Annotated in this window: 50 protein-coding genes and 5 pseudogenes; 27 read left to right on the plus strand and 28 right to left on the minus strand. The window is 71.6% G+C overall.

Going from position 1 to position 56,631, the window contains the following annotated elements; genetic code table 11:
* The 3 genes from ABZ923_RS09775 to ABZ923_RS09785 all read left to right on the plus strand — a co-directional run.
* Positions 1 to 558: nucleotide disphospho-sugar-binding domain-containing protein (locus ABZ923_RS09775; protein WP_361469066.1), on the plus strand; the 558-nt coding region annotated here is incomplete at its 5' end.
* Positions 559 to 1,109: 551 nt separating this feature from the next.
* Positions 1,110 to 2,147, plus strand: coding sequence for a class I SAM-dependent methyltransferase (locus ABZ923_RS09780; protein WP_361469301.1), 1,038 nt, complete (start codon positions 1,110 to 1,112; stop codon positions 2,145 to 2,147).
* A gap of 116 nt (positions 2,148 to 2,263) precedes the next feature.
* On the plus strand, positions 2,264 to 2,908 hold the full coding sequence (locus ABZ923_RS09785; protein ID WP_361469068.1) for a DedA family protein: 645 nt from the start codon (positions 2,264 to 2,266) through the stop codon (positions 2,906 to 2,908).
* 23 nt (positions 2,909 to 2,931) lie between these two features.
* Here the strand turns inward: ABZ923_RS09785 and ABZ923_RS09790 are convergent, their stop codons facing one another.
* The gene (locus tag ABZ923_RS09790) at positions 2,932 to 3,459 is read right to left on the minus strand and encodes a gamma carbonic anhydrase family protein (protein WP_361469071.1); all 528 of its coding nucleotides are present in this window, start codon (positions 3,457 to 3,459) and stop codon (positions 2,932 to 2,934) included.
* A 109-nt stretch (positions 3,460 to 3,568) separates the two neighbouring features.
* Here ABZ923_RS09790 and ABZ923_RS09795 point away from each other — a divergent pair, with 109 nt between their 5' ends.
* Entirely contained in the window at positions 3,569 to 4,333 is a 765-nt protein-coding gene (locus ABZ923_RS09795) for an acyltransferase (RefSeq protein WP_361469074.1), read from the plus strand.
* Positions 4,334 to 4,341: 8 nt separating this feature from the next.
* Here ABZ923_RS09795 and ABZ923_RS09800 read toward each other — a convergent pair whose 3' ends face one another.
* A complete protein-coding gene (locus ABZ923_RS09800; protein WP_361469077.1) occupies positions 4,342 to 5,199 on the minus strand; it encodes a DMT family transporter in 858 nt (285 codons plus the stop codon).
* Positions 5,200 to 5,308: 109 nt separating this feature from the next.
* On the opposite strand from ABZ923_RS09800, the gene ABZ923_RS09805 reads away from it, so the two are divergent.
* Together ABZ923_RS09805 and ABZ923_RS09810 are read left to right on the plus strand one after the other, a co-directional pair.
* A complete protein-coding gene (locus ABZ923_RS09805) occupies positions 5,309 to 5,881 on the plus strand; it encodes an XRE family transcriptional regulator (protein ID WP_361469080.1) in 573 nt (190 codons plus the stop codon).
* Between the two features lie 43 nt (positions 5,882 to 5,924).
* Complete coding sequence (locus ABZ923_RS09810) at positions 5,925 to 6,485, plus strand: YbaK/EbsC family protein (RefSeq protein WP_361469083.1); 561 nt, start codon at positions 5,925 to 5,927, stop codon at positions 6,483 to 6,485.
* Between the two features lie 2 nt (positions 6,486 to 6,487).
* Here the strand turns inward: ABZ923_RS09810 and ABZ923_RS09815 are convergent, their stop codons facing one another.
* The gene (locus ABZ923_RS09815) at positions 6,488 to 7,516 is read right to left on the minus strand and encodes a cation diffusion facilitator family transporter (RefSeq protein ID WP_361469086.1); all 1,029 of its coding nucleotides are present in this window, start codon (positions 7,514 to 7,516) and stop codon (positions 6,488 to 6,490) included.
* A 59-nt stretch (positions 7,517 to 7,575) separates the two neighbouring features.
* Between ABZ923_RS09815 and ABZ923_RS09820 the strand changes: the two genes are divergently transcribed.
* Positions 7,576 to 7,941, plus strand: a complete 366-nt coding sequence (locus ABZ923_RS09820) for a metalloregulator ArsR/SmtB family transcription factor (protein ID WP_361469089.1) — start codon at positions 7,576 to 7,578, stop codon at positions 7,939 to 7,941.
* 16 nt (positions 7,942 to 7,957) lie between these two features.
* Here ABZ923_RS09820 and ABZ923_RS09825 read toward each other — a convergent pair whose 3' ends face one another.
* The 3 genes from ABZ923_RS09825 to ABZ923_RS09835 form a co-directional block, all read right to left on the minus strand.
* Complete coding sequence (locus tag ABZ923_RS09825; RefSeq protein WP_361469091.1) at positions 7,958 to 9,178, minus strand: 4-hydroxybenzoate 3-monooxygenase; 1,221 nt, start codon at positions 9,176 to 9,178, stop codon at positions 7,958 to 7,960.
* A 67-nt stretch (positions 9,179 to 9,245) separates the two neighbouring features.
* Complete coding sequence (locus ABZ923_RS09830; protein ID WP_361469093.1) at positions 9,246 to 10,880, minus strand: APC family permease; 1,635 nt, start codon at positions 10,878 to 10,880, stop codon at positions 9,246 to 9,248.
* Between the two features lie 199 nt (positions 10,881 to 11,079).
* Complete coding sequence (locus ABZ923_RS09835; protein ID WP_361469096.1) at positions 11,080 to 11,490, minus strand: CoA-binding protein; 411 nt, start codon at positions 11,488 to 11,490, stop codon at positions 11,080 to 11,082.
* Positions 11,491 to 11,631: 141 nt separating this feature from the next.
* Between ABZ923_RS09835 and ABZ923_RS09840 the strand changes: the two genes are divergently transcribed.
* The 6 genes from ABZ923_RS09840 (at position 11,632) to ABZ923_RS09865 (ending at position 19,098) form a co-directional block, all read left to right on the plus strand.
* On the plus strand, positions 11,632 to 12,546 hold the full coding sequence (locus tag ABZ923_RS09840) for a hypothetical protein (protein ID WP_361469099.1): 915 nt from the start codon (positions 11,632 to 11,634) through the stop codon (positions 12,544 to 12,546).
* Positions 12,547 to 12,769: 223 nt separating this feature from the next.
* Complete coding sequence (locus tag ABZ923_RS09845) at positions 12,770 to 13,312, plus strand: histidine phosphatase family protein (protein ID WP_361469102.1); 543 nt, start codon at positions 12,770 to 12,772, stop codon at positions 13,310 to 13,312.
* 62 nt (positions 13,313 to 13,374) lie between these two features.
* The gene (locus tag ABZ923_RS09850; protein WP_361469105.1) at positions 13,375 to 14,085 is read left to right on the plus strand and encodes a hypothetical protein; all 711 of its coding nucleotides are present in this window, start codon (positions 13,375 to 13,377) and stop codon (positions 14,083 to 14,085) included.
* 103 nt (positions 14,086 to 14,188) lie between these two features.
* Complete coding sequence (locus ABZ923_RS09855) at positions 14,189 to 14,815, plus strand: YigZ family protein (RefSeq protein WP_361469107.1); 627 nt, start codon at positions 14,189 to 14,191, stop codon at positions 14,813 to 14,815.
* 105 nt (positions 14,816 to 14,920) lie between these two features.
* Positions 14,921 to 16,084 (plus strand): exonuclease SbcCD subunit D, encoded by a 1,164-nt coding sequence (locus tag ABZ923_RS09860; protein WP_361469110.1) that lies wholly within the window; start codon positions 14,921 to 14,923, stop codon positions 16,082 to 16,084.
* On the plus strand, positions 16,081 to 19,098 hold the full coding sequence (locus tag ABZ923_RS09865) for an SMC family ATPase (protein ID WP_361469113.1): 3,018 nt from the start codon (positions 16,081 to 16,083) through the stop codon (positions 19,096 to 19,098). The genes ABZ923_RS09860 and ABZ923_RS09865 overlap by 4 nt, the downstream gene beginning before the upstream one ends.
* Here the strand turns inward: ABZ923_RS09865 and ABZ923_RS09870 are convergent.
* A complete protein-coding gene (locus ABZ923_RS09870; protein ID WP_361469115.1) occupies positions 19,095 to 19,541 on the minus strand; it encodes an Lrp/AsnC family transcriptional regulator in 447 nt (148 codons plus the stop codon). The two genes, ABZ923_RS09865 and ABZ923_RS09870, sit on opposite strands and share 4 nt — an antisense overlap.
* Positions 19,542 to 19,635: 94 nt before the next feature.
* Between ABZ923_RS09870 and ABZ923_RS09875 the strand changes: the two genes are divergently transcribed.
* The 5 genes from ABZ923_RS09875 to ABZ923_RS09895 all read left to right on the plus strand — a co-directional run bounded on the left by ABZ923_RS09875 (position 19,636) and on the right by ABZ923_RS09895 (position 23,327).
* Entirely contained in the window at positions 19,636 to 20,112 is a 477-nt protein-coding gene (locus ABZ923_RS09875; RefSeq protein ID WP_361469118.1) for a rhodanese-like domain-containing protein, read from the plus strand.
* 77 nt (positions 20,113 to 20,189) lie between these two features.
* Complete coding sequence (locus tag ABZ923_RS09880; protein ID WP_361469119.1) at positions 20,190 to 20,690, plus strand: GNAT family N-acetyltransferase; 501 nt, start codon at positions 20,190 to 20,192, stop codon at positions 20,688 to 20,690.
* A gap of 155 nt (positions 20,691 to 20,845) precedes the next feature.
* Entirely contained in the window at positions 20,846 to 21,472 is a 627-nt protein-coding gene (locus ABZ923_RS09885; RefSeq protein WP_361469122.1) for a histidine phosphatase family protein, read from the plus strand.
* A gap of 104 nt (positions 21,473 to 21,576) precedes the next feature.
* Positions 21,577 to 22,230 carry a response regulator transcription factor gene (locus ABZ923_RS09890; protein ID WP_361469125.1) on the plus strand — a complete coding sequence of 218 codons (654 nt, stop codon included), beginning with the start codon at positions 21,577 to 21,579 and terminating at the stop codon, positions 22,228 to 22,230.
* A complete protein-coding gene (locus ABZ923_RS09895; RefSeq protein ID WP_361469128.1) occupies positions 22,227 to 23,327 on the plus strand; it encodes a histidine kinase in 1,101 nt (366 codons plus the stop codon). The genes ABZ923_RS09890 and ABZ923_RS09895 overlap by 4 nt, the downstream gene beginning before the upstream one ends.
* Before the next feature lie 44 nt (positions 23,328 to 23,371).
* Here ABZ923_RS09895 and ABZ923_RS09900 read toward each other — a convergent pair whose 3' ends face one another.
* The 5 genes and pseudogenes from ABZ923_RS09900 to ABZ923_RS09920 all read right to left on the minus strand — a co-directional run.
* Entirely contained in the window at positions 23,372 to 24,610 is a 1,239-nt protein-coding gene (locus tag ABZ923_RS09900; protein ID WP_361469130.1) for a cytochrome P450, read from the minus strand.
* Positions 24,611 to 24,645: 35 nt separating this feature from the next.
* Complete coding sequence (locus ABZ923_RS09905; RefSeq protein WP_361469133.1) at positions 24,646 to 26,037, minus strand: FAD-dependent oxidoreductase; 1,392 nt, start codon at positions 26,035 to 26,037, stop codon at positions 24,646 to 24,648.
* A complete protein-coding gene (locus ABZ923_RS09910) occupies positions 26,027 to 26,242 on the minus strand; it encodes a ferredoxin (protein ID WP_361469303.1) in 216 nt (71 codons plus the stop codon). The genes ABZ923_RS09905 and ABZ923_RS09910 overlap by 11 nt, the downstream gene beginning before the upstream one ends.
* 149 nt (positions 26,243 to 26,391) lie before the next feature.
* A complete protein-coding gene (locus tag ABZ923_RS09915) occupies positions 26,392 to 26,688 on the minus strand; it encodes a hypothetical protein (protein WP_361469309.1) in 297 nt (98 codons plus the stop codon).
* 19 nt (positions 26,689 to 26,707) lie between these two features.
* A pseudogene (locus tag ABZ923_RS09920) lies at positions 26,708 to 27,034 on the minus strand (CAP domain-containing protein); the annotation flags it as partial.
* Between ABZ923_RS09920 and ABZ923_RS09925 the strand changes: the two are divergent.
* The 3 genes from ABZ923_RS09925 to ABZ923_RS09935 are packed head-to-tail and all read left to right on the plus strand — an operon-like array spanning position 27,016 to position 29,080.
* Entirely contained in the window at positions 27,016 to 27,735 is a 720-nt protein-coding gene (locus ABZ923_RS09925) for a chitinase (protein WP_361469135.1), read from the plus strand. The pseudogene ABZ923_RS09920 and the gene ABZ923_RS09925 overlap by 19 nt on opposite strands.
* 10 nt (positions 27,736 to 27,745) lie before the next feature.
* Positions 27,746 to 28,600, plus strand: a complete 855-nt coding sequence (locus tag ABZ923_RS09930; RefSeq protein WP_361469137.1) for a glycoside hydrolase family protein — start codon at positions 27,746 to 27,748, stop codon at positions 28,598 to 28,600.
* Positions 28,601 to 28,645: 45 nt separating this feature from the next.
* A complete protein-coding gene (locus tag ABZ923_RS09935; RefSeq protein ID WP_361469139.1) occupies positions 28,646 to 29,080 on the plus strand; it encodes a septal ring lytic transglycosylase RlpA family protein in 435 nt (144 codons plus the stop codon).
* Positions 29,081 to 29,132: 52 nt separating this feature from the next.
* Here the strand turns inward: ABZ923_RS09935 and ABZ923_RS09940 are convergent, their stop codons facing one another.
* The 5 genes and pseudogenes from ABZ923_RS09940 to ABZ923_RS09960 form a co-directional block, all read right to left on the minus strand.
* Positions 29,133 to 30,317 (minus strand): ROK family transcriptional regulator, encoded by a 1,185-nt coding sequence (locus tag ABZ923_RS09940; RefSeq protein WP_361469142.1) that lies wholly within the window; start codon positions 30,315 to 30,317, stop codon positions 29,133 to 29,135.
* Between the two features lie 184 nt (positions 30,318 to 30,501).
* Complete coding sequence (locus tag ABZ923_RS09945) at positions 30,502 to 32,103, minus strand: serine/threonine-protein kinase (protein WP_361469144.1); 1,602 nt, start codon at positions 32,101 to 32,103, stop codon at positions 30,502 to 30,504.
* A 576-nt stretch (positions 32,104 to 32,679) separates the two neighbouring features.
* Positions 32,680 to 32,826: pseudogene (locus ABZ923_RS09950) on the minus strand (dihydrofolate reductase); the annotation flags it as partial.
* 49 nt (positions 32,827 to 32,875) lie between these two features.
* Positions 32,876 to 32,974: pseudogene (locus ABZ923_RS09955) on the minus strand (N-acetyltransferase); the annotation flags it as partial.
* 222 nt (positions 32,975 to 33,196) lie between these two features.
* A complete protein-coding gene (locus ABZ923_RS09960) occupies positions 33,197 to 34,156 on the minus strand; it encodes an AraC family transcriptional regulator (RefSeq protein WP_361469147.1) in 960 nt (319 codons plus the stop codon).
* A 104-nt stretch (positions 34,157 to 34,260) separates the two neighbouring features.
* Between ABZ923_RS09960 and ABZ923_RS09965 the strand changes: the two genes are divergently transcribed.
* On the plus strand, positions 34,261 to 35,289 hold the full coding sequence (locus ABZ923_RS09965; RefSeq protein WP_361469150.1) for an aldo/keto reductase: 1,029 nt from the start codon (positions 34,261 to 34,263) through the stop codon (positions 35,287 to 35,289).
* Between the two features lie 220 nt (positions 35,290 to 35,509).
* Here ABZ923_RS09965 and ABZ923_RS09970 read toward each other — a convergent pair whose 3' ends face one another.
* The gene (locus ABZ923_RS09970) at positions 35,510 to 35,863 is read right to left on the minus strand and encodes a hypothetical protein (protein ID WP_361469153.1); all 354 of its coding nucleotides are present in this window, start codon (positions 35,861 to 35,863) and stop codon (positions 35,510 to 35,512) included.
* Positions 35,864 to 36,223: 360 nt separating this feature from the next.
* On the opposite strand from ABZ923_RS09970, the gene ABZ923_RS09975 reads away from it, so the two are divergent.
* On the plus strand, positions 36,224 to 37,705 hold the full coding sequence (locus ABZ923_RS09975; RefSeq protein WP_361469155.1) for a sulfatase: 1,482 nt from the start codon (positions 36,224 to 36,226) through the stop codon (positions 37,703 to 37,705).
* Positions 37,706 to 38,188: 483 nt separating this feature from the next.
* Here ABZ923_RS09975 and ABZ923_RS09980 read toward each other — a convergent pair.
* Positions 38,189 to 38,666: pseudogene (locus ABZ923_RS09980) on the minus strand (TetR/AcrR family transcriptional regulator); the annotation flags it as partial.
* A gap of 566 nt (positions 38,667 to 39,232) precedes the next feature.
* Here ABZ923_RS09980 and ABZ923_RS09985 point away from each other — a divergent pair.
* Positions 39,233 to 40,348, plus strand: coding sequence for an IS110 family transposase (locus ABZ923_RS09985; RefSeq protein WP_361469158.1), 1,116 nt, complete (start codon positions 39,233 to 39,235; stop codon positions 40,346 to 40,348).
* Positions 40,349 to 40,864: 516 nt separating this feature from the next.
* Here ABZ923_RS09985 and ABZ923_RS09990 read toward each other — a convergent pair.
* The 6 genes and pseudogenes from ABZ923_RS09990 to ABZ923_RS10015 form a co-directional block, all read right to left on the minus strand.
* Complete coding sequence (locus tag ABZ923_RS09990) at positions 40,865 to 41,569, minus strand: hypothetical protein (protein ID WP_361469160.1); 705 nt, start codon at positions 41,567 to 41,569, stop codon at positions 40,865 to 40,867.
* 72 nt (positions 41,570 to 41,641) lie between these two features.
* Positions 41,642 to 41,989: a DoxX family protein gene (locus ABZ923_RS09995; protein WP_361469162.1), complete on the minus strand. Its 348-nt coding sequence runs from the start codon at positions 41,987 to 41,989 to the stop codon at positions 41,642 to 41,644.
* A pseudogene (locus tag ABZ923_RS10000) lies at positions 41,986 to 44,018 on the minus strand (acetoacetate--CoA ligase). The gene ABZ923_RS09995 and the pseudogene ABZ923_RS10000 overlap by 4 nt, the downstream one beginning before the upstream one ends.
* 16 nt (positions 44,019 to 44,034) lie before the next feature.
* The gene (locus ABZ923_RS10005) at positions 44,035 to 45,642 is read right to left on the minus strand and encodes a bifunctional 3-(3-hydroxy-phenyl)propionate/3-hydroxycinnamic acid hydroxylase (protein ID WP_361469165.1); all 1,608 of its coding nucleotides are present in this window, start codon (positions 45,640 to 45,642) and stop codon (positions 44,035 to 44,037) included.
* Complete coding sequence (locus tag ABZ923_RS10010; protein WP_361469167.1) at positions 45,639 to 46,577, minus strand: fumarylacetoacetate hydrolase family protein; 939 nt, start codon at positions 46,575 to 46,577, stop codon at positions 45,639 to 45,641. Before ABZ923_RS10010 ends, ABZ923_RS10005 begins: the two co-directional genes overlap by 4 nt.
* Positions 46,574 to 47,719, minus strand: a complete 1,146-nt coding sequence (locus ABZ923_RS10015; RefSeq protein ID WP_361469170.1) for a VOC family protein — start codon at positions 47,717 to 47,719, stop codon at positions 46,574 to 46,576. Before ABZ923_RS10015 ends, ABZ923_RS10010 begins: the two co-directional genes overlap by 4 nt.
* Before the next feature lie 138 nt (positions 47,720 to 47,857).
* On the opposite strand from ABZ923_RS10015, the gene ABZ923_RS10020 reads away from it, so the two are divergent.
* Positions 47,858 to 48,496 (plus strand): TetR/AcrR family transcriptional regulator, encoded by a 639-nt coding sequence (locus ABZ923_RS10020; protein WP_361469173.1) that lies wholly within the window; start codon positions 47,858 to 47,860, stop codon positions 48,494 to 48,496.
* On the opposite strand, the gene ABZ923_RS10025 is transcribed toward ABZ923_RS10020, so the two are convergent.
* The 3 genes from ABZ923_RS10025 to ABZ923_RS10035 form a co-directional block, all read right to left on the minus strand.
* Entirely contained in the window at positions 48,462 to 49,112 is a 651-nt protein-coding gene (locus ABZ923_RS10025) for a TetR/AcrR family transcriptional regulator (protein ID WP_361469176.1), read from the minus strand. The two genes, ABZ923_RS10020 and ABZ923_RS10025, sit on opposite strands and share 35 nt — an antisense overlap.
* Before the next feature lie 108 nt (positions 49,113 to 49,220).
* Positions 49,221 to 50,267, minus strand: a complete 1,047-nt coding sequence (locus ABZ923_RS10030) for a zinc-binding dehydrogenase (RefSeq protein WP_361469179.1) — start codon at positions 50,265 to 50,267, stop codon at positions 49,221 to 49,223.
* 161 nt (positions 50,268 to 50,428) lie between these two features.
* Complete coding sequence (locus tag ABZ923_RS10035; protein WP_361469181.1) at positions 50,429 to 53,650, minus strand: cytochrome P450; 3,222 nt, start codon at positions 53,648 to 53,650, stop codon at positions 50,429 to 50,431.
* 199 nt (positions 53,651 to 53,849) lie between these two features.
* On the opposite strand from ABZ923_RS10035, the gene ABZ923_RS10040 reads away from it, so the two are divergent.
* Together ABZ923_RS10040 and ABZ923_RS10045 are read left to right on the plus strand one after the other, a co-directional pair.
* Complete coding sequence (locus tag ABZ923_RS10040; protein WP_361469184.1) at positions 53,850 to 54,551, plus strand: TetR/AcrR family transcriptional regulator; 702 nt, start codon at positions 53,850 to 53,852, stop codon at positions 54,549 to 54,551.
* A gap of 407 nt (positions 54,552 to 54,958) precedes the next feature.
* Complete coding sequence (locus ABZ923_RS10045) at positions 54,959 to 56,467, plus strand: MFS transporter (protein ID WP_361469187.1); 1,509 nt, start codon at positions 54,959 to 54,961, stop codon at positions 56,465 to 56,467.
* Positions 56,468 to 56,631: the final 164 nt, after the last annotated feature.

Genomic DNA, 56,631 nt, shown 5'->3' on the forward strand with positions numbered 1-56,631 from the left:
CCGGCCGGACCGGACTTCCCCTGGGAACGGCTGGACCAGGGCCGGGCCAAGGTCCTGGTCACCCTCGGCACGGCCAACGCCGACACCGGCGCCCGCTTCCTCACCGCGTGCCTGGCCGCGCTGCGGGAGCGCGCCGACCGGCTTCAGGCGGTGATCGCCGACCCGGCCGGCAGACTGCCGGTGGCAGCGGACGACAAGGACGTCCTGATCCTGCCCTCCGTGCCCCAACTCCCGTTGCTGGAACGGATGGACGCCGTCGTCTGCCACGCGGGGCACAACACCGTCTGCGAGGCGCTGTGGCACGGCGTCCCGCTCGTCGTCGCGCCGATCCGGGACGACCAGCCCGTGGTGGCCGGGCAGGTGGTGGACTCCGGCGCGGGCGTCCGGGTCCGCTTCGGCCGGGTCACTGCGGCCCGGTTGGGCGAGGCCCTCGACACCGTCCTGCACGACCCTGCCCACCGGGCCGCAGCCGCCCGGATCGGCGCCGCGTTCCACGCCGCGGGCGGCGCCCCGACCGCGGCAACCCACCTCGAACAACTGGCAGCGGAGACCCGATGACAGACGCACGAGAGACCGAGGGCCGGGGCATCGATGCGGGAGAGCCCGGCAGCCGTGGGGCCGATGCCCGGAGCGCCGATGCGCAAGGTGCCGGCGTCCGAGAGTTCGAGGGCCGGGGTATCGATGCCGGAGAGCCCGGCGGCCGAGGGGCCGATGCCCGGAGCGCCGATGCGCAAGGTGCCGGCGTCCGGGAGTTCGAGGGCCGGGGTATCGATGCCGGAGGGACCGGCGGCCGAGGGGCCGATGCCCGGAATGCCGATGCGCAAGGTGCTGGCGTCCGAGAGCCCGAGGGCCGGGGTATAGATGCCGGAGAGCCCGGCAGTCGAGGGGCCGACGTCCGAAGCGCCGACGGCCGAAGCGCCGATGCCCGAGGTGCTGGCGCCCGAGAGTCCGAGGGCCGGGGCATCGATGCCCGAAGGGCCGGCGGCCGGGACGGCGGCGCCGGGAGGACGGCCGGCCGGGTGAGTGGGAGCCGCGGAGCGGATGCCCGGGAGGCCGGCGGCCGGGGCGCCGGCGCCCCCGCGCAGGACGCCGGGGACAGGACGGCCCGTATCGCCGCCCTCCGCTCCGCCTACCGGGCCGATCTGGACGCCGGTACCGACCGTTTCCTCGGGCCCCGGCGCACCACCTGCCCCTGGTGCTCCTCCAGGCGGCTCGCTCCCCGCCTGCGCACCACCGATCTGCTCCAGCACAAGCCCGGCCGCTTCACGCTGGACCGCTGTGCCGACTGCGGCCACGTCTTCCAGAACCCCCGGCTGAACGCCGAGGGGCTGGAGTTCTACTACCGGGACTTCTACGACGGGCTCGGCGAGCAGCGGATGAGCGGCACCTTCGGGGGGCGTACGGCGATGTACCGGGACCGCGCCGAGGCGATGCTGCCGCACGATCCCGCGCCGAAGGCCTGGCTGGACGTCGGCACCGGCCACGGCCACTTCTGCGCGACCGCCCGCACCGTCCTGCCCGGCACGGTCTTCGACGGCCTCGACTTCACCGACGGCGTCGAACTCGCCGCCCGCGAGGGCCGCGTGGACCACGCCCACCGCGGTGTCTTCCCCGACCTGGCCCCCGAACTCGCCGCCCGCTACGACGTGGTGAGCATGTTCCACTACCTGGAGCACAGCACCGACCCCGACCGCGAACTCCGCGCCGCCCACGCGACCCTGCGCCCCGGCGGCCACCTGCTGATCGAGGTACCGGACCCGGAGAGCCGCTACGCCCGGCTCCTCGGCCGCTGGTGGCTGCCCTGGCTCCAGCCGCAGCACCTGCACTTCGTGCCGGTCGCCAACCTGCGCCGCCGGCTCGCCGAACTCGGGTTCACGGTGGTCGCGGAACAGCACGCCGAGGCGCACGACCCGGTCGACCTGCTCGCCGCCGTCTGGCTCGCCCTCGACCACACCGCCCCGCGCGAGGACGCGCCCTGGCTCCCGGCACGCCCCGGCCCCCTGCGCCGGGCCGCGCGCACCGCCCTCCTCCTGGCCGGCGTCCCGGCGCTCCTCGCCGCGACCCTCCTCGACCGGTTCGCCGTACGGCCGCTGTCCCACCGCCTCGGCCTGTCCAACGCGTACCGCTTGGTCGCGCGCAAGCAGTGACAGGTCCGGCACCCAAGGTGCAGGCGGTGCCGACCAGGTAGCCTTCCTCTGGGGCGCGCTGCACGCGGCGGCCCGGCAGGCCGGAGGGCACGACAGCGACACGGGAGGAACCGGCGGTGCACGTCCAGGATTGGCTCGACTCGGTGCCGGCGGTCGCCGTCTACGCCGTGGTGGCCCTGGTGATCGGTCTGGAGAGCCTGGGCATCCCGCTGCCGGGCGAGATCATTCTGGTCTCCGCGGCGCTGATGTCCTCCCAGCACTCGGGTGTCAACCCGGTCGTCCTCGGCATCTGCGCGACCGCCGGCGCGGTGATCGGCGACTCCATCGGGTACGCCATCGGCCGCAAGGGCGGACGCCCGCTGCTGGCCTGGCTCGGCGGGAAGTTCCCACGCCACTTCGGCCCGGGCCATGTGGCCACCGCCGAGCGCTCCTTCGAGAAGTGGGGCATGTGGGCGGTCTTCTTCGGCCGCTTCGTCGCCCTCCTGCGCATCTTCGCCGGGCCCCTCGCGGGCGTCCTCCACATGCCGTACTGGAAGTTCCTGATCGCCAACGTCCTCGGCGGCATCTGCTGGGCCGGCGGCACCACGGCCGTCATCTACTACGTCGGCAGGGTCGCCGAGGACTGGCTGAAGCGCTTCTCGTACGTGGGCCTGGCGGTGGCGGTGCTGATCGGCCTGGCCTCCATGCTGATCCTCAAGCGCAAGGCGAAGAAGGCCCAGGCGGAGCACCGGGAGGCGGAACCCGTGAGCGCGGGGGACTGAGGCGCCCCCGCCCACCGGGGCTCCTACCGGTGCACATCCTTGTGCGCCTTGCCCAGCTCCGCGTACAGGGTGCCGTTGAGGGTCACCCCGTCCCGCTCCTCCTCGGACAGGGGCCTCTTCACCTTCGCCGGCACCCCCGCCACCAGCGACCCCGGCGGCACGACCATCCCCTGCGGCACCAGCGCCTGGGCCGCGACCAGCGACCCCGCCCCGATCACCGCCCCGTTCAGCACGGTCGCCCCCATCCCGATGAGGCAGTCGTCCTCCACGGTCGCCCCGTGCACCACCGCGTTGTGCCCGATGGACACCCGCTCACCGACGGTCACCGGGAACCCGGGATCGGCGTGCAGGGTGACGTTGTCCTGCACGTTGGCCTGCGCCCCTACGGTGATCTTCTCGACGTCCCCGCGCACCACCGCCCCGTACCAGACACTGGCCCCCGCGTGCAGCGTGACGTCCCCGATCACGGATGCCGTAGGGGCCACGAACGCCTCCGGATCGACCCGCGGCTCCTTGCCCCCGATACTCACGATCAGCGCCTTGTGCGTCATCACCGTCTCCTCGTGTCGGCCGTACAGGGCACGGTACGACACCGGGTGGGGCAAAGATCACAGCAGCCCGCCCTCTGCGCCGGAGGCGACCGGTGAGTAACGTGAGCCCGTGCCGAAGCGCAAGAACACGTTCTCATTGTGGCGACAGGGCCTGGCCCAGCGAGCCGTACACGCCGCCTGGTCCTGGGCCCAGCGCAACGGATCCGTCACGGCCGAGCACCCGGCGGGCCTCCGCTTCGGCGCGATCGGCGAAGCCACCCGGCTGGCCTTCCCGCTCGGCACGGTCTTCGGCGAACCCTGGATCCGGCTCGGCTCCCACTGCATCATCGCCGAGCAGGTCACCCTCACCGCCGGCCTGATGCCCGGCCTGGACCTCGGCCCGGACCCGATCCTGCGCATCGGCGACGGCGTGGTCCTCGGCCGCGGCAGCCACGTCATCGCGGACACGACGGTCACCATCGGCAGGGACTGCTACTTCGGCCCGTACGTCTACGTCACCTCCACCAACCACTCCTACGACGACCCGCACGAGCCCATCGGCCGGCAGTGGCCGCGGATGGAGCCGGTCGAGATCGGCCCGGGCTGCTGGATCGGCACCGGCGCGGTGATCCTGCCGGGCGCGCGGATCGGCCGGAACGTGGTCGTGGCGGCCGGTGCGGTGGTCCGGGGCACGGTGCCCGACCACGCGGTGGTGGCGGGTGCGCCCGCCAGGGTCGTACGGCGCTGGACGCCCGAGGACGGCTGGCAGCCGCCGCTGCGTACGCCCGCCCCGGTGCCGATACCGGACGGCATGACGCCGGGGCAGTTGCGGGCGCTGGCGGACCTGGACGAGGCGGCGGTGGCGCGGCTGGCCGCGCTGGAGCCCGAGGGCTGACGCCCGGCTCAGCCGGTCGCCAGCAGCAGCGTGCCCAGCAGGGCCAGCCCGGCCCCCGCGGCCTGGATCGCGCGCAGCCGCTCGCGCAGGAAGCCGCGCGCGGCCAGCGCGGTCACCACCGGATACAGCGAGGCGAGCACGGCCGCGACGGTGACCGGACCGCTGCGGGCGGCGATCGCGTAGGTGCCGTTGGCCGCCACGTCGGCCAGTCCGACGAAGGCCAGCGCGGGCAGCGAGGCCCACGGGAAGCCGCCCTCCGGCAGGGCCGCACCGCCGCGCCGGACGGAGACGGCGAGCGCGGCCCCGCCCACCGCGATGTTCGTCAGCCGCTGCACGAACAGCGCGAGGAACAGGCCGGTCACATCGGTCGAGGCCTCCGCGATCAGCGCGAACACCGTCCCGAAGCCGAGCGCGGCGACCAGCGTGAGCAGCACCGCGCGCCGCTGCACGGCCGCGCCCCGCAACTGCGGGCCGCCGGCGAGGACGACCCCGGTGACGGCGACCGCGATGCCCGCGACCTGGAGGAGGCCGGGCCGCTCGCCGAGGACGAGACCGACGCCGACGGGCACGGCGACGCTCAGGGTGGCGAGCGGCGAGACCACGCCCATGGGGCCGAGCGCGAGCGCCTGGTAGAAGGAGAGCAGGGCCACCGGTCCCACCAGGCCCGCCGCGAACGCGAACCACAGCCGGGGCCCGGCCTCGCTCCAGCCGCCGGTGGCGAGCACGATCGCGCCCAGGACGGCCGCCGCGACCGCCTGCGAGACGACCACGACCGTCAGCGCCGGGGTACGCCGTGTCAACAGCCCGCCGCCGAAGTCGGCCAGCCCCCACAGCAGGCTGGTGGTCAGGGCGAAGAATGCTGTCACGGCCGGCCTCGCAGTACAGTTCGGTGAACGCTCAGGTGCACCTCACCGTAGTTCAGCACATTGGACTGCGTCATCAATAATATTGAACTTCCCGGATATTGGACGCAACGTGTCGGACCTCGAACTCCTGACCCAGTCCCTGGCGCGCAACGTCAGGCACTGGCGCTCGGTGCGCGGCTTCACGCTGGACGTGCTCGCCGCCCGGGCCGGTGTCAGCCGCGGCATGCTCATCCAGATCGAGCAGGCCCGCACCAACCCCAGCATCGGCACGGTCGTCAAGATCGGTGACGCCCTCGGCGTCAGCATCACCACCCTCCTCGACTACGAGCAGGGCCCCAGGGTCCGCGTGGTCCCCGCCGAACGCGCCGTACGGCTCTGGCACACCGAGGCCGGCAGCTACAACCGGCTGCTCGCCGGCACCGAGGCGCCCGGACCGCTGGAGATGTGGGACTGGCGGCTGATGCCGGGGGAGAGCAGCCCCTCCGAGCCGCACCCCGCCGGCACCGTCGAACTGGTCCACGTCACCGCCGGCGAGCTGACGCTCACCGTCGACGGCGAGGAGTACCGCGTCCCGGCCGGCGCGAGCGTCTCCTTCGAGGCCAACGTCCCGCACCGCTACGGCAATCGGGGCGAGGAGCCGATGGAGATGGTGATGGCCGTCTCCGTGCCGCCCGTGCCCTGAGACACCGGTACGGCGGGCGGACCGGCCTTGCTAGCGTGCGGCCATGCGCGCACCCATCGGAGACTTCGACACCGCCACCCCCGCCCCGGACTGCCTGGACGAGCTGACCGCCCCGGTCGCCGACGCCGTACGCCACTGGCAGGGCGCGGTCCCGGCCGACCGGATCCTGTACGTCGAGACCGAGCCGCAGTGGGCCGACACGGCCGTCTTCGTGGAGCACTACGGCCGGGACCTGCTGGAGCGGTCGGCGAACTGCGTGGTGGTCGCGGGCAAGCGGGCCGGCGAGACCACCCTGGCCGCCTGCGTGGTGCTGTCCACCACCCGGGTGGACGTCAACGGTGCCGTCCGCCGCCAGCTGGGTGCCCGCAAGGCCTCGTTCGCCTCGATGGAGACGGCGACCGGGGAGACCGGCATGGAGTACGGCGGCATCACCCCGCTCGGGCTGCCCACCGGCTGGCCGGTCCTGGTGGACTCCGCCGTCGTCGACCTGCCCTACGTCCTGGTCGGCAGCGGACGCCGGCGCGGCAAGCTGCTGGTGCCCGGCAAGGCCCTCGCCGAACTGCCCGGCGCGGTCGTCCTGGAGGGGCTGGGCGTCACCGCCTGAGCTCAGAGCGCCGTGTGGTGCGCGAGCGCCAGGTGCGGGTCCGCCTCCCCCGGCACCGGTGCCGGATCGGCGTGCACCAGGGCGGCCGTCAGCCGCGGTACGGCGTGCAGCAGGGCGTGTTCGGCCGCCACCGCGATCGCGTGCGCCTGCCGGAGCGTCGCCTCGCCGTCCACCACCACCGCGAGCTCGGCCCGCAGCCGGTGCCCGATCCAGCGCAGCCGCAGCTCACCCACCCCGCGCACCCCCGGCACCGCGCGCACCGCGTCCTCGGCCCGGTCCACCAGCGCCGGGTCGACGGCGTCCAGCACCCGCCGGAACACCTCCCGCGCCGCGTCCCGCAGCACCAGCGCGATCGCGGCCGTGATCGCCAGCCCCACGACCGGGTCGGCCCACTGCCACCCCAGCGCCGAGCCGCCGGCGCCCAGCAGCACGGCCAGCGAGGTGAAGCCGTCGGTACGGGCGTGCAGCCCGTCGGCGACGAGCGCGGCCGAGCCGATCTCCCGGCCCACCCGGATCCGGTACCGGGCCACCCACTCGTTGCCGGCGAAGCCCAGCAGCGCGGCCAGCGCGACCGCCGGCACCTGCGTGACCGGACGCGGCTCGAACAGCCGCCCGACCGCCACCCACGCCGCGAAGGCCGCCGAGGCGGCGATGGTCAGCACGATCACCAGACCCGCGAGGTCCTCGGCGCGGCCGTACCCGTAGGTGAACCGGCGGGTCGCCGCCCGCCGGCCCAGCACGAACGCGATGCCGAGGGGGACGGCGGTCAGCGCGTCGGCCGCGTTGTGCACGGTGTCGCCGAGCAGCGCCACCGATCCCGAGACGGCCACCACGGCCGCCTGCCCCAGCGCGGTCGCCCCCAGCACGGCCAGCGACACCCACAGCGCCCGGATGCCCCGCGCCGAGGACTCCAGCGCCGGGTCCACCTTCCCGGCGGTCTCGTGGGAGTGCGGGGTGAGGAGATGGGCGAGGCGGTGGGTGAGGCGGTGGCGCGGATCCGTGGGGTGGTGATGAGGATGCCGGTCGCTCACGTCGGGCCCCTTCCGGTACGGGAGTGGACGCACCGCGCCCACCGGACCATTATGTGCGTATGAGCGCACGCATGCACCTGTCACCTGCGCACCATGCGCACGAGCGCACGCCGGGCGAGGAGCAGTTCGCGCTCGCCGCCGAACTGCTCGCCCTGCTGGGCGACCGCACCCGGCTCGCGCTGCTGCACACGCTGACCGCCGGCGAGGCCGACGTCGGCACGCTCACCGAGGCGTGCGGCGCCGCCCGTCCGGCCGTCAGCCAGCACCTGGCCCGGCTGCGGCTGGCCGGTCTGGTGGACACCCGCAAGGAGGGCCGCCGGGTGGTCTACTCACTCCGGCACGGGCATCTGCGGCGGCTGGTCGAGGAGGCCCTGAGGACGGCCGACCACCGCCTGGCCGACCGGGACGGTCCGGCGGCGCGCTGACCGGTGCGCGGCGGGGTCAGAACGCCTCGGCCGTCCCGAGGTACTGCTCGGCGAAGGCGGCCGCCGCCGCGGGCGAGGTGAACAGCCGGCGCAGCCGGGCCAGCGTGGTGCCGGCGCGGTAGGGGTCGCCGTGCGAGGCGCCGTGGTAGATCTCGGAGAGCCACTCCGAGAACTCCTGGTAGTCCCACACCCGGCGCAGACAGGCGTCCGAGTAGCCGTCCAGACCCGCCGGGTCCTCCTCGGTCAGGTACGCGGCCAGGGCGTCGCCGAGCAGGAACGCGTCGTGCAGCGCCAGGTTCATGCCCTTCGCCGCGATCGGCGCGACGAGGTGCGCGGCGTCGCCGGCCAGGAAGAGCCGGCCGAACACCATGGGCTCGACGACGTAGGTGTGCATGTCCAGCACCCGCTTCTCCAGCAGCCGCCCCTCCGTCAGCGGCGGCTGGTCCGCCGTCCCCAGGCGCCGCTGGAGCTGGTCCCAGACGCGTTCGTGCGTCCAGGCGTCCGGGTCGTCGCCGGGCGGGCACTGGAGGTAGTAGCGGGTCATCCCGGCGCTGCGGGGCATGTGCCCGGCGAACCCGTCCGCGTGCATGCCGAACAGCACGCGGTCGGAGGACGGCGGGGCCTCGGCCAGCAGGGCCAGCCAGCCGATGCCGTAGTCGTGCCGGGAGATCCGCGCCCGCGGCGGCAGCGCGGCCCGGCTCGCGCCGCGTGCCCCGTCGCAGCCGGCGACGAAGTCGCACTGCACCAGCAGCCGTTCGCCGCTGTCCGGGTCGGTGTAGGAGACGGCGGGCCGGTCCGAGTCCAGGTCGTGCAGGCGTACGTCCCGCACGCCGAAGCGGATCTCCCCGCCGCGCACGTCGGCGTACTCGCGCACCAGGTCGGTCACGAGCAGCGGCTGCGGGTAGACCCAGTGGTGACGCCCCGTCAGTTCCGTGTAGTCGAAGCGGTAGCCGTGCCCGTCGAAGCGGAACTCGCACGCGGAGTGCCGCTCGGCCCGCTCCGGCAGGTTGCCGGCCAGACCGCGCCGTTCCAGGCCGCGTACGGCCCACTCCTCGATGACGCCGGCGCGTGGCCGCTGCTCGATGAACGCCCTGCTCTCGGTCTCCAGGACCAGGCAGTCGACACCGGCGGCCCGCAGGATGTTCCCGACGGTCAGGCCGGCCGGTCCGGCGCCCACGACGACGACCGGGAAGCGGGCGGCGGCGGGGGAGCCGGGGTGGGGGGAGGGAGACGTCACGCGAGCATTATGACGGTGTCCCGTCAGCCAGGCCGACGGGACACCGTGGGGTGGGGGGAGGGACGGGTCAGTGCGCGGGCGCCTCCGTCACCACGACCTCGTCGATGCTCCGCTCGATCGCCTCGGGCTTCGAGGCGACGGCCCGGGCCCAGTAGTAGATGCCGACCGAGAAGGCCGCCACGACCAGGATGTCCCACCACAGCGGGATGGTGCCCCGGCCGCCGAAGGTGCCCAGCCAGGAGATCAGGCCAAGACCCAGCAGGTAACCGGGCAGCCACTGCGCGGCCTTGAAGTCCATGCGCGGCGCGTCCGGCTTCCGCGTGGCCGTGGCGTACCAGGCGTAGGAGCCCAGCAGCAGGTAGCCGAGCAGGATCGCGAAGCCCAGCCGCCACAGGGTGTCCCAGCCGGCCCAGTAGATGATCAGGTTGGCCACCACGAAGGACAGCGGCGAGATGACCTTGCCGCCGGGCAGCCGGTAGGGGCGCTCGTGGTGCGGCAGACGGTCGGCGAAGACGCCGTAGGCCAGCGGGGCGCCCGCGTACATCAGCACGCTCGCCGAGGTGATGAAGCCGACCAGCTCCTGCCAGCTCGGGAAGGGCAGGAAGCAGATCACACCGGTGACGAACGACATGATGAGGCCGAACCACGGCACACCGCGCTTGTCGGTCTTGGCGAAGGCCTTCGGCGCGTAGCCGTTCTTGGCCAGGCCGAAGGAGACGCGCGAGGTGGCGGTGGTGTAGATCAGGCCGGTGCCGCCGGGCGAGATGATCGCGTCGACGTAGAGCACCCAGCCCAGCCAGCCCAGGCCCACCAGGGTCGCCAGGCCCGCCCACGGACCGCTGATGCCGGGGAAGTCCAGCTTGGCCCAGCCGTGCGCGAAGGAGGTGTGCGGCAGCGCGGCGATGAACACGACCTGGAGCAGGATGTAGATCACGGCGCCGATCGCGACCGAGCCGAGGGTCGCCCGCGGCAGGTCACGCTTCGGGTTCCGGCTCTCGCCCGCCAGCTGGATCGCCTGCTCGAAGCCGAGCAGCGCGAAGATGATGCCGCTGGAGCTGATGGCGCCGAGGATGCCCTGGGCGCCGAAGGGGGCGAAGCCCTCCGAGGTGAAGTTGCTCGCGTGGAAGTTGGTGGCGGCGATGACGAAGATCGCCCCGAGCGGGACGGCGATCTTCCACCAGGTGGCGGCGCTGTTGGTGTGGGCCAGAGCGCGGACGCCGAAGAAGTTGACGCCGACGAAGACCGCCATCAGGGCGACGGCCGTGATGAAACCGCTGGTCGTCAGCGTTCCGTCGGCGTGCTGAAGGCTCTGGGCCCACTTCCAGTGACCGGCGTAGCCGATCATGGCCTCGACCTCGATCGGGGCCACGGTGGCCGCCTGGAGCCAGGCGAACCAGCCGAAGGACATGCCGGCCAGGCCGCCGAACGCGTAGTGCGGGTAGCGGGCGGTGCCGCCCGCCACCGGGAACATGCCGCCGAGCTCGGCGTGCACGAGCGCCAGCAGCACGATCGCCACCGTGCCGATCACCCACGAGATGATCGCCGCGGGGCCGGCCACGACGACGGCCTTCTCGGCGCCGTACAGCCAGCCGGAGCCGATGATGGAGCCGACGGAGGCCCACGTCAGACCTATCAGTCCGACATCTCGGCGCAGACCGCCGGACTCCAGCTTGGCCTGTGGCAGGGCGTCGACTTTCGCCATGTCAAGTGGCCTCTCAGTTCATGAACGCAGGATTAACGAGCAATGAGGCCACAGGCTAGGAAAGTGATGCGCGCCGACGAAAGACTATTTCCCAAAACTTGACCCAGGATCTTGTCCGTCTTGGTCACAGTCTTTGTACAGGTCAGACCGTTCCGGGGAATGTCAATATTCAGCGGAGAATTGTGATGAAGGAGAGTAGTCACACGGTCAGGCGGGGAATTTCGATCGCCGGGCACCGGTCCATGACCATTTCCAGGCCCGCCGCGCGGGTGCGTTCGTAGGCCGCCACGTCGACGACTCCGAGCTGGAACCACACCGCCTGCGCGCCCCGGGCCGCGGCCTCGTCGGCCACCGCACCGGCCAGCGCGCTGTTGACGAAGACGTCCACCACGTCCACGTCGAAGGGGATGTCCGCGAGGGAGGCGTAGCCCTGCTCGCCGTGCACCGTCTCGGCCTTCGGGTGCACCGGCACGATCCGCTTGCCGAACCGTTGCAGCACCCGTGCCACCCCGTAGGCGGCCCGGTGCTGGTTCGAGGACAGGCCGACCACCGCCCAGGTGTCGCCCATCTCGGTCAGGATCCTGCGGATCGTCGCCTCGTCGCCGTACATCGGCCGCCTCCTCGGGCTGCGGGAACTGTGTGCCCGGGCAACAGTGCCCCGGCGGGTGTGGATTCCCGCCGTACCCCGGCACGCTGACCGGAATCGGTGCAAGCCGCTGCATACGGGCGCTCGCCCGCCTACGCTCACCCCGTGCTGCGCATCCTCGACGCCCGAACCGGTGAGCCCGTCCCCGCCGCGCCCGCCCGCCGCGGCCTGACCCGCATCGAGGCCCACGCCGGGCGTCTCGACCCGACGGCCCTGCGGGTGCTGCTCACCGCCGACCTGCTCGTCCGCGCGCTGGAACTGGGCGGCACCCCGGTCTGGACGATCCTCACGTCCCCCCGCGACCACCCCGAGCTCCGCACCGCCGCCACCCGCCTGGCCATCCGCCCCTTCGAGGACGCCCACGACCTCGCCTCGGGCCTCGGCGAGTCCCAGGCCATCCATGTGGCGCAACGGGGGACCGAGAACGCACTGGGGGAGGGGCCGGTGGTCGGTGTGGGAGCGGTGGAGTGGGCGGGGGACGCCGGCCCCGCGGGTGACGAGAGGGAGCGGTCTGGGGGCGAGTCCGGACGGCCGGACGGAGCGGGTGAGGTGAGGGGGGCCGGTGCGGGTGCCGGTGTCGGTGCTGGTGCCGATGCCGGTGCGGGCCGGCGCTCCACCCGCGGGGATGTCCACTGCGCGGCGGCCCCCGCCGGTCCCTCAGCGCTTCCCGTACTGCTCTCCGACCCCTCCGCACTCCGGCTCGCCCTGCTCGCCGTCCCGCGGAGCGAGCCCGTGCGGCTGGACCCGGCCGTGCTGGAGGACGCCGCGCGGAGTCTCGCCCGGTGGCGGCGGTCCGTCGCCGGCTGGGCCCGGCAGCCCTCGCGACCGGTCCCGGGCGAGGTGCGGGAACGGCTGCGCGCCGCCTGGGAGGACGACCTGGACCTGCCCGCGGTGCTCGGCGTCCTGCGCGACGCGGAGAACGCGCCCGGCATCGCCGACGGCGCGCGGTTCGAGACGTTCGCCTATGCCGACAGGTTGCTGGCCCTCGATCTCGCGCGGGACATCGGGGGGCCGGCGTGAGCGGGGCGGTGGGCGGTCCGGGGGTGGTGGGGACGCGCGGTGCGCTGCGTGATGTGCAGAGCGTGCGCGATGCCCTGGACGGTGCGCGGTTCGGGGTGGGCGTGAGCGGGGCGGTGGGCGGTTCGGGGGTGGTGGGGACGCGCGGTGTACTGCTGATGTGCAGAAGGTGCCCGTTGCCCCGGACGGTGGGCGGGACGCGCTGCCTGAGGTGCGGGGGGCCGGTGTGACGCGGACGGTCGGTGGTGGGCCCTTGCGGCGGCTGGTGGTGCTGCGGCACGCCAAGTCCGCGTGGCCCGAGGGGGTCGACGATCACCGCAGGCCGCTCGCGCCGCGTGGCCTGCGGGACGCGCCGGCCGCCGGGCGGGCCCTCGCCGCCGGCCCGCTGCCCGACCTCGCGCTGTGCTCCACCGCCGTACGCGCCCGCCGCACCTGGGAGCTGGCCTCCGCCGAGTGGGCCACGCCACCGCCGGTGCGCTACGACCGGAGGCTGTACGCGGCCGGCGTACCGGAGCTGCTGGAGGTGGTGCGCGAGACGCCGCCGGAGGTGCGCACGCTCCTGCTGGTCGGGCACAACCCCGGCCTGGAGGACCTGGTGCTCACGTTGGCCGCGGACGGCCTCGACGACACGCTGGACCGGGTGCGCGCGAAGTTCCCGACCTCGGCGCTCGCCGTGCTCGCCTGGCACGGCACCGGCTGGCCGGACCTCGGCCCCGGCGGCGCCCTGCTCACCTCGTTCACCGTCCCGCGCGGGAAGAAACGGAGCTAGCGAGGGGGCCCGGCACAGGGGGCGACCGAACGGTCGGGATCACCCGGCAGGACAATGGCGGCATGGTCATGGCACGGCATGGATACGCCTCTTCTCCCGTCGTGGACGGGCTGCCGCTGCTCGCGGAGCCGGAGTTCTGGGCCGCCCACCTGGTCGACCTGTACGACGACGCCCTGGTGGAGAGTTTCGGTGTGGACCCGGCGGACGTCGAGGGCATGCTGGAGCGCCTGTGCGACAAGGCCGCCTGGCCGGTGTTCCGGATCCCGCTCCCGGGCGGACACAGCATCCTCGTGCACTACAACAGCGGTGAGGAGTACACCTCCACCGACTACTTCATCGTCCATCCCGACTGGTGGACGAACGAGCTGGTTCTCGCCGGCACCGACGAGGACCGCATCGGTCCCGGCCTGTGCTGGGCCGAGCTCGCCGCGCTCCTCCACGCCCCGGGGGACGGGGAAGGAGTGACCGATCCGCACGCCCGTCTGCTTCTGCTGCTGCCCGCCCTGGGCGACACCGACGTCCCGGCCGAAGCCGTCACCCTGGTGCAGGAGGCCCTCGTGGCCCAGGGCGCCCCGGACGACTGTGCGGCCCTGGCCCGCCACCTGCTCCAGGGACACCCCATGTGGGGCGCCGCGCCCTGGAGGTACGACGGGGACGAGCGCGCCTGGATCTGCGACGGCGAACACAGCCCGCGCAAGACACCGCTGGGTGAGCACCTTCCGGACTCCCGGCGCGCGGCCCTGGAGGCCTGCCTCACCCCGGCGGGCGGCTGACCCGGTCGGGCGGCAGCGGCATCCGGCACCGGGGCGGCCCGAACGTCCCGTCCAGCGCACCTGCTCCGTCGGGGCGCCGTCGACCGCGGACTAGGCTGACGGGATGCAGGACGAGTACCGCACAGTCGCCCGCGCGGGCGTGCACGAGACCGAGATCAACCGCTCCCGCTTCCTGTGCGCCCTCGCCCCGGCCGCCACCGAGCAGGAGGCCCAGGAGTTCATCGCCGCCGTGCGCAAGGAGCACGCCGACGCCACCCACAACTGCTGGGCGTACGTCATCGGCGCCGACGCCTCCGTGCAGAAGGCCAGCGACGACGGCGAACCGGGCGGCACCGCCGGCGTGCCCATGCTGCAGATGCTGCTGCGCCGCGACATGCGGTACGTGGTGGCCGTCGTCACCCGCTACTACGGCGGCGTCAAGCTCGGCGCCGGCGGACTGATCCGCGCCTACGGCGGCTCGGTCGGCGAAGCCCTGGACGCGCTCGGCACGATCACCCGGCGCCGCTTCCGGCTGGCCACGGTGACCGTCGACCACCAGCGCGCGGGCAAGGTCCAGAACGACCTGCGCGCCACCGGCCGCGCGGTGCGCGACGTCCGCTACGGCGAGGCCGTCACCCTGGAGATCGGCCTGCCGGACGCCGATGTGGACGCCTTCCGCGCCTGGCTCGCCGATGTGACGGCGGGCACGGCCGGCTTCGAACTCGGCGGCGAAGCGTACGGAGACGCCTGACGATTGCCGCGAATCGGGCATAACCACCCTGTGGTGAGGGGGTCGTGACGGTGATACGGGAGCAACCGCCCGTGATGTCGGACCCGGCCGTTAGTCTCGGGGCCCATGAGACTGCTGCACACGTCCGACTGGCATCTCGGCCGGGCCTTCCACCGGGTGAACCTGCTCGGGGCCCAGGCCGAGTTCATCGGTCACCTCGTCGGCACCGTGCGTGAGCGCGAGGTGGACGCGGTGGTCGTGTCGGGCGACGTGTACGACCGCGCGGTGCCGCCGCTCGCCGCGGTCGAGCTGTTCGACGACGCCCTGCACCGTCTCGCGGACCTCGGCGTGCCCACGGTGATGATCTCCGGCAACCACGACTCGGCCCGCCGCCTCGGCGTCGGCGCCGGACTCATCGGCCGCGCCGGTATCCACCTGCGCACCGAACCCGCCGCCGCCGGCACCCCGGTCGTGCTCCGGGACGCCCACGGCGAGGTCGCCTTCTACGGCCTGCCGTACCTCGAACCGGCCCTGGTGAAGGACGAGTTCGGCGTCGACAAGGCCGGCCACGAAGCCGTGCTCGGCGCCGCCATGGACCGCGTCCGCGCCGACCTCGCCACACGCGCGCGGGGCACGCGTTCCGTCGTCCTCGCCCACGCCTTCGTCACCGGCGGCCAGGCCAGCGACAGCGAGCGGGACATCACCGTCGGCGGGGTCGCCGCCGTACCGGCCGGGGTCTTCGACGGCGTCGACTACGTGGCGCTCGGGCACCTGCACGGCTGCCAGACCCTCACCGAGCGCGTGCGCTACTCCGGCTCGCCGCTCGCGTACTCCTTCTCCGAGGCCGGCCACCGCAAGAGCATGTGGCTGATCGACCTGGACGCGGACGGCGCGGTCACCGCCGAACGCGTCGACTGCCCGGTGCCCCGCCCGCTCGCCCGCATCAGCGGCACCCTGGACGACCTGCTCGCCGACCCGGCGCTGACCCGCCACGAGGACGCCTGGGTGGAGGCGACCCTCACCGACCCGGTCCGCCCGGCCGACCCCATGGCCCGGCTCACCGAGCGCTTCCCGCACACCCTCAGCCTGGTCTTCGCGCCCGAACGGGCCGAGGACGACGCCCGGGTGTCGTACGCACGGCGCCTCGCGGGCCGCAGCGACGAGCAGATCGCCCAGGACTTCGTCGCCCATGTGCGCGGCACCGGACCCGACGAGCACGAGGCGGCCGTACTGCGCGAGGCGTTCGACGCCGTACGCGCCGACCACGCGGTGCGGGAGGTGGCCCGGTGAGGCTGCACCGGCTCGACATCACCGCCTTCGGGCCCTTCGGCGGCGCCCAGCACGTCGACTTCGACGCGCTGTCCACCGCCGGGCTGTTCCTGCTGCACGGCCCCACCGGCGCCGGCAAGACCTCCGTCCTGGACGCCGTCTGCTACGCCCTCTACGGCTCCGTCCCCGGCGCCCGGCAGAGCAGCCAGGGCATGCACCTGCGCAGCGACCACGCCCAGCCGGGCACCCGTACCGAGGTCCGCCTCGAACTCACCGTCGCCGGACGCCGCCTGGAGATCACCCGCCAGCCCCCGTGGGAGCGCCGCAAGCTGCGCGGCAAGGGCATGACGGTCGACAAGGCCCAGACCTGGCTGCGCGAGTACGACGCCCGGGCCGGCGCCTGGAAGGACCTCAGCCGCTCCCACCAGGAGACCGGCACCGAGATCGAGCAGCTGCTCGGCATGAGCCGCGAGCAGTTCTGCCAGGTCGTGCTGCTGCCCCAGGGCGACTTCGCCCGCTTCCTGCGCGCGGACGCCGAGGCCCGCGGCAGGCTCCTGGGCCGCCTCTTCGACACCCAGCGCTTCACCGACGTGGAGAAGCGCCTCGCCGAACGCCGCCGCGCCACCGAGGCACGCGTGCGCGAGGGGGACACGGCGCTGCTCGCCGACGCCCACCGCATGCAGCAGGAGGCCGGCGACGCCATGGAGCTGCCCGAGCTGGCCCCCGGCGACCCGGGCCTGGCCGACGCCGTCCTCGGCGCCGCGGCCGTCGCCCGCAGCACCGCCCGGGAACGCCTCGCCATCGCCCACTGCCGGCTCGCCGCCGCCGAGTCCGCCCACACCGCGGCCCGGCACGCCCTGGAGGAGGCACGCGAACTCGCCCGGCTGCAGAGCAGGTTCGCCGAGGCCCGGCAGCGTGCCGCGCGCCTCCAGGAGCGGGCCGGCGCGCATCGCGAGGCGCAGGAGCGCATGGAGCGGGCCCGCAAGGCGGAGGCCGTCGCCCCCGCGCTGGAGCTGCGGGAGGCCGCCGAGACGGAACACCGCCGGGCCGCCGCGGCCGAGGCACAGGCACGCGCCCTGCTGCCCGGCTCCCACGCCGGCGCCGGCGCGAGCGGGCTGGCCGCCGCCGCCCGCCGGGCAGTCGAGGAACTGGGCGGCCTGGACGCGGCCCGGCGCGCCGAACGGCGGCTCGCCGAACTCGCCGGGGAACGCGCCGGACTCGACCGGCAGGAGCGCGCCGACGACGACGTCCTGCGCGAGGCCGACGCCTGGCTAGCCGACTGGGACACCACCCGCGCGGCCCTCCAGGCCCGCGTCGACTCCGCCCAGGAGGCCGCCACCCGCGCCGAACAGCTCGCCGTCCAGCGCGCCCCCATGCAGCGGCGGCTCGACGCGGCCCGCACCCGCGACCGGCTGACCGACGACCTCACACAGGCCAGGGAGCGCGCGCAGGACTCCGGACAGCGCGCCCTGGACGCCCGCGCCCACTGGCTGGACCTGAAGGAACAGCGCCTGAACGGCATCGCCGCCGAACTGGCCGCCCACCTCACCGACGGCGAGCCCTGCGCGGTCTGCGGAGCCACCGAACACCCCGCCCCCGCCCGCAAGGTCGCCGGACACGTCGACCGCGAGACCGAGGACCGCGCCCTCGCCGCCTACCAGCGGGCCGAGGAACAGCACACCGCGGACGAACGGCGCCTCGGCGAGGTCCGCGAGGCCCTGGCCGCGGCCACCGCCGAGGCCGGCGACACGCCCACCGACCAACTCGCCGCCGAGGCCGGCGAACTGGAGCGGGAGTACGCCCGCGCCCGCCGCGAGGCCTCCGCCCTGCACCCCGCCCAGGAGGAGCTGCGGCGCGCCGGGCAGGAACGCGAGCAGCGGCTCGCCGACCGCCAGCAGGCCGCCGTACGCGCCGCCTCCCGGCTCACCCGGCGGGACACCCTGGAGCGCGAACAGAGCCTGCTGGAAGCCGAGTTGGCGCAGGCTCGGGGCACGGCCGACAGCGTGGCCGCGCGCGCCGCGGAGCTGGAGCGGCTGGCGGCACGGCTGACCGACGCCGCCGACGCCGTGCGCGCCGCCGAGGACGCCGCCCAGCGGCTGAAGGACGCCGACGCCCGGCTCGCCGACGCCGCCTACCGGGCCGGCTTCGACACCCCGCAGGCCGCCGCCGAGGCCCTGCTGGACCCCGCCGCCCACCGCGAGCTCCAGCACCGCCTGGACGCCTGGCAGCAGGAGGAGGCCGCCGTCCGCACGGTCCTCGCCGAGCCCGGCACCGCGGCCGCCGCCCAGCAGCCGCCCGCCGACCCGGAGGCGGCCGAGCGCGCGGCGGCCGACGCGGAACGGCGGCTGCGCGAGGCCGCCTCCGCACGCGACGCCGCCGCCCGCTGCCGCACCGAGCTGGACCGCCTCTCCGCCCGCGCCGCCGAGGCCGTACGCCGGCTGGGCCCGCTGCGCGAGGAGTACGACCGGGTGGCCCGGCTCGCCGCCCTCACCGCGGGCACCTCCGCCGACAACGAACGCCGGATGCGCCTGGAGTCGTACGTCCTGGCGGCCCGGCTGGAACAGGTCGCCGCCGCCGCGACCGTGCGCCTCCAGCGCATGTCGTCCGGCCGCTACACCCTCGTCCACTCCGACGACCGCACCGGGCGCGGCCGGAGCGGGCTCGGGCTGCACGTGGTCGACGCCTGGACCGGACGGGAACGGGACACCGCCACCCTGTCCGGCGGCGAGACCTTCTTCGCCTCGCTCGCGCTGGCCCTCGGCCTTGCCGACGTCGTCACCGACGAGGCGGGCGGCGTCCGCCTGGACACCCTCTTCATCGACGAGGGCTTCGGCAGCCTCGACGACCAGACCCTGGACGAGGTCCTGGACGTCCTGGACTCCCTGCGCGAACGCGACCGCAGCGTCGGCATCGTCAGCCACGTCGCCGACCTGCGCCGCCGCATCCACGCCCAGCTGGAGGTCGTCAAGGGCAGATCGGGCTCGGCGCTGCGGCAGCGGGGAGTCGCCCAGGGCCGCACGGTCCCGGCGGTCTAGCGGCCCAGCGGGCGGCGGGTCAGCGGGGAGGAGTACACCACGCTGGTGGTCACCGAACCGAGCGCGCCGATCTTCCCCGAGACCTCCTCCAGGTGGGACATCGACCGCGCGGTGACCTTGATGACGAAGCAGTCGTCGCCCGTGACGTGGTGCGCCTCCAGGATCTCGGGCGTCGCCGCGACCAGGTCGTGGAAGGGCTTGTAGTTGCCGTTGGGGTAGCGCAGCCGTACGAACGCCAGGATCGGCAGGCCCAGCCGCTCGGGGTCGACCACCGCCGCGTACCCCTGGATCACGCCCGCCTCCTCCAGCCGCCGGACCCGCTCGGTGACGGCGCTCGGCGACATCGACACGGCGCGCGCCAGCTCGGCGTAGCTGGCCCGGCCGTCGTGCTGGAGGACTTCGAGGATGCGCCAGTCGGTGGCGTCCGGGGAATACACGGTCATCCCGGATGGATAGCAGGGGAATCCCCGGCCGGGCAAGGGAAAGCCCGAGGATCGTCCCTTCAGGGGGCGGACCGCGGACCGTAGATTCTCAGTCATGATCAAGACGACTTCCGCGAACCCCGTCCTGCGCGTCGCCCCCGCCGCTCCCGCCGAGGCCGCCGCCTACTTCCGCGCGAGCCTCGCCTTCCACGCCGACGTCTCCGACGTCGCCGCCGCGCTCGCGGCCGGCGGCGACCCCGGGTTCGTCGTCGTGGACTCCCGCTCCACCGAGTCCTGGGACCAGGGCCACCTCCCCGGCGCGGTCCACCTGCCGACCGCGCTCATCCCCGAGCAGGCCGAACGGCTCCTGGACAAGAACGTGCCGGTGGTGACGTACTGCTGGGGGCCCGGCTGCAACGGCGCCACCCGCGCCGCGCTCGCCCTCGCCGACCTCGGCTACCGGGTCAAGGAGATGCTCGGCGGCTTCGAGTACTGGGCGCGCGAGGGTTTCGCCTACGAGACCTGGCAGGGCCCGGCGCGCCGGGACGCCGACCCGCTGACGGCACCCGTCGACGGCGACTGCGGCTGCTGATGCCGCACCCGGGCGGCGCGGCACACGGGCGCGGGAACACACGTGGTCCGGGCACCCGGTCCGGGTAGAGTCGGGCAGTGCCCGAGCTGAAGCGGCTGCACCCCAGCCACGCCCCCGCGGTCCTGGCCTTCGAGCTGTCGAACCGCGCCTACTTCGCCGCCTCGGTCCCCGACCGCGGCGACGAGTACTTCGACCGGTTCACCGACCGGTACAACGCCCTGCTGGCCGAGCAGGAGGCCGGCACCTGCGCCTTCTACCTGCTCGTCGCCGAGGACGGTGCGGTACTCGGCCGGTTCAACCTGCTCAACATCGAGAACCGCACCGCGGAACTCGGCTACCGGGTCGCCGAGCACGTCGCCGGCCGCGGACTGGCCACCGAGACCGTGCGGGAGCTGTGCCGGCTGGCCGCACGGGAGCACGGACTGCGCACCCTGCGGGCGGCCACCACCCACCGGAACGCCGCGTCCCACAGGGTGCTGACCAAGTCCGGGTTCATCCCGATCGGACCGGCCGACCCGGCCGACCTCGGCGGTCTGCCCGGAACCTGGTACCAGTGCGACCTCGTGCTCCTGTCGTAGACCCGCCGGGACCGCGCACAAGTCCCGCCGACCGGCGGGGGTGCTCCGGCCACCTGCTGGAGGTTGAAGGGGCACCCTTCCTGGAATGTGGTGTGCGAGGGAAACCTCTCCGCCCCGGCGGAGCGGCTCTCCCGATCGGAGAAGGAGGTCGGACGGTGACGGTGCGACTGACGATGCTCTGCGCGACCGCCGCGGACGGCGGCCACGACCGGGTCTTCGGGGACGGCGCCCCGAGCGCGCGGGTGACGGCGGCCCTGCCGCCGTACGCCCTGGCCCTCCGGGGCCCCTCCGCCCGCTGCGCGCGGACCGCCGAGGCCCTCGGGATCGACGCCACGCCCGAGTACGCCCTGCGCGGCCTGGACCACGGGGCGTGGGAAGGCCGCCCGCTCGCCGACATCGCGGCCGAGGATCCCCACGGCCTCTCCGTCTGGCTGACGGATCCCGACGCCGCACCGCACGGCGGCGAGTCCGTCCGCCGGCTGTGCCGCCGGACGGCCGACTGGCTGACGGCCCTGCCCGCCGACGCGGGGCCCGTCCTCGCGATCGCCGAGGAGACCGTCGTCAGGGCCGCGCTGGTCCACGTCCTGGCCCTGCCCGCCCGCGCCTTCCGGTACCTGGAGGTGCCGTCCGCGCTCACGCTGACGCTGCGCGACGGCCGGTGGAGCGCCCGGCTCGCCGCGCCGACCGTGCCGCGGCGCTGGCAGCCGGCCGACGGCTCCGCTACCGTCGCGGTGCTGACGCTGCCGGCGCGCCGGCACCCGTGCCTCACCGGCCGGCCATGACCGGACAGGGCCGGCTCGCGCGCACGTGACCACGGCGCCCGGCGGCGGAGCAGCCCCCGGCGTGGTACGAATCGGACAGTGGTTCCGTCGAGGCTGGAGCGCACGTGATCCGGGTACTGGTGGTCGACGACGAAGCCCTGATCCGCACGGGTTTCCAGCGCATCCTCGCGGCCGCCGACGGCATCGAGGTCGTCGGGGCGGTGTCCGGCGCCCAGGCCCTGCGGACGGTGCGCGAGCAGCACCCCGACGTGGTGCTGCTGGACATCCGCATGCCGGACGTGGACGGGCTCACCGTCCTCGGTGACATCCGCCGGCTGCCGGAGCCGCCCGTGGTGGCCATGCTGACCACGTTCGACATGGACGAGTACGTGGAGACGGCACTGCGCTCGGGCGCCGCCGGGTTCCTCCTCAAGGACACCGACCCCGAGGCGCTGCCGCTGGCGGTGCAGAGCCTGGCCCGCGGCGGCACCGTGCTCTCGCCCAAGGTCACCCGAACGGTCGTGGACGGCTATCTGAGCGCCGGACCGCAGGAGCGCCCGCCCAAGGCCCTCGACCGGCTGACCGGCCGGGAGCGCGAGGTGCTCGTCCTCATCGCCGAGGGCCTGTCGAACGCCGACATCGCGACCCGGATGCACCTGAGCACCGGCACGGTCAAGGACCATGTCAGCGCGATCCTCACCAAGCTGGAGGTCAGCGGCAGGGTGCAGGCCGCCCTCTTCGCCCAGCGGGCCGGTCTGCTCCCGGAGGAGACCGGATGACCCGCCGCCCGCCCCCGCTGCTGCAGGACGCCGGGGTGGTGGCCATGGCCCTGCTCGACGTGTGGGCGCACTGGGACATCTACGAGCCGCTGCGCATGGCCTGCGGTCTGGGCGCCGCCGTGGCCCTGGTGCTGCGCCGGCGGCTACCGCTGCTCACCTACCTCCTCACCCTCCCGGCCGTCCTGCTGTCCGACGCGGTCGTCGCCTCCCTGGCCGCGCTGTACTCGCTGGCCTCGCTCAGCCGCCCCAGGACGCTGCTGCTGCTGTGCACGCTCGCCTTCGCGTTCAGCGACACGATGTCCCTGCCGCCACCGGAGCCCGATCCGACCGACACCCGGAAGCTGATCGCGCTCGGCTACAGCGCCGCCACGGCGGCCGCCGCCGTCTTCCTCGGCCAGCTCGTGCGCACCCGGCACGACCTGTCGCTCAGACTCACCGAGATCTCCGAGGCGCGGGACCACCAGCAGCTGCTGACGGCCCAGGCCGTCCTGGCCAGGGAGCGCGCCCAGCTGGCGCGGGAGATGCACGACGTCGTCTCCCACCAGGTCAGCCTGATCGCCGTGCGGGCCGGAGCGCTCCAGGTCGGCGCGCGCGACGCCGACACCAAGGACGCGGCGGCGACGATCCGGCGGCTGAGCGTGCAGACGCTGGACGAGCTGCGCCACATGGTCGGCGTCCTGCGTGCCTCCGGAGGCCACCCGACGGAGCTGACCCCGCAGCCGGCGCTCGCCGACATCCGGCGGCTGGCCGACAACTGCGGCATCGAGACCCGGCTGCGGATGGACCTGCCCGAGGGGCTTCCGGCCACCGTCCAGCGCGCGATCTACCGCACCGTCCAGGAGGCGCTGACCAACACCCGCAAACACGCCCCCGGCGCCACCGCGAGCATCGACCTGCTGCACGCCAACGGCTCCGTCCGCGTCAGGGTCACCAACACCGCGCCGACCCAGCCGCCCCTCCCGCTGCCCGGCGCGCACCACGGCCTGATCGGCCTGCGCCAGCGCGCCGAGCTCCTCGGCGGCACCATGACCTCGGGCCCGACGGAAGACGGCGGCTACGAGGTCTGTGTGGTGCTGCCGGCGAACCTCACGGGGTGAGCGGCCCCGGGCCGCTCACCCCGGCGGCACGCACCACGTGCTGCTCAGCGCAGCTCGTCGAAGGCGATCTCCAGATGCCGGGGACCGCGCAGCACGGCGTTCTCCCGGTACGGCGGCGGGTCCTCCACCAGGCGGGGACCCTCCAGCCGCCGGGCCAGCTCGGACAGGGCCAGCTGGGTCTCCAGCCGGGCCAGCGGCGCGCCGAAGCAGCTGTGGATGCCGCTGCCGAACCCGAGGTGCTGGATGTCCCCGCGGTCCGGGTCGAACCGCTCGGGGTCCGCGAACCGCTCCGGGTCCCGGTTGCCCGCGGCGAGGGCCAGCCAGATCCGCGAGCCCTTGGGGATCGTGACCCCGCGCACCTCGATGTCGGCGATGCACGTGCGCTGCGGCACCAGCTGCACCGGCGGTTCGTACCGCAGCAACTCCTCCACGATGTTGACCGACAGGCCCGGGTCCGCCCGCAGCCGCTGGAGGACCTCCGGGTGGCGCAGCAGGGTGAGCATGCCGTTGGTGATCAGGTTGACCGTCGTCTCGTGACCGGCGATCAGCAGCAGCACCGAGGTGCTGAGCACCTCCATCATCGTCATGGAGCCCTCCGGGCCCCGCTTGTCGACCAGGTCGGACAACAGGTCGTCCCGCGGTTCCCTGGTACGTTCCTCGACCAGCCCGGCCAGGTACATGCCGAGCTGCATCCGGGCCTCCTGCGCCTTCTTCCGGGCGACGTCGTCCCCGCTCTCCCGCGTTTCCGGGTCGAGGGTCGCGACCAGCGGGTCGACCCAGCTGCGGAACCGTGGCTCGTCCTCCCGGGGCACCCCGAGCAGCCGGCAGATCACCGTGACCGGGAAGGGGTAGGCGAACCGGTCGACCAGGTCGATCTGCCGCGCCTCCCCGAAGCCGTCGATCAGCTCGGTGACGATCTCCCGCATCTCGGTGCGCAGACCGTCGATCCGGCGCGGCCGGTGCGGCGGCCCGAAGGCGCTGTTCGCGATGCGCCGCAGCCGGTCGTGCTCGGGCGGGTCGAGGCGCAGGAACGACGGCGGCAGCCCTCCCGTCTCCTCCGTCGGCCCCAGCTCGTCGTCCCCGGCGGCGGCCAGGTTGGTGGCGTCGGAGCTGATCCGCGGATCGTGGAGGAGCGCCTTGATGTCGTAGTACGAACTGATGATGTACGGGCCGCCCTCCTCCTCGTGCAGCACCGGTGTCCGGCGGAGTTCCGCGTACACCGGATAGGGGTTGGCGCGATTGGCGAAGTCGGTGATCTGGCGCAACATCGAGGCGTGCGGCATGGCGGGTCCTTCGGGCGTGCGGGCCGTGGCGGCGGTCAGTGGCGGGCGGGGTGGAAGACCAGCTGCTGGTCGGCCGGCGAGTAACCGCTCAGGGTCACCATGGGGCCGTGGGTCGGCAGGGACGGGTCGGGGAAGCCGGCCGGTACCGGCTGCCGGTTCTCCGGACGCCGGTCCACCGTCGGGAACTCCACCGGGAACGGCGCGCCCCGCTCGATCTGCCCCTGGTAGAACTCCAGCCACCGCGTGTTGTCGAAGGTCACGGCGGCCACGATCCGGCCCTGGTAGCCGTAGACGCCGACGAACCGGCGCTGGGCCAGCGAACCCTGCGTGATCATGAGCTCCTCGCCCATGGGCGGCACTCCGACCGACTTGATGTTCACACCGAACATCGAGGACCAGAACGCGGGCATCCACAGGTGCGGGCGCCGGTCGGCGCCGTGGCAGATCATGTTGTGCGCGGCGGTCTCCGCCTGGGCGACGGCGTTGCCCCAGTGCTCCAGCGACAGGAACTGGTAGCCGAAGAGGGCGTGCGGGGAGCGCGCCACGTCGCCGGCCACGAAGACGTCGTCCGTGACGATGCCCCGGAAGTCGAAGGCCCGGCAGCCCGCGTCACACGCGATGCCCCGGGGCCCGGCGCCCAGCCCCGACCCGTTCAGCCACTCGGTGTTCCGCAGCGACCCGAGCGAGACCACGACCACGTCCGCCTCGACGACGCTCTCGTCCGACAGGTGGACGGCCCGCACCCGGCCGGCCGGGTCGCCCTCCAGCGCGGTCACCGTCACACGGGTGCGCAGGTCCACGCCGTTCTCGGTCTGCAGGTCGGCCGCGACCGCGCCGACGACCCCGCCGAGCGCCCCCACCAGCGGCGCTCCCGCCCGCTCCGCCACGGTGACCGGCAGGCCCATCTCCCGGCACGCCGAGGCCACCTCCGAACCGGCGAACCCGGCGCCGATGACGAACACCCGGCGCGGCCCCGCCTTCAGCCGCCGGTACAGATCGGCCGCGTCCTCCCGGGTGCGCAGCAGGCAGACGCCGTCCAGCCGGGCCTCCTCCTGCTTCGGCCAGGGCCGGGCGCGCACACCGGTGGCGATGAGCAGCCGGTCGTACTCCACCTCGTCCCCGTCGGCCAGCCGGACCCGCTTGGCCGTCAGGTCCAGGCCGGTCGCCGCGACGCCGAGGCGCCACTTGGCGTCGATCTCCCGGCGGCGGGGCAGCTCGGTGTGGTGCGGGGACGCCATGCCCAGCAGCACGGACTTGGACAGCGGCGGCCGGTCGTACGGCTCGTACGGCTCGTCCCCGATCAGGGTCAGCTCGCCGGCGAAGCCCTCGGCACGCAGCGTCTCGGCCGCCCGCAGGCCGGCCAGCGAGGCGCCGACGACGACGATCCGGCCCTCGCGCCTGAGCCACTCCACGTAGTCAGCGGCCATCGGACGCCTCCCGGCCCGCTCCTTCGGCGGTGATCGCCTGCACCGGGCAGGCGGCGACGGCCCGCGCCACCCGCTCCCGCTGGGCGTCGTCCGCACGCGGGTTGTAGATCAGCGACTCCTCGCCGTGCAGGGCGAAGACGTCCGGCGCGAGGAACACGCACTGCGCGTACCCCTGACACTTGTTGAGATCGACGACGAGCCTCATCGACGCTCCGCCCTTCCCTGGCCAGGTCCGGGCGCCCGCGCGGCCCGCGCGGACGGTTCCGGACGGCGGTCGTCCCCCGCCCGCCAGCATGCGAGCCGGGGCGGGCCGCCCGCGCGCCGGGCACGCCGATCGAGTGAGTGGCCGACGGCCTACGCCTGGCCCGGCCGGGGCCGGGCCCCCCGGCCCGTGCGGAGCATGTGCAGGCTCAGCAGCAGGGACCAGGCCGGGAAGACGAGTTCCGCCCAGGGCACGTTCGACGAGACGAACAGCAGCGTCAGGGCGGTGAGGAAGCCCAGTGTCGTCAGCCGGCGCGGCAGGACCCCGAGACGGCGGCCGATGACCGACATCGACGACACGAAGACGGCCGCCATCCGTGTGGCGTACTCCGTCATCAGCGTGTACGCGAGGTGGCGGCCGAAGTCCCAGGCGGCCGGCGGCCTGGCCACCTGCCGAGCCGGACGCCTTCACGTAGCCGACGCCTATGTGCTTGAGCGAGCAGTTGAGGATGTTCGCCTGGTGGCCCGGCGACTTCGTCCACGCCTTGACCACGTCGGCGGCGGTGGCCTGAGCGGCCGCGACGTTCTCCGCCAGTGAGGTCCAGCCGGTGGGATTATATGCTCGTCTGTTCCGCACGCGGTTGTCGTGCTCGAACTCCCCGAGCAACAACTGCCGTTCCCAAAGCAATTTCTGAGCCCTTTTCTCCGGGCGGCGGCAGGTAGCTTCGTATCCGGGTTCCGATGGGCAACCCGCCTCTACTCCAAGGAGTTTCCCGTATGCGAAGGCTACGTGCACTCTACGCCGTGCTCACCGCCGCATTGATAGCGATCTGCGCGGTCAATGTGAGCACCACCACGGCGTCCGCCGCAGAGCAAAGCGGTGGATTCGTCGTCAGCAAGGCTCAGTACAACAAGATGTTCCCGCACCACAAGAAGCTCTACACCTACGAGGGCCTGGTCAAGGCGATGAAGGCATTCCCGGCCTTCGCGCACACCGGCGACGCCAAGACCAAGAAGCGTGAGGCCGCGGCCTTTCTCGCGAACGTCAGCCACGAGACCAGCGGGCTGATATACATCAACGAGCAGAACAAGACCAACTGGCCGACCTACTGTCAGCAAGAGCCCTACGGCTGCCCGGCCGGCCAGTCCGCGTACCACGGCCGCGGCCCGCTCCAGATCAGCTGGAACTACAACTACAAGGCGGCCGGCGACGCGGTCCACATCGACCTGCTGAACCACCCGAACCTCGCGGCGACGAACCCCGTCGTGACCTGGAAGCTCGCGCTCTGGTACTGGATGACCCAGTCCGGACCCGGCACCATGACGCCCCACCACGCGATGGTCAAGAGCGGCGGCTTCGGCGAGACCATCCGCAGCATCAACGGCGCCATCGAGTGCAACGGCGGCAACCCGGCCGAGATGAAGGACCGGGTCGCCAAGTACAGGAAGTTCACCAAGATGCTCCGCGTCGGCGCCGGCGCGCACCTCAGCTGCTGAGGGAGGCGTCATGCGGAAGGTACGCGTCCTCGCCCTGCCGTTCCTGCTCTCGGCCGTGCTCGTGGCCGGCAGCCAGAGCGCCACGCCCACTGCGTTCGCGGCCGACGGCCATTCCGTTGCCGCCACCTCCGCGGCGAAGAAGAAGGGCATCAGCGCCTGGAAGTTCGACGGCGTCACCAAGGCGCTCGCCGACTCGAACTCCGGCTGGTTCTACACCTGGTCGTCGGGCAAGGGAGGAATCAAGCCGCCGCGCGGTGTCGAGTTCGTGCCCATGATCCATGACGCGGGCTCGGTGACGAACAAGGAGCTCGGCCTGGCCAAGAAGCAGGGCAAGAACCTGCTCGGCTTCAACGAGCCCGACAGGTCGGACCAGGCCCACATGACCGTGAAGCAGGCACTCGACATGTGGCCCCGGCTCCAGTCGACCGGTCTGCGGCTCGGCGCCCCCGCCGTGGCCACCGGCGGCGATGTCGCCGGCGGCTGGCTGGACCGGTTCATGAAGGGCGCCGCCGCCCGCCACTACCAGGTCGACTTCATCCCCCTGCACTGGTACGGCGCGGACTTCGACGCCCAGCGCGCGACGGGGCAGTTGCGCAGCTATCTCGAGGCCGTGCACAAGCGCTACAAGAAGCCGATCTGGCTCACCGAATACGCCCTGATCGACTTCTCGTCCGGCACCCCGCGCTATCCGTCCAAGGTGCAACAGGCCGCATTCGTGAAGAAGTCGACGGCCATGCTCCAGCACCTGGACTACGTCCGGCGCTACGCGTGGTTCACCCTCTCCACCGACCACGGCGACGGCACCGGCCTTTACCACGGTGCGACGGCCAACCGGGTGGGCGTCGCCTATCGCTCCGCGGGCTGAACACAAGATCAATCAGTCAAAATCACGAGAAACGAGGAAAAGAACATGAGCAAGCGGACCCTGCACGCCTCCATCGCGGCCGGTGCGGCCGTACTGACCGCGATGGTCGCCCTGGCTCCGGCGAGTTCCGCCGCGACCGCCTCCGCGCAGGCTCAGAGGCCGACGTGCTGGGCGACGCACTACGGCCCGATACCCGCCGGCAGCACCACCGCCAACGGCGACATCTTCGACAACAGCAAGAACACCGCGGCGACTTCGCTCACCCGCAATCCCCAGCTGCCCTTCGGCACGAGGGTGCGGGTCACCAACGTGGCGAACGGCAAGTCCCTGGTCGTGCGCGTCAACGACCGCGGCACGTTCAAGCACACGAAGGCGGAACCCAAGTGCCTGGACCTGACCGACGGCGCCTTCAGGCGGCTCGGCGGGAGCCTCAACCCCGACGCCGGTCACATCGTCGTCCGGCAGAAGGTGCTGAAGTGACCCTCTGAGAAAGACGGGGTGACCGGCGGCCGGAGCGGCTGACGTCTCCGTGTCACGGTATGAGCGCCCGGGTTGCCTCCCGCAGCCCGGGCGCTTGGTGATCCGGGTGCCGCCGGAGCAGAGCGAGGGCGCCGAGGGCGGTGCCGGTATCGCCGAGTCCGGCCGGAATCACTCGGGGCACCCCGTACGAGCAGCGCGCTACATGCGTGTCGAGCATGTGCTCGATCGGTGCCATCAGGGCTCGACCGGCGTCGACCAGCTCGCCGCCGATGACGATCACGTCGGGTCCGACGGCATGGCTCACATCGGCCAGCACCCTGCCGACATGCGTGCCCACCCGTGCCAGAACCGCGTGCGCGGCCGCGTCGCCGGACTCCAGCGCGCTCACCAGCTCCGGCAGGTCCGCTGCCGCGGTTCCCGCGGTGCGGCAGGCGTCGAGTACGGCCCCGATCGACGCCACTGTCTCCAGGCATCCGATCGCACCGCACTCGCAGGGTGCGCCGCCCGGGTCCACGGTGATGTGGCCGAACATCCCGGAGCGGCCGTGGGCGCCGCGGTGCAGTGTGCCGGCCATCACGAGTCCGCCGCCGACGCCGTGCGACAGCCGCAGGTACAGCACGTTCTGTTCACCCGCGGCGGCACCCCAGATCGTCTCGGCCAGGGTGGCCAGCCGGGTGTTGTTGTCGATCAGGGCCGGTGCGCCGAAGCGTTCGCGCACGCGTGCCGCCACGATGTCGTGCCGAGGCGCCCACAGCGGGCCCTGCCCCGGCGTGCCGACCGGTCCGACCACCCCGACGCCGATGCCGTTCAGGACGCCCGGTCGCAGCGTCCCGTGCGTGAGCTTGTCCGCCAGCCGCCACGCTAGGTCGATGCGGGTCTGCCACGGGGTGTCGGGGTCGTGCGGTTCGCCGGTGGTGCCGACGATCTCGTGCGCCGCGTTCATCGCGGCCACCCGCACCGCCCGTCGCGCGAACTCGATGCCGAGCAGCCGGCCGGCCCCGGGGTTCACGGTCAGTACCTCCGCCGGGCGGCCCCGCTTGCGCCGGGCCGCCTCCGGAACCGAGGCGAGGACGCTGCCGTTGTCCATCAGCGCCCCGACGGCGTCGTAGAGCGTGGTGCGGGACAGGCCGCTCAGGATCCGTAAGTCTCCCCGAGTGAGCGGACCGTGCTCGCGCAGCAGGCTCAGTACCAGGGCCTCGTGCGCGCTGGAGGCCCGTGTCGTCGTCTCGGTCAGCATGGCGGAAGGCGCCCCCCTCTTTGAGCACAACTGTTGTGTGGGGGGACGGAGATCAGTCGTCCGTCCCCCGTGGCGCAAGAAGCTAGAGGGCGTCTTTGTGGGAATTCTGTGGAGCCACTCAGAGGGAGGACACCTGGGCGTTCGCGGTGTTGCCGCGCGCCGGAGAAGGCTGACGCCGCCCGGGTCAGGGTTGAGGCGTGACGTGCACCTGCACGGTCAGCGTGCCGCTGTTGTCCTGGGAGCAGGCACCGGAGGCGTCGTTCATGCCCAGTTGCAGGCAGGCGTCGCCGGTCGCCCGGAAAGTCAGCTTCTGTTCGACGATGTGCATCGGGAAGTCCTGCTCACCCACGAGTCGAGCCGGCAAGGAGCCGAACGGAGCCCCGACTTTGACCTTGCAGGCCTTCGTTCCCTCCGGCAGCTGGTTGGTTTTCGGGTCGTAACCGGCCGGCCCGGTCACGGGCAGCTTTCGGGAGTTGGCCGTCCATTCTCCGGACACGAACTGGACGGTGACCCGGTCGCCCTGATGGAGGGACACGCCGGTGACAGGCTGCCAACCGGCCGTCGACTCGACGACCTGACGGGCCGTCCCCGTTTTCGGAGTGTTCGGAGTGTTCGGAGTGCGCGGAGTGCTCGGAGTGCTCGGAGTGCTCGAAGCGTTCGAAGCGTTCGGATGTTTCGGATCATCCTTGAGCGGCAGCGTTCCGGTGAGGAAGAGACCCCCCGCAACGCCCGCCGCGGCCGTTCCGGCCAGCCCCCATCGCAGCCGCTTCGGCCACGCCGAGCGGGATGCCTGCGCCTGCGCCTGCGGGTGTGGGAGTTCGAGCGGCGTGGTGTGGCGCCCAGGCGGCACGGTCTCCGCAGCCGGGACGCGCCATTTCGGCTTGGCGGCCATCGTGTTCGCGTCGGCCATCGGGGCCGCAGGCCGGAGCGCGAGTACGGTCGCCGGCGGCAGGAACTCGACGTCCGGCTCGCCGGCCACGACACCTCGCAGCGCGGAACGCACGGCTGCCGTCGAAGGACGCTCGGCCGGGGACTTGCGCAGCAGCGCTTCGACGACCGGGCGCAGCGGACCGAGCCGCTCCGACAGGCTGGGTTCCTCGTACGCCACGGCGTGCATCGTCGCGGGTGCTCCCGGCCTGCGGAAGGGTGACTCGCCGCAGCACACCGTGGCGAGTGTGGCGCCCAGTGACCACAGGTCGGAGGCCGGTCCGACCTCTGTTTCCATCACGCGCTCCGGCGCCATGAACTCTACGGAGCCGACCACTTGACCGGTGCTCGTCAGGAACTCACCGTCGTCCAGGGCCGCGATGCCGAAGTCGGTGAGGACGGCGCTGCCGTCACGGCGCAGCAGCACGTTGGCGGGCTTGATGTCCCGGTGCAGAGTCCCGACCGCGTGGACGGCGTCCAGCGCGTCGATCAGTTGCAGGCCGACGGCGGCGGTCTGCTGCGGTGTGAGCGGTCCGGTCTCGGCCGTCCGATTCGCCAGTGAGGACCCTTCGACGAGTTCCATGACGATCCACAGCCGGTCCTCGGACTCGACCAGGTCGTGTACTCCCACCACATGGGGATGCGGCACCCGGGCGACCGCGCGGGCCTCCCGGATGGCACGCCGTACCCGTACGCGGTGGTCCTCGTCGCCGCCGGTGACGACGTGCAGTTCCTTGGCGGCGACCGGCCGGTCCAGCAGTTGGTCGTGGGAGCGCCAGACCGTGCCCATGCCGCCTCTGCCGAGGACGTCGTGAAGCAGATACCGTCCGGCGATCACCCGTTCCGAACGCGTGGTCACCTGGTCACCATCTCCGGATATCACGCGCTCTCACGTTTCCATTGGGAGCGGTGCCCGTCGGAGCGCTCCAGCCGCCCGCGGAGCAATCCGCGCGCTTGTCCGCCGAGGCTGATGCCAGGATCTGCCGGTTGCGACGCCGGTCTGCCCGGTGGGGCACCCGCTGTATCTCCCCGAACTCGCGGGTCGCGGACCGGAGACGGCGCCGACGCGGTCCACGGCCCACTGGGTGTTGCTCCGCAACGGCCTGGTCCTCACCCAGGATGCCGATCTTGTCTTAGCTGGAATGGGAGCTTCCTTTGCTGGGTTAGTCCGGGCCAAGCACTACGTGCGGATGGTGTGACACGGCCGGCGTCCCGCCGCTCGATCCCGAATTGCGGTTACCGGTTCGATCCACTCGGCACTCGTTCGCCCTGCCGTGAGCCTTTGCGAGACGCTAGAACCTTGAGGAGAGCGGCAGCAAGGTCCTAAGGGGAGGATTAAATGCCCTGTCGCGCGGATCAATTCGAGGATCGCCGGGCCGACCTCCGCCCCGAACATCACTGCGGCCCGGCTCCATGCCTTCGGCTCGAGTCGCCGGCGCACCACGCGGTGGCGCAGGTGGACGACTCTCGATCCGAACGTGCGGGTCTCGACGAGTTCGAGATCCACCCGGCGCTCGCGCCGGGGAAAGAACGAGATGCCACCGCCGACGAGCACCGGGTAGACCCTCAGGGCTTCGTCAAGCCTTGCGCTTTTTGTTCGCGTCTCTCTCGGGAGGTCGGGCTCCTGCTGTTCATCTCCGGGGCGTCCATTCGTTCGCGAGGAGGCCGAGGATGGCTTCGTCTGCGTACACCCAGGCGGAGCGCCGCAGTGTTCCCTCGCGTGTGAACCCGATGCATCCTCGCCGACCACCGCAGCCTCCTCCACAACTGGAGGACGTCCCTAAAGCGTGGGGGTGGGCTGGGCGAACGCCGGAAGTGCGCGGAGGGGTGCTGCAACGTGTGGCCGGCTCGAGCGCGAGGAGGGGCAGCAGCAGGCGGGGACGGCCTCTCGCCCACTGTGCGGCATCCCGCGAGTTCTCCTGAGCCCGGATAGGTACCCGAGGCGCGCCGGCTCAGCTCAGGGCTGATCTCCGTGACCGGCCCGCGATCGGAACGGCCTCCTGGCGCACGCGCATCCGGTAGCGCTGCGGCGACTCCCCGACAACGCGCTTGAACGCCGTGCTGAACGCGCTCTCCGAGCCGTAGCCCAGCTCGGCGGCGAGCGCCGCAACGCGAGCGTCGCCGTTCCGCAGCGCGCGCTGGGCCAGCAGCATGCGCCACCGGCCCAGGTAGGTGAGCGGCGGTACACCGGCGGCCTCGCGGAACCGCTCCGCGAATGTGGTCCGGGACATCGCGGCGGCGCGCGCCAACTCCTCTAGCCGCCACACGCGTTCGGGGCGGCCGTGGAGCAGGTCGACGGCGGGGCGCAGGCGCTCGTCGGCGAGGAGGCGCAACCAGCCGGAGGGCAGGAGGGTCTGGTCGACGTAACAGCGCAGCACCTCCAGCAGGAGCAGTTGGCCGTACTGCCGGATCGCGAAGGCCGAGCCGAGCCGGTCGCCGGTCGCCTCGTCGAAGAGCCGCAGCAGGGCGGCGAGCAGCCGGTCCCCGTCTCCGGCGGCGGAGGACCGGATGTGGGCCACCGGTGGAAGCGACTCCAGCAGGAGCGTCCGCCCGGCCTCGTTCACGCTGACGCACCCGCCGATCACGACGTCGTCGACGGCAGGGTCCGAGCCCGCGAAGCGGGCGGTGGAGAAGTCCGACTCCGGCTGGACCTCGTGGCGCGGCTCCGCGCCGGCCTCGAAGGCCACCCACGAGCGGCCGGTGAGGATTGCCACGTCACCCGCCACGAGGTCGATCGGTTCGACGACGCCGTCGGTGGTGAGCCGGGCGCGCCCGCTCACCATCGCGAAGAACTTGACCGGGTCGGCCAGCGGGCCGCGGGCCCACCACCCGCCGCTGGCCGCGACGCCGCCGGTCAGCACGCTGCGCACCTCGACCAGGTCGAGTGCCTCGGAGAGTCGGTCGGGATCCATGTCCGTACTCTCGCGCAAGAAATCGGGATGGACAAGTATTCATAGTCCGGCGAACGACAGACAGGCTGGTGAGCGACACAGCAGGACGACCTGAAGGAGACACCATGCGCTACCGCAGCCTCGGCCGGACCGGGATCAAGGTCAGCCCCTATGCCCTCGGCGCGATGATGTTCGGCGCCCTCGGCAACCCCGACCACGACGACTGCGTCCGCATCATCCACCGGGCGCTCGACGCCGGCGTCAATCTCGTCGACACCGCCGATATGTACGCGCACGGCGAGTCGGAGGAGATCGTCGGCCGGGCGCTGAAGGGACGACGGGCCGACGTCGTGCTCGCGACCAAGGCCCGGAACCCGATGAGCGACGAGCCGAACCACCAGGGCGCGTCCCGGCGCTGGCTGGTGCGCGCGCTGGAGGACTCGCTGCGCCGCCTCGACACTGACTACGTGGACATCTACCAGATCCACCGCCCGGACCCCGACACGGACATCGAGGAGACCCTCGCGGCCCTCACCGATCTGCAGCGGGCCGGCAAGATCCGCACCTTCGGCACGTCGGCCCTGCCGGCCTCCGACATCGTCCGGGCGCACTGGGTCGCCGAGCGACGCGGGCTGGCCCGGCCGCGCACCGAGCAGCCGGTCTACTCGATCCTGAACCGGGGCATCGAGCGCGAGGTGCTCCCGGCGGCACAGGAGTTCGGCATGGGCACCCTGGTCTGGTCGCCCCTCGGCGGCGGCCTGCTGACGGGGCGGTACCGCAAGGGCCAGGAGGCCGCGACGCACCGGTCGAGGTACGGCTTCCGGCACCTCACGGACGACCGTCGGCTCGACGTGATCGAGCAGCTCATCCCGCTGGCCGAGGAGGCCGGCCTGCCGCTCACGCATCTCGCGATGGGCTTCGTGCTCGCCCACCCGGGCGTGACGTCCGCCCTCCTCGGACCGCGGACCATGGAACACCTGGACGACCTGCTCGCGGGCGTCGACGTCACTCTCACCGACGACGTGCTGGACCGAATCGACGCGATCGTGCCTCCCGGCACCGACACCGGCACGCTCGACATGGCCTACCAGCCGCCAGCCCTCCAGCGCCCCGAACTGCGCCGCCGACCGGCCGGCGAGCGCGCGGCGACATGACGTCCGCTCCGGCCGGAGCCCTGCCTGTGCCTGTGTCGCCCCCGACTGGTGTGAGGCACAGCGAAAGCGTCACTACGAAGCGCGGTCTGACCGTCAGTGGGGATGTTTCCGGAACTGCCCAGATCACGGGCTATCCGGCGGCGAGGAAGTGGTGACAGTCGAGCCGCGCTTCCGGTGACGCTTGCCGGCGTTTCACGGTGACAGTTCCGCCGCGTCACCGTTAGGTCGAGATCAACGATCTAGATCGGTGCCCGCCGAGGTGTCGGTCGTCACGAGTAGGCCCGCCGCAGCACTGCTTCCTGCTCGTACCCGTGATTTCGCCGTCGGGGCCGAGCGCGGCGTCCAGCGCTTCCACGACCTCATCCCGGTCGATGGGCAGACCGGCAAAGACGAGCCGCCCAACCTCCGGCTCCTGGTCGCCGTGCTCCGGCTCGGCGGGCCGGGGCGTGAGCAGCTGCTCGGGCATCGCCGCCTTGGTTATGTGCGTAACTGCGGAAACTGACACAGCCAGCACGGTGACTCTCCGGCCGCCCGTTCCGGCGGGCCGGTGCACGATGATCGGTGCGCCGGTCACACCTCCCAGCGTGCCCTTGACGGGATCGCGGGGCGAGTCGGCAGGGGCGGTCAGGGAGTGTCGCCGCACCAGTCCCAGCGGGTCGGGTCGCCGGGGCGCGGGTCGTACAGCGCCCGCCCCTCGGGGCCGAACTGTCCCAGCTCGGTCTGGAGGGATCTCCGAAGTAGACCTCGGCCTCGGCACCGGGCCTGTGGGACGCGCACCTCGGCTGATGAGCTGGGCCCTTCGGCACAAGGAAGCCACAAGAAACGCTCTTACTCTCACTGACCCACCGACCGGCAGACCAGTGGGAGTTGAGAGTGCATGCACGGATCGTCACCAGGTAGGAGTGCCGCAGGGCAGGTCCTGCTGTGGGTTGCCGTGGCCGCCGCGCTGCTCGTCGGGTGCTCGGCAGCGCCCGGCAAGAGCGCGGCGGCCGGGGCGTCCGCATCCTCGTTGGCGGGGAGTTCTGAACAGGGCCGCAAGCCCAACATCATTTATGTACTCACCGACGACCTCTCCTGGAATCTCGTGCGGTATATGCCGCACGTTCAGCAGATGCGCAAGCAGGGGACGACGTTCTCGAACCACTTCGTCACCGACTCGCTCTGCTGCCCCTCGCGTTCCTCGATACTCACGGGGCAGTACCCCCACAACACCGGCGTCTTCACCAACAACGGGGACGACGGAGGCTACGGCGCCTTCATGAAGAACGGGGACGAGAAGAAGTGCTACGCGCCGGCTCTTCAGAAGGCCGGCTACCGCACCGGCTTCCTGGGCAAGTACCTCAACGGCTACCAGCCGAAGGACGCCAGCGGTACCGGTCACCCGTACGTGCCTCCGGGCTGGAACGAATGGGACGTGGCCGGCAACGGGTATCCAGAGTTCAATTACGACCTCAACGAGAACGGCAAGGTCGTCCACTACGGCCATGACCCGCAGGACTACCTGACCGACGTGGTGTCCGCCAAGGCGGTCTCCTTCATCGGTTCCTCGGCGGCGGACAACAAGCCGTTCATGCTGGAACTCGCCACCTTCGCCCCGCACGGGCCCTCCACGCCCGCGCCCCGCGACGCCAACAGCTACCCGGGGCTCAAGGCACCCAGGAGCGCCGCCTACGATCGGCTGCCCGCGCAGGCGCCGAAGTGGCAGGCCGATCTCAAGCCCCTGAGCGACAAGGAGAAGACGCAGATCGACCGCAAGTTCGCCAAGCGGGTCCGCTCGGTTCAGGCCGTCGACCGGATGATCGGCCGCCTGCAGGACGTGCTGAAGGAGAAGGGGCTCGCGGACGACACGTATCTGGTCTTCGGCTCGGACAACGGCTTCCACATGGGGGAGCACCGGCTGCGGCCGGGCAAGCAGACCGCTTTCGACACCGATATTCGCGTCCCCATGATGGTGACAGGGCCGGATGTGCTGGCGGGGCGGACCGCCTCCCAGCTGGTGCAGAACACCGATCTCAATCCGACGTTCCAGCAGCTCGCGGGGCTGAAGCCGCCCTCGGCCGTGGACGGTCTCAGCCTTGTCGACCTCTTCCACGGATCGTCGCCGAAGGACTGGCGTGAGTCCGTTCTGGTCGAGCACCGCCATCCCGGAACGTCCAAGGGCGATCCCGACGCGGCTCCGAAGGACAGCGGCAATCCGCCGACGTACGAGGCGCTTCGGACCGCGGACAGTCTCTGGGTCGAGTACGCGGACGGGGAACGCGAATACTACGACACGCAGGCCGATCCCGCTGAGCTCAGGAATCTCGCAGGCAGTCTGAGCGACCGGAAAGAGAAAGCCCTGCACGAGACCTTGACCGCGCTCGCCCGTTGCTCGGGCTCCGAGTCCTGCCGGGACGCGTCGCGGCTGCACCAGTAGCCGTCATCGGGCTGCGCTCGGCGGCATCCGGCTGCACAAACACGAAGACCCCGCATCCAGCGCCCTGAGGGGTGGCGGGGTCTTCCGCACTTCATGCGAACCGCCCCCGGCACGATGTGAGCCTGCGCACACGGCTCCGGAGGCGTCGGTCCCATCAGCCATGGGCGCTGGCAGGCGGCGCATCCTGTGGACGTCTTCCTATGCTTGGCCGCCCATAGGCAGGACTCAACCTACGGCGTCATAGCCGGAGTCCCCGCTCCGGGTGGCAGATGACGCGTCGCTGCGGTGGCTGGTCGGGCCAAGTACCTCGTCGGCGCTGCGCGGTTCTGTGCGCGGTTGCTGGTTGAACTCGTGGCGCCGATAAGGCTTGCGTCCAGGCCCCGCTCGTACGGCACTGCTACAGACCCTCCGCTACAGGCGGTAACAGATCACCGGATCGCATGGAAGCGCGGAGGGACCAGGTCGCGATGCCGCTCGTCGGCATCAGGGCGCGTGAGATCCCTCCAGCCCCTGGAGAAGGAGAGCGATCAACCGTCGGGGATCGTAGCGGGGGTCGTTGTCGCGTCCGATGCAGAGGTTGCCCGATGCCGCGCATCAACTCATACGGCTGCGTACCGGGCCTGATGTCACCGGCCTCGACCGCAGCGTCGAGCAGTTGGGCGCAGACGGGCAGCAGGCGGTCGAGGAAGTAGGCGTGCAGCGCGGCGAAGCGGTCGTGGTCGGACTGCAGGGCGTCGGCGAGCCCATGCTTGGTGACGAGGAAGTCGACGAACAGGTCAATCCACTGACGCAGTGCGTCGAGCGGGGATTCGGCACTGGCCAGCAGGTTCGGTCCGGCCTCGGCGCATGCCTCGATCTGATGGCGGTAGACGGCCGTGACGAGATCCGCCCGGGTCGGGAAGTGGCGATAGATCGTGCCCATCCCGACGCCCGCCTGGGCCGCGATCTGGCGGATCGGCGCCGGTTCCCGGCGTGCTCTCCGACCTCGGGCACTGAGAGTCGGCTCGACACCACAGAAGTTGCGCCAGAACCGGAAGACGTGAACAGAGCCAATCCGCAGTCGAAGCAGATCCAGGAGTCCTCTTTCGGTGAGTTGGCCATCGGGGTGCTGATCACGGGGGACGAGCGGCAGCTGCCGCAGCCGGTGAGCACCACCTCCTTGCATGACGTCTCCCTGCCCATACCGGTCAGGAGTGGACGAGAGTCAACGCTTTGTCAGCCCGCTCAGTCAGGTTGAGCATCGGTTCGGCCGAAGTCATCCGGCCGTGATCGAGTCATACCGCTGTACCGGGATCGATGGGACGGTTGCGCAGTGCCGTCCCGGGCGGGGGTCTGACTCGTGAGATCTATGACCGAAGTGTCCAGTCACGGACCTGTCGGCTGCCGTTGCGGGATGCTGCCTGCCACCGAGCCACAGGGCGTGTCGCAATAGGGGCCTTGCCGAGTTCAGGCGCCATCACGGTTCAGACCGCGTGAGCAGGCCGGTGCCATCCACCCAGCACGTCACCACGCGGGAGGCGAACCACCATGACGACCAGACAGCACAGCACCTCCTCGAGCACGGACCCTCCCGCGCGGAAAGAGGTCGTACTGGGCGTGGACACGCACGGCGAGGTGCATGTCGCCGCCGTGATCTCCCCGCTGGGGAAGGTCCTGGGCATCGCGTCCTTTCCGGCCACGGCGGCCGGCTACCGGCAGCTTCTCGTGTGGGCCCGCAAGCGGGGTACGGTGCGCCGGGCCGGTGTGGAGGGCGCCGGTACCTTCGGCGCGGGCGTGTCCCGCTACCTGCTGGCTCAGCACGTCGAGGTATACGAGGTGAACCGGCCCGACCGCTCGGCCCGCCGGCTGCTCGGGAAGTCGGATCCGCTCGATGCGCAGGCCGCCGCCAGAGCCGTGCTCAGTGGTCGCGCCCGGGCCGGGGTCAAGTCCGGTGACGGTCCGGTGCACAGCGCCCGGATGTACAAGCTCGCCAAGGACTCTGCGGTCAAGGCCCGTACCCAGGCGATCAACCAGCTCAAAGCCGTCCTGGTCATCGCCGATCCCGCACTGCGGGAACGACTGTCCAGCCTGGGCAACCGCGAGCTGTTCCGCACCTGCGCACGCCTCGGGCCAGGCGACGGCGAGGACAGCGAGAACGCGGTGGCCCAGGCCACCCACATGACCCTGAGAATGCTCGCCGAGCGCATCAAAGAGCTAACCGGGCAGATCGATGAGCTGAACCAACGCCTGACCCGGCTCGTCGAACGTCACGCCCCACAGCTGCTCGTACCGGCCGGCATCGGCCCGGACAGCGCCGTCACTCTCCTGATCACCATGGGAGACAACCCCGAGCGACTGAACACCGAGGCGTCCTTTGCTGCTCTTTGCGGAGCCAGTCCCATCGAGTATTCGTCGGGCCGTCGGAGCACGCGCCGGCTCAACCACGGCGGCGACCGTCAGGCGAACGCCGCCCTGCACCGCATCGTGTTCACCCGCCTGCGCCACGACCCGCGCACGCAGGCGTACTTCGAACGCCGCACCCAGGGGGCAAGACCCGACGCGAGATCATCCGATGCCTCGAGCGATATGTCGCCCGAGAAGTCTTCAACCTGGTCAGGACGGTATCCGGCGTCTCCCTGTTATAGGGGCGTCCGTGAGACGTGAGAAGGTCTGGGCGTGAGTGAGACACCCCCGAACACCCTGCAATACCGCTTCGACGGGCCAGAAGACGCTCCGGTCCTGATCCTGGGTCCCTCACTGGGTACCACCTGGCACATGTTGCAGGGACCGTCTTCGGGTGTCCACGTCAGTCCAGGGCGGGTGCGTAAGAGCTGGTCAGGGCGTCGCGCTCCGAGGGAGTCGACGTAGTTGGTGACAGACATGTGAGAGCGCCGGTGAGAGGTGCGTTCGACGGCAAGCTCCTACAGGCGCGGCCGGCGGGGGCTTCCGGGCGGCTGTGCTGCAGCTCCGGCGTCGGCACCGTTGCCCTCGGGTTCTCCGCCCTGCGCCATCGAAGCCGGCCGGCGCAGGGTGGTCGGCGGCCGGGCGGACATCACGGACATTGCGCTCGACGTCGCGGCGGCCGGTCGCGCCGACTGACGCGAGTGATCGGTGCGGTGGCTGTGGCGGCCCGGCGGGGCCGGTGCCACCGCTGTCCACGTCAGAGGACGGGCGGCGATATCAGCGGCTCGTGTCGGCGTCACCTTCGTCATTCGGAGCGTCTCCCTGTCTCCTGCCGTCCGGAGGGGAGCCGTCCCCGTGCTCTTCCAGCAGCTCGAGAAGCGCGGCGTCCGCTCTCCTCTGATCTTCCTTCGTCAGCTCGACCGGTGCGTTGTCGTAGACGGTGTAGCGACCTGGATCGATGATGTTGGCGGCCCTCAAGCTGAACGTCAGCAGGGGGCGCCAACCCTTGCGGTGGCCGACCCGAACTTGTAGCTGGGCCCTGTAGTCACGGGCCTCCGGGAGGAATCCGGAAAACGGTGCCTCGAACTCGAGGAAGAGCTGTTGCGCTTCTCTGCCGGGCACGACGAATCCGGCGGGCAGCTCCGCCTCCTCGTCCGCCCCCGGTTGGAGCCGGGACGTGGAGGACACCCACAGGAGTGGCAGATGAGAGGCGGGCTCATCAGGGAAGGTCAGGATGAGGTCCTGCACGACGATCGGTTTGGGACCGGTGTTGTGCAGGACGAGCGGCAGTCGTAGGCGTGCCGTGGAACCGTGCACGATCGCCGCGAAGGAGTGAGGTTCCCACGCCTGCAGGCGTCCCTGTCGGGCGTTGAGCCACCAGAACGACGCGACGGTGAAGAGCAGTGCGCAGACTGACACCACACTGGCGCCGGTAAGCGATGAGGACGCGATCTGATCCGCCGCGACCATCAGCGGAACCACAGATTCAGTCTGCCAGCCCCGCCGTGGGCTCGCTCACAGGACGAGTGGCCGCCGACAGTTTCCCGGAACGGGTCAGAGGCCGGCGAGGAGTACGAGATACCAGGCGACCAAAGCAGCGCATGTCACCGCGGGGAGGAGTTTGGTCAGCCCGTCGCCCTGGCGTACGTGCGTGGTCACGGCACCGGCGAGCAGCATCAGCAGCCCGATACCGGCCAGGCCGCCGCACAGCGGTACGACCGGGCCGAGGGCCACGCCGATGGCGCCCGCCAGCTCCAGCGTGCCGATGACCCGGTAGGCCGCGGTGGTGAAGCCGGCGTGGGCGGCCAATTTGGGCATCGGGCCCAGGGCCAGGATCTTGGCCGTGCCCAGCAGGGCGAAGATCAACGCGATGAGACAGGTCAGCGAGGCGGAGAGGATCACGAGGCGCCTTCGGGGGTGTGCGGGCGGCGGGCCTGGCGGCGTTCGGCGCCCAGGCCGGCGAAGTAGGCGATCAGGTCGGGGTCGTCGATGGCGGAGGGGTTGAGGACCTGGTCGGCGGGGGCGCCCTGGAGGAGGCGTTTGACCGGGACCTCGAGCTTCTTGCCGGTCTTGGTGTGCGGGATGGCCGGTACGGCGAGGATCTCGTCGGGGACGTGTCGGGGTGAGGCGCCGGTGCGGATCGCGTCGTGGATCTTCTCGCGCAGGGACTCGTCCAGACCGACCCCGTCGGCGAGGACCACGAAGAGCGGCATCCAGTAACCGCCGTCGGGTTCCTCCGCGCCGATGACGAGGGCTTCGGTGATCTCGGGGAGGCGTTCGACGATGTCGTGGATGTCGGTGCTGCCCAGACGTACGCCGTTGCGGTTGAGCGTGGCGTCGGAGCGTCCGTGCACGATCACCGAGCCGTGGGAGGTGAGAGTGATCCAGTCCCCGTGCCGCCACACGCCCGGATAGGCGCTGAAGTAGGCGTCGCGGTAGCGGCTGCCGTCAGGGTCGTTCCAGAAGTACAGCGGCATCGACGGCATGGGGCGGGTGACGACCAGTTCGCCGACCTGGTCGACGACCGGCCGGCCCGCGCCGTCGTACGCCGCGAGCGCCACGCCGAGGTTGGGGGCCGACAGTTCACCCGCCCACACCGGGGTGGTGGGGGCGCTGCCGGCGAAGCCGGAGACGACGTCCGTGCCGCCGCTGGTGGAGGCGAGCTGGACGCCTGCGCCGACGTGGTCGCGGACCCAGGGGTAGGCGGAGGCCGGCAGGGCGGAGCCGGTGCTGCCGATGACGCGGATCGCCGACAGGTCGTGCACGGCGGGGTCGACGCCGAGCTTGGCGATGGCCAGCAGGTACTGGGGACTGGTGCCGAAGACGGTGACCTTGTGGCGGGCCGCCAGCTCCCACAGGACGTCCGGGCGCGCCACCGGCGCGGGGCTGCCGTCGTAGGTGCAGGTGGCGGCGCCGGTCAGCAGGGTGGAGACGACCAGGTTCCACATCATCCAGTGGGTGGTGGTGTACCACAGCAAGCGGTCTCCGGCGCCCAGGTCGCAGTGCAGGCCGAGGATCTTGAGGTGTTCCAGCAGGACGCCTCCGTGGCCGTGGACGATGCCCTTGGGTAGCCCGGTGGTGCCGGAGGAGAAGACGATCCACAGCGGGTGGTCGAACGGAACCGGGGCGATGGCGAGGTACTCGGTGCGGCCGGCCGCGTCCTCCCAGGAAACCGTCAGCACCGAGTGTCCGCCCTCAGGCCACGCGAGGCCCACGTGGTCCACGAGCACCGTGGCCTTCAGCGTCGGCAGGGCGGCGGCCAGCTCGAGCGAGGCGGTACGACGGTCGTGCGTGTCCCGTTGAAGAGGTAGCCGTCCGCGGTGATGAGCACGGCCGGTTCGAGCTGGGCGAAGCGGTCGGCGGCGGCCTTGGGGGCGTAGTCCTGGCCGCACACCGACCACACCGCGCCCAGGCTGGCGGTGGCGAGGAAGGCGATGACGGCGTGGGGGGTGTTGGGCAGGTAGCCGACTACCCTGTCGCCCTTTCCGACGCCGAGGTCGCGAAGGGTGGCCGCGACGGACGCGACCTTGGCGCGCAGCTGCCGGCCTGTGATCTCGTAGGCGGTTCCGGTCTCGTCCAGTGCGGTGATCGCGGGGGCGTCCGGGTGCAGGTTGCGCAGCGCGTGGTGGGCGTAGTTGAGGGTGGCGCCGGGGAACCAGCGGGCGCCGGGCATGGCTTCCTCGGCCAGCACCCGCTCGTACGGAGTGGTGGCGTCGATGTCGAAGTACTCCCACACCGCGGCCCAGAATCCTTCCAGGTCCGTGACGGACCAGTGGTGCACGGCCTGGTAGTCGGTCGGGTCCGGAATCCCTTCGGTGCCCTGGTGCCGGGCGGCCCAGCGGGCAAAGTCCGCGATGCGGCTGCCTGCGGCCGCTTGGGGGTCGGGCGGCAGGAAGGGCTCCGGACAGGGCGTGGAGTGCGGGGTGGTCATGGTGTGGTGTTCCTCGTCAGGGTGCGGGCCGGGCTTCGGCGGGGCGGCGGGCCGTGTGCAGCAGGGGAGCCCAGGCGGCGGCGTCGGTGAAGTCGCCGGTGCCGGTGGGGACGGTGTCCATCACGACGCGGTCGGGGCGCAGCAGGACGGCGTCCGCCCGGCCGCGTGCCAGCCAGGCGGCCAGCGTGCCGTCGTCGTCCAGGTCGCCGACATGGATCACGGATGCGCCCAGGGCCGTGGCCACGCCCGTCATCCGTGCCGTGGGCGGCAGGGCGGTCAGCACGGCGAAGGAGTCCCCGAGGATGTCGTCGAGGCGCTCTCGCCTGCCGTCGACGACCACCCAGGGTTGCGGGCAGAAGGTGCCGGCCAGTGAGCGGCCGGTCAGCCGGGGGCGGCGTCGTACCAGCGGATTGGCGGTCAGTGCGGGACTGAGGTCGCGGCTCACCGCCGCGGTCACACCGGGGATGCGGCAGGCTGCGCCCACCACGGCCCGGCGGATGGCCGCACCGCGGTCCTGTCCGCCGGTCATGGCCCAGCCGACGGCGACCGCGACACGGATCACGTGGCGGGCGTGCGGCTTGCGCTCCTGCTGGTAGGTGTCCAGCAGTCGGTCGTCCGCGCCCTGATGAAGGACGCGGGCGAGTTTCCAGGTGAGGTTGCGGGCGTCGCGCAGGCCCGCGCACAGGCCCTGCCCGATGAAGGGCGGGGTGAGGTGGGCCGCGTCGCCCAGCAGGAACACGCGCCCACGGCGCCACCGGTTGGCGAGGCGGGCCCGGAAGGTGTACCGCGCCTGCCGGATCACCTCGAAGTCGTCGCCCCCGCCCCCGTGGGCAGCGGACGGCAGGTCGACCCAGGGGGCGACCAGCTCGTGCAGCCGTTCCAGCTCTTTCGGGCCGTCCAAGGTCTCACCCTCGGCCAGTCGGAACTCCCAGCGGTAGCGGTCTTCGCCGACTCGCATGAAGGTGGCCGGGCGGGTGGGGCAGCAGATCTGCTCGGCGCCTTCCCAGGTGCGCACCGGGAGGCTCGTGCGCACGTCGATGACCCGCCAGCTCTCCTCGAAATGCAGGTCCTCCCACACGGCGCCGATGGCGTCGCGGGTGATGCTGCCCGCGCCGTCGCAGCCGAGGACGGCGTCGGCCCATACGTGCTCGTCCTCATCGCTGCCGTCGCGGCGGAAGGTGACCCGGACCGGAGCCGTTCGGTCGGTGTCCTGGCTGACGGACACGACCTCCACCCCGCCCCGCAGCTCGCACTCGGGGCGACGGGCCAGGGCGTCGCGCAGCAGCCGTTCCAGCTCTGGCTGGTCGAACATGCTGGTCTGCGGGAAGCCGTGGCGGCCGTGCAGGGACCGTCGGAACTCGGCGATCACGCGGCGCCGGGCGTCCAGCAGCCGCAACCCGGGAGCCGGCCTGGCGAGAGTGGCGAACTCCTCGTGGACGCCGACGCTCTGCAGGATCCGGCGAACCTCGTCGTCCACGACGACGGCGCGCGGCAGGGGGTAGATGTCCCGGTGGCGTTCGAGGAGCAGGCTGGGCACTCCGTGCCGGGCGAGCAGGAGCGCGGCCGTGACTCCCACGGGCCCCGCCCCGATGATCACCACCGGTCTGCTGGGTGTGGCGCTCACGTCGCGGCCCCCACAGCGGTCCGCTGCTCGCCCAGGTCGATCCGCCCGTCGGGGGTGGCGATCGTGGCGGTGACGAGGTCACCGTCGCGCAGGTACAGGGGGTTCTTGGCCTGGCCGTTGAAGAACGCCTTCCACTTCAGCGCGGGCGGCAGCAGCGCGGCGATCTTCTCGACCGGCTTGGGCGGGGCCTTCAGGGCGGTGCCGCCGGGTGTACCGGTCAGCAGCAGGTCGCCCGGGTCGAGGGTCTGGAAGCGGGAGAGCAGGGTGAGGGCCTGCGCGGGCCGCACGATCATGTCGGCCAGTGTGCGGTCCTGACGCGTTACGCCGTTCACCGACAGCCGCAGTCGCAGGTCGATCAGACGGTCGAAGTCCTCCGGCTCCAGCAGGGCCAGGTACGGACCCGTCGGCGTGAAGGTCGGGTAGGACTTGCTCTCGTAGAACTGGGTCTTGGTCAGCTGGACGTCGCGGGCGCTGACGTCGTTGGTGAGGACGAGCCCGGCGACGTACGAAGGAAGGTCCTGCTCCTCCACAACTGTGCCCACCGGGAGCGTCGCGCCCATGACGAGGCCGAGTTCGACTTCGTAGTCGAGGAAGTTCACGTGCGTGGGGCGGACGATCGTGTCGTGCGGGCCGCTGACCGAGCCGGACGCCTTGCGGAAGAAGGTGGGCGGTATGTCACCGGTGAAGCCCGAGTCCTTGGCGTGGCTGCGGTAGTTGACCATCTGGGCGACCACCCGGCAGGGGGTGGTGACCGGGGGCAGCGCCACCAGGTCGGCGACGGGCGTGCCGCGCTCGCCGGAGGCGGCGGCCTCCCGGACGGCGGCCCGGTCGGCGAGCAGTCCGGCAGTGGTGACCGCCTTGGTCTCGATGCGGACGGCGCGCTCGTTTCGGACGGCCCACCAGCCGTCGGGGGTGCGCAGAACGTTGGTGCTCATGAGCTCATCGCTTTCATCAGGCCCAGCAGGCGTGCGGGGTCGAGTTCGTTGTCGTCGCGCAGGGCCGTCATGACCTCGCGGAGCTTGGCGGGGGAGGGGTTGGCGCCCAGGAAGTCGCGGGTGACGGGCGGTCCCCACTGCGCGAGGCCGCTCGCCGACATCGGTGCCCATCCGGGTTCGAGGTCGCAGGAGAACAGGTCGCCGTCGGCGAAGTGCTCCAGCATGAAGTGGTCGGGGTCGCGCCAGTAGTCGAAGAGCTGGCTGCCCTGGATGTGTCGGCCGATCCCCCAGCTGCGCTTGTAGCCGCGCTCGGCCAGGTACTCCCCGCCGGCGGCGATCGCGTCGAGGTCGGTGACCTGGTAGGCGGAGTGGACGTAGCCGGTGCCCGGCCCGAGGTGCAGGGCGAGGGTGTGGTGGTCCACGGGAAGGCTGCCCTGGTCGCAGCGGATGAACGCCATGGTCGGCCCGCGCTGGCGCTGCCCGTCCAGGAAGAGGAAGTCGGACACGATCATGCCAAGGGTGTCCAGGTACCAGTCCAGGGTGCGGGTGAACGTCCTCGTCTCCAGCACCACGTGGCCGAGGCGCTGGATGCGGGACGGCTCACGGGGCGGGCGCTGGGTGGTGTTCGTACGACGGCCTTCGATGCCGGTGTTGAGGATCAGCGGCTGCTGCCCGGGCAGCGCGGGAAGCGGTTCGGCGCAGTGCACCACCCGGACCGGGAGTCCCGAGGGATCGAACAGGGCGACCGACCGGCCGCCGCCGGGGACGTCGATGTCCTGGACGGTGTTTCCCACGGCGGCGGCGAGCCGGTCCACATCGGTCCGCTCGGCTGCGCGGAACGCCGGCCCGAGGAAGCGGGACGCGCGACCGCGCCGGATGACCATGCAGGGAGGGCCCGCGAACGTGCCGCGCAGCCACAGCTCGTGATCGGTGCGGGCGGCGATCGCGAAGCCGAAGTCACGGGCGAACACCTCGGCCCGGTCAAGGTCCGGCTTCTCGAACTCCAGCCAGGCCAGGTCCGCCACTTTGATCACGGGATTCCGGGCTCGTCCGGGGTGTTCACCGCGTAGGGCGCCCTGCTCACTGTGGAGGTCTTGGTGGGGCGTCAGCGGACCGCCCTTGTTGACGGGGATGTGGGACATGGTGTCCTCCAAGCAACACTGCCTTAATGAGGAAATCATCAACTCTGCCAATTCTCATCGTCAATAGGCGTCGTCCAAATAATTGAGGATCTCATCAGTAATGGCAGAGTCATCGTTGCGGCGGTTACACTGGGCCGTATGCCGACGTCAGCCCCGCCCAGGAACCGCTTCGAGCGACGCCGTGCCGAGACCCGCCAGGCGCTCGTCCGTGCGGCCCGGCAGATCCTCGCGGAGACCGGGGACACCAGCGCAAGCATCCAGGCCATCGCCGAGCGCGCCGATGTCGGCTTCGGGTCCTTCTACAACCACTTCGAGTCGAAGACGGAGCTGTTCGACGCGGCGGTGACGGACGCCCTGGAGGAGTTCGGGCAGGTCATCGACGAGCGCGTGGAAGGCATCGACGACCCGGCCGAGCTGGTCGCAGCAGGCTTCCGGCTCACCGCCCGGATGGCCGACTCCCACCCGGAACTCATGCGGATCCTGCGCGACCGCGGCCTGGCCCACATCCACTCCGACAGCGGCCTCGCCCCACGCGCCCTGCGCGACCTGGAGATCGGCATCGCCTCGGGCCGCTTCACCTGCGGCAACGCGACCACCGCCCTGTCCGCCCTGGGCGGCACCCTGCTGTCCCTGGTGGCTCTCAGGCTGGACCGCCCGGACCTCGACGGCGACGAGGCCGCCTCCGACCTGGCCGAGATGGTCCTGCGCATGCTCGGCCTCGCTGCGGACGACGCCCACGAGGTCACCCGGCGCCCGCTGCCCGGTCTCGCCCGATGACCTCCTGCACCTGAAGCGCGGCCCTCTGTGGTGCTACGCCGGCAGCGACGAGGAATGCGGTTGCCGCGGCCTCACCAGTGGGGTCCGCCCACGGGCATGCGGCGTTCTCCTCGGCGAGGGCCAGCATGAGTGACTCCAGTGCTTGGGCGAGCACGGGTGCTGGAAGGTGGTCCGCGAAGACGCCTTCGCGCTGACCGCGCCGTAGGGTTGCGACGGCTTCCGCGCGGGCCGGTGCCAGCGTGGTGCGGATCTCGTCCTCTCCCGGATGGCGCCGTCCCAAGGTGATGAGCACGCGGTAGTGGTCGCCCACCGTCCATGCCGCCAGCACCATCCGTGTCATCGCCTCGACCGGGTCGGCCTCCGCGGTACGGGCTCTGGCGAACGCCTGCCGGAGTTCATGACCTGCTTCCTGTGCCAGGTCGGCGATCAGCGCATGCCGGCTGGAGAAGTGTCCGTAGAGGGTGCGCCGGGCGACCCCGGCCGCCTGAGAGATGCTGTCGAGACTCGCGTCCGGGTCCTCCCGCAGTTTCCGCCGGGCGGTCGCGAGGATGCGTCGGCGGTTGGAGTGAGCATCCTTGCGCTGCAAGGTACGGCCCGGGGTGTCGGTCGCCTGCATGGTTCTTCCTCTCCACGATGGCCGGAAAGCCGTGGGCGCCGGTGCTCCCTCACGCACCGGCGCCCACTCACCCCTGCCCAGGGTGGCTTGTCGCCCTGCTGACGGGTGTCAGGGGACGAGGATGAGGCGGATCGGGTCGCCGATCTTGTTCTCCAGTCGGTGGACGGCGTCGGCGGCCTCGATGAGCGGGATGTGGTCGGTGATGGAGGGGGCCAGGTCGAGGCGGCCGGCCGCGGTCAGCTGCACCAGCTCGGAGACGGACTCGGGGAAGCCGCCGTAGTGGCCGCGGACCTGCTTCTGCAGGTAGTTGAAGGTCAGGCCCTCGGTGATGGTGAGTGGCCGGGGTGTGATGCCCACCAGGACGAGGGAGCCGCCCAGGCCGAGCACGGAGGCGGCCTGGTCGCGGACGGCGGGGACACCGGCGCAGTCGAAGGCGAAGTCGAGGCCGCGTCCGCCGGTGGCTGTGCGGACCTGGTCGGCGAAGTCGGGGGCTGCCGGGTCGAGCGCGAGGTCCGCACCGAAGGCCAGGGCGCGCTCGCGGGCGCTGGGCAGCGGGTCGACGGCGATGATCGGGGCGGCGCCGACCAGGCGGGCGAGGCGTACGTTGTGGGCGCCGACTCCGCCGACTCCCCAGACGCCGACGGACTGGGCGGCACGGACGCCCGCCGTGGCGACGACGGCGGCGTAGGGGGTCGAGACCGCGTCGGGGATGATCGCGGCCTGGTCGAAGGGGAGGCTGTCGGGGATGGGGACGAGGGTGTCCTCGCGGGCGATGACGTACTCGGCCCAGCCGCCGTCGTAGTCGATGCCGGCGGTGAGCATCTGGGTGCAGGGGCGGTGGCGCACGCATCCGGCGCACTTGCCGCAGGTCTTGCCGGCCTCCAGGGTGACACGGGTGCCGACGACCAGGCCGCGCTTGAGGTCGGGGCCGTGCGTGTGGATGACGCCCGAGACCTCGTGGCCGACGGTGACCGTGTCGGAGGTGGCGAACAGGGGGACGAGGGAGCCGTCGAGGAGGTGGACGTCGGAGAGGCAGACGCCTGCGGCCTTGACCTCGATGAGGACCTCGCCCGGGCCCGGCACGGGGATCGGGACCTCTTCCACGGCGAACTTCTTGCTGTCCAGGTGGAAGCGTCCGGCGAGCATGGTGTCCATGGTGATCTGCTTTCCGTGAGCGGCACCGCCCGGCGGTTCGGGCAGGCAGGTGCCGTGTGGTGTCTGGGGGTTTGTGGTGGCCGGTAGGCGTGCGGACGGCAGCGGGGGTTCCGCACGCCTACCGGCGGCTGGGGGTCACACGCCTTGATGGCGTGCGACGGTTAGGCGAAGACGTCCTGCTGGTAGCGCTCGTCCGCTTCGAGCTGGGCGAGCCACCGCTGGGCGGCTTCGTCGTCGCTGCCGGTCTTCTGGCGGTGGATGGCGGCGAGGGCCTCGCGGACGGCGGGTGCCATGCGGCGGCCGTCACCGCAGACGTAGATGTACGCGCCGTCCTCGATGGCCTGCCACACCGTGTCGGCGGCGTTGGCGATGGCGTTCTGCACGAACCGGGCCGGGTGGCCGGTCACCGCGGAGAAGGCGGTGTGCACCTGGGCGATGCCGGCCTGCTCCCAGTCCTGCATCTCCTGCTTGTAGAAGTAGTCGTGCTCCGGGTGGCGGCAGCCGACGAACACCTGCGACATACCCACCTGGGTGCCGTTCGCGTGCTGTGTCGCCCGCTCCTCCAGGAAGCCGCGCAGCGGCGCGATGCCGGTGCCGGGGCCGATGAGGATCAGCGGCGTGGCGGGGTCGGCGGGCGGGGCGAACGTCGGGGAGGGCACGCGGACGTAGCCGTAGACGACGTCTCCGGGTGCGAGGCCGGCGATGTAGGAGGAGCAGGTGCCGCGGTACGGGCCGTCGCCGGACAGGGCCGGGCCTTCCAGCAGGCCGACGGTCAGGCGCACGTGGCGCGGGTTGGCCGACGGGGCGGAGGAGATGGAGTAGAAGCGGGGACGGATGGGGCCCATCATCTCCAGGAAGACCGCCAGCGGCAGTTCGACGGCCGGGAAGCGCTCCAGCAGGCCCAGGACGGAGATGCGCTTGCCGAGGATCTCCTTGCTGTAGCGCTCCTCGGCCTCCTGGGTGTCGGCGGTGTACGCCTGGAGCTGCGGCCGCGTCCACGGGCACTCGGTGTACTCGGCGAGCGTCTGGATCTGGGACCGGGTGGCGACGTCCTGCAGTTCCAGGAACTCGGTGAGCAGGATGCCGGCGGTGACCGGGGCGCCGACCGGCAGGTGGGTGCGGCCGCCGGCGGGCTGGTCGAGCCGGAGCACCTGGTCGTAGTCGACGCCGAGCCGCCTCAGTGCGCGCTCGACCAGGGCGAGTTCGTTCTTGGCGAAGACGGCCAGGTGGTTTCCGGTGTCGTAGGTGACGCCCTCGGGCAGCTCGAAGGTGATGGACTTCGCGGACGGGCGCGGCGGCTCGATGCTGAAGTCCCACAGTCCGGTCGCGTCGGCCACGAGCTCCTCGTTGGTCACCACGGTGAGCGGGTACGCCTGCTCGGAGACGATGGCGGGGCGCACGTCGGACTCGGTGAGCAGCTGGACCTGGTAGCGGGGGCCGCTCGCCTGGGAGGTGTCGGCGGCGTATTCCTCGGCAAGGGTGGCCCACAGGTTGTCCATCCACCGCGTGGCCATGCCGTCGAAGTCACCGGCGGCGTCCGCGATGCCGCGCTCGACGATGGGGGTGGCGCCGGCGGCCAGCAGACCTTCCTCGATCCGCTTGGGGAATGCCTGGTAGGTGGCCACCCACTGGGTGTTGCCGGCGCCCAGCAGCGCGTACCGCACGTTCGCCAGCGAGCCCTCGGGCAGTCCGGCGGCGAGCAGGTCGTCGAAGCGCTGGGCGTTGTCGGGCGCCTTGCCGTTGTAGCTGGCGGCGACCACGACGAGCAGTCCCTCGGTGGGCAGGTTGTCGCCCAGCTCGTCCAGGCTCACCAGGGTGGTGCCGAACCCGGAGCGCTCACCGCGGTCGGCGATGGTGCGGGCCAGGTCCTCGCACGAGCCGAGGCTGGAGCCGTAGGCGACGGTCAGGTTCACACCGACACCGCTGACCGCGGCCTGCGCCTGCGTGTCGCCGGTCTGCAGGTCCACGGCACCGAAGACGGTGCGCTCGTGTTCCTGACGCCTGCGGACGATGAGCTCGAAGTTGCCGGGCTTGCGGGTCAGCGCCTCCTTGACGTCCATCTTGTAGTCGGTGGTGTCGGAGAACTTGAACTTCTGCAGCATCAGCGCCAGGACCAGGCGGGCCTCGGTGAGCGCGAACTGCCGGCCGATGCAGGCACGCACGCCGTTGCCGAACGGCTTGTAGGCGTGCGGGTGGTGCTTGGCGCGGTTCTCCGGCAGCCACCGGTCGATGTCGAACTCGTGGGGGCGGTCCCATGCTTTGGGGTGGGTGTGCAGCGGTTGTTCGAGGATGTTGACCCGCGTGCCCTTCTTCAGCTCGTAGCGGCCGCCGATGACGGTGTCCTCATGCGGCGCCTTGCCGATCAAAGGGATGGGGGCCCACAGCCGCAGGGTCTCCTCCAGGATGCGTGGGATGACGTCCAGCTTCATGATCGTGTCGTAGTCCGGGACCGTGTCGCCGGGCATCAGCCGGTCCACCTCGGCGTAGGCCTGGGCCAGGACGTGCGGGTTGCGCATCAGCGAGTAGGTGGCGAACGCCAGCAGGCCGCTGGTGGTCTCGTGGCCGGCGATCAGGAACGTCAGCACCTGGTCGCGGACGTTGTCGTCGGTCAGCGCCTTGCCGGTCTCCGGGTCGGTGGCCTGAAGCATCAGGCCCAGCAGGTCGTCCTCACCGGTGCCCTTCCCGTCGCGGCGCTCCTTGATCACGCTCTCGACCAGGTCCTGCATCTGCTGGATGTTCGCGCGGTACTTCTTGTCGTCCGCCTTGCGGAGCCTCGTCATCATCGGTAGCTCCTGCGAGCGCCGCAGCGACTCGATCAGCGTCTCCAGCAGCGCGTTGAGGAAGGGGTGCAGCTCCTCCTTGTCGAAGGAGTCGAACCGGTAGCCGAACCCCGACAGGGCGATCGTGTCCAGCGTCAGCCGGGTGTAGTCGTCGGTGATCTTGACCGGCTGACCCTCCCGGCGCTCCCACTTGCCCGCCAGGTTCCGGGCGATCTCCAGCATCTGCCCGTAGTAACCCTTCATGGCCCGCTGGCTGAAGGCCGGCAGCAGGATCCGGTGCGCCCTGCCCCATTCCTCTTCGTGCTGGTGCGCGGTGAACAGGCCCGCGTTCAAGAAGTCCCGGACATGGGCCAGCGGCGTCTTGTCGATCTGCTTGAAGAACCGCGTCTCGTCGCTGACCTCGGCCACCAGGTCCGGGTCATAGACGAAGACCTGCTCGATGCCGGCGATGTCCATGCCGTAGATGCCCTCGGGGAACTGCTTGGACAGTTCGGCGAAGTACTCGAACGGGTTGGTGTCGGGGATCTGCGGCGTGTTGCCGAGCAGGGGGACCCCGCGCGGGGACCGGATGGGACGCAGGTCGGTCTCGGGCTGCGTGGTCATGGCTTGCTCCTCTGCGTGGAGGGGGATGGGCAAGGGCGCGCTGCGTAGGCCGATGCCGCGGCGCCGTACTGGAAAACATACGTCGTATGGAATTGGAACCATACGCGGTACGGAAAGTGGATCGCAACCCCGGGAGTCCGGGTGGGGCTGTGGTGAAGCTCATTTCCATACTGTGTACGGAAGTGGTACCGTACGGGGTATGGAAAAGAAGGTGAGACGCCCCCCGCGGGGAACGAGGAAGAGAGACGTCCCGCTGACGGAGGCCGGGATCTATGCCGCCGCCCTGCGGCTCATCGACGAGGACGGGGTCGAGGCGCTCACCATGCGCAGACTCGCCACCGCGCTCGACGCGAACCCGATGTCGCTGTACCACCACGTGCCGAACAAGGAAGCGGTGCTGCGCGGCGTCACGAGAATGGTCGGCGCCCAGTTCCGCACCGTGACGCTGGAAGACGCTCCCTGGCAGGAGCGCATCCGCCTGCTCGCAACTGACTTCCGGACCCTGGCGCACCGTCACCCCGAACTGATGGCCTACTCGTTCAGCCATCAGCCCGACTTCATCCAGCCCGACGACCCGTTCTGGACCGCGCTCACCGCGATCGTGGAGGCTGCCGGGGTTCCGCAGTCAGAGGTCTCGGAGATCGCGGCGCTGATGGTCGCCGTCGTCATCGGTGTCCTCGCCGCAGAACTGAACGGCGCACTCCACCAGTGGTCGACCCTCAAGTCCCACGGCCCTGAAGTCGACGAAGACGGGGCCGCGGACGCAGACCCTGGCTCTACGAGCGCGGCCCCTGAAGGCCCTGACCCGGACCACATGTTCCGTCTCGTGATGGACACGCTGATCACGGGCCTGGAAGGCCGCCTCACCGCCGGTCGTGACGGCCGGCACGCCGGCCATTGAGCCAGTCGGCCTGAGACGCTGCGCCCCAGGCGCCGGCGCCTGAGGCGCGCCCGCAGTCGGGCGATATCAGGCTGCGACACACGGGAGCCACCCCGTCACATCGGGTGAGACCGCCCGCGGGGTGGTTCCACACCCAGCCCCTACACGGCAGCCGTATGCCGACGCTGAACCGTGAAATGACCATGGTCGTTGGCTTGTTCCTGGTCTCCCTCCTGAGGGGGGAGACCGTCGGCCTCGTCGAGCTGAATCACCCGCGTCATCCGTTCACCGAGGCGGCTACGCCGCCGAGTGCTCCCGTCCGTGAGCGCGAAGTGGCGCCCCGTACCGGATGAGACCTCCCCGATCTCTCGATCCGTTCTTCTCTCTCTTCCTCCACCCCCCATTCGCTGTCCGGAGGGCTGCCCCCCATGTCCCAGAACGCCACCGTCGCTGCTTGCGGCGCCGAGACCACACCTGAGAATGTGCCCGACCTGTCGCACCGGCGTCGCTGGTGGATTCTGGTGGTCATTTCCCTGTCGATGCTGATGGGTGTCCTCGACGGCACCATCGTGAACATCGCCCTGCCGTCCGCCCAGCACGACCTCGGCTTTTCGGACGCCGACCGGCAGTGGGTGGTCACCGCCTACGCGCTCGCCTTCGGCAGCCTGCTGCTGCTCGGCGGCCGGGTCGCGGACCTGGTCGGTCAGAAGGTGACGTTCCTGGTGGGGCTGGCCGGCTTCGCGGCCGCTTCCATGGTGGGAGGTGCGGCGAACGGCTTCGCCATGCTCGTCATCGCGCGCGCCGTCCAGGGCCTGTTCGCCGCCCTGCTGGCCCCGTCCGCGCTGTCGCTCCTGATGACCACCTTCACCGATCCGCGCGAGCGGGCGAAAGCTTTCACCGTCGCGGGCTCGATCGCCGGTGCCGGCGGAGCCATCGGCCTGATCCTGGGCGGCGTGCTGACCCAGTATCTGGACTGGCGCTGGACCATGTACGTCAACGTGATCTTCGCGGGGGTGGCGTTCGCCGGTGGGGCGACCCTGCTGCACCGCACCCCGCGCGACACGCCCTCCAAGCTCGACGTCCCCGGCACCCTGCTGGCCTCCATCGGACTGTTCTGCCTGGTCTACGGGTTCTCGAACGCCGAGACGCGTGGCTGGGGCTCGGTGGCGACCTGGGGCATGCTGGCGGCCGGAGCCGTACTGGTGGCCGTCTTCGTGTGGTGGCAGAGCAGGGCGGCGTCTCCGCTGCTGCCCCTGCGGATCCTGCTGGACCGTAACCGCGGTGCCTCCTTCGCCGCCCTCTTCGTCACCGGCGCGGGCATGTTCGGCGTGTTCCTGTTCCTGACCTACTACCTGCAGCAGAGCCTCGGCTACAGCGCTCTGAACACCGGCTTCGCCTTCCTGCCCATGATCGTGGCATCGTCGTCCGCCTCCGCCGTGGCCAACAACGTCCTGGTGGCGCGCATAGGACCGAAGCCGGTGGTCCCGCTGGGCATGGCCATAGCGGCCGCCGGGCTGATCTGGATGACCACACTGGACCTGACCAGCGGATACGTGACGCAGGTACTGCCCCAGTTGGTACTCGTCGGCATCGGGCTGGGCACGGTCATCGCGCCCGCCATGAGCCTGGCGACCTCCGGCGTGGAGGCCGCCGACGCCGGCGTCGCATCGGCCGCAGTCAATACCCTCCAGCAGGTGGGCGGTTCCATCGGCATCGCCTTGCTCAGCACGATGGCCTCCGACGCCGCCACCGGCTACCTCTCCGGCCGCAATCCCAACAACCCCGGCGTGCTGGCTCAGGCCGGCCTGGAGGGCTATTCCACTGCCTACTGGTGGTCGGCGGCCGTCTTCGTCGCCGGCCTGGTCATCACCGCCCTGCTCTACCGCCGGGGTGTGCCCCAGCAGAACGAGAACGCCGCACCTGTCGTGCACATGTAGCGGGACGAGCAGTGCTTTGAGGGCCCACCTTCGACGGGGGCGAACAGGGTCCTTGCGGCTCCCCTCACCTGCTCAATGGATGTCCCATAGTGGCTGCGACTCGGGTTCTATCAGCGGAAGGCGTACCAGGTGGAAGATCGAACAGATCCGCGTCTCTTGCGCAG

It is taken from the genome of Streptomyces sp. NPDC046881, from assembly GCF_040645015.1.
In the GTDB taxonomy this organism is placed as follows: Bacteria; Actinomycetota; Actinomycetes; order Streptomycetales; family Streptomycetaceae; genus Streptomyces.

Excerpts from the sequence above, each read along its gene's own strand:
- ABZ923_RS09820 (WP_361469089.1), top strand. The coding sequence starts at position 7,576 with ATGAGCGCACGCATGCACCTGTCACCTGCGCACCATGCGCACGAGCGC.
- ABZ923_RS09850 (WP_361469105.1), top strand. The coding sequence starts at position 13,375 with ATGGTCATGGCACGGCATGGATACGCCTCTTCTCCCGTCGTGGACGGG.
- ABZ923_RS10030 (WP_361469179.1), bottom strand. The coding sequence starts at position 50,267 with ATGGACACCATGCTCGCCGGACGCTTCCACCTGGACAGCAAGAAGTTC.
- ABZ923_RS09910 (WP_361469303.1), bottom strand. The coding sequence starts at position 26,242 with ATGAGGCTCGTCGTCGATCTCAACAAGTGTCAGGGGTACGCGCAGTGC.
- ABZ923_RS09940 (WP_361469142.1), bottom strand. The coding sequence starts at position 30,317 with ATGCTGACCGAGACGACGACACGGGCCTCCAGCGCGCACGAGGCCCTG.
- ABZ923_RS09860 (WP_361469110.1), top strand. The coding sequence starts at position 14,921 with ATGAGACTGCTGCACACGTCCGACTGGCATCTCGGCCGGGCCTTCCAC.
- ABZ923_RS09965 (WP_361469150.1), top strand. The coding sequence starts at position 34,261 with ATGCGCTACCGCAGCCTCGGCCGGACCGGGATCAAGGTCAGCCCCTAT.
- ABZ923_RS09960 (WP_361469147.1), bottom strand. The coding sequence starts at position 34,156 with ATGGATCCCGACCGACTCTCCGAGGCACTCGACCTGGTCGAGGTGCGC.
- ABZ923_RS09895 (WP_361469128.1), top strand. The coding sequence starts at position 22,227 with ATGACCCGCCGCCCGCCCCCGCTGCTGCAGGACGCCGGGGTGGTGGCC.
- ABZ923_RS10045 (WP_361469187.1), top strand. The coding sequence starts at position 54,959 with ATGTCCCAGAACGCCACCGTCGCTGCTTGCGGCGCCGAGACCACACCT.
- ABZ923_RS09870 (WP_361469115.1), bottom strand. The coding sequence starts at position 19,541 with ATGACCGTGTATTCCCCGGACGCCACCGACTGGCGCATCCTCGAAGTC.
- ABZ923_RS09830 (WP_361469093.1), bottom strand. The coding sequence starts at position 10,880 with ATGGCGAAAGTCGACGCCCTGCCACAGGCCAAGCTGGAGTCCGGCGGT.
- ABZ923_RS09855 (WP_361469107.1), top strand. The coding sequence starts at position 14,189 with ATGCAGGACGAGTACCGCACAGTCGCCCGCGCGGGCGTGCACGAGACC.
- ABZ923_RS09905 (WP_361469133.1), bottom strand. The coding sequence starts at position 26,037 with ATGGCCGCTGACTACGTGGAGTGGCTCAGGCGCGAGGGCCGGATCGTC.
- ABZ923_RS09790 (WP_361469071.1), bottom strand. The coding sequence starts at position 3,459 with ATGACGCACAAGGCGCTGATCGTGAGTATCGGGGGCAAGGAGCCGCGG.
- ABZ923_RS09875 (WP_361469118.1), top strand. The coding sequence starts at position 19,636 with ATGATCAAGACGACTTCCGCGAACCCCGTCCTGCGCGTCGCCCCCGCC.
- ABZ923_RS09925 (WP_361469135.1), top strand. The coding sequence starts at position 27,016 with ATGCGAAGGCTACGTGCACTCTACGCCGTGCTCACCGCCGCATTGATA.
- ABZ923_RS10010 (WP_361469167.1), bottom strand. The coding sequence starts at position 46,577 with ATGAGCACCAACGTTCTGCGCACCCCCGACGGCTGGTGGGCCGTCCGA.
- ABZ923_RS09935 (WP_361469139.1), top strand. The coding sequence starts at position 28,646 with ATGAGCAAGCGGACCCTGCACGCCTCCATCGCGGCCGGTGCGGCCGTA.
- ABZ923_RS09835 (WP_361469096.1), bottom strand. The coding sequence starts at position 11,490 with ATGTACGGCGACGAGGCGACGATCCGCAGGATCCTGACCGAGATGGGC.
- ABZ923_RS10020 (WP_361469173.1), top strand. The coding sequence starts at position 47,858 with ATGCCGACGTCAGCCCCGCCCAGGAACCGCTTCGAGCGACGCCGTGCC.
- ABZ923_RS10015 (WP_361469170.1), bottom strand. The coding sequence starts at position 47,719 with ATGTCCCACATCCCCGTCAACAAGGGCGGTCCGCTGACGCCCCACCAA.
- ABZ923_RS09810 (WP_361469083.1), top strand. The coding sequence starts at position 5,925 with ATGCGCGCACCCATCGGAGACTTCGACACCGCCACCCCCGCCCCGGAC.
- ABZ923_RS10040 (WP_361469184.1), top strand. The coding sequence starts at position 53,850 with ATGGAAAAGAAGGTGAGACGCCCCCCGCGGGGAACGAGGAAGAGAGAC.
- ABZ923_RS10025 (WP_361469176.1), bottom strand. The coding sequence starts at position 49,112 with ATGCAGGCGACCGACACCCCGGGCCGTACCTTGCAGCGCAAGGATGCT.
- ABZ923_RS09900 (WP_361469130.1), bottom strand. The coding sequence starts at position 24,610 with ATGCCGCACGCCTCGATGTTGCGCCAGATCACCGACTTCGCCAATCGC.
- ABZ923_RS09930 (WP_361469137.1), top strand. The coding sequence starts at position 27,746 with ATGCGGAAGGTACGCGTCCTCGCCCTGCCGTTCCTGCTCTCGGCCGTG.
- ABZ923_RS10035 (WP_361469181.1), bottom strand. The coding sequence starts at position 53,650 with ATGACCACGCAGCCCGAGACCGACCTGCGTCCCATCCGGTCCCCGCGC.
- ABZ923_RS09985 (WP_361469158.1), top strand. The coding sequence starts at position 39,233 with ATGACGACCAGACAGCACAGCACCTCCTCGAGCACGGACCCTCCCGCG.